Origin of the sequence: Gemmata palustris, from assembly GCF_017939745.1 — a bacterium.
GTDB classification, from domain to species: domain Bacteria; phylum Planctomycetota; class Planctomycetia; order Gemmatales; family Gemmataceae; genus Gemmata; species Gemmata palustris.
Genome location: NZ_JAGKQQ010000001.1, coordinates 1,381,763 through 1,439,433, shown reverse-complemented (window position 1 = coordinate 1,439,433; position 57,671 = coordinate 1,381,763). Strand labels below are relative to the sequence as shown.

Annotated in this window: 50 protein-coding genes and 3 pseudogenes (1 of these 53 cut by a window edge); 28 read left to right on the top strand and 25 right to left on the bottom strand. The window is 66.7% G+C overall.

What is annotated here, in order from left to right; translation table 11 throughout:
- Window positions 1-4,623, bottom strand: the 5' portion of a protein-coding gene (locus J8F10_RS40265; RefSeq protein WP_210652903.1) for an Ig-like domain-containing protein. Its footprint begins 2,799 nt before the window's first position; only the first 4,623 of its 7,422 coding nucleotides appear in the window; its start codon is at window positions 4,621-4,623; its stop codon lies off the left edge, out of view.
- A 399-nt stretch (window positions 4,624-5,022) separates the two neighbouring features.
- On the opposite strand from J8F10_RS40265, the gene J8F10_RS05775 reads away from it, so the two are divergent.
- Entirely contained in the window at window positions 5,023-5,607 is a 585-nt protein-coding gene (locus tag J8F10_RS05775; RefSeq protein ID WP_210652902.1) for an RNA polymerase sigma factor, read from the top strand.
- A 6-nt stretch (window positions 5,608-5,613) separates the two neighbouring features.
- The gene (locus J8F10_RS05770; protein WP_210652901.1) at window positions 5,614-8,298 is read left to right on the top strand and encodes a serine/threonine-protein kinase; all 2,685 of its coding nucleotides are present in this window, start codon (window positions 5,614-5,616) and stop codon (window positions 8,296-8,298) included.
- A gap of 1,086 nt (window positions 8,299-9,384) precedes the next feature.
- Here J8F10_RS05770 and J8F10_RS40260 read toward each other — a convergent pair.
- The 20 genes and pseudogenes from J8F10_RS40260 to J8F10_RS05680 all read right to left on the bottom strand — a co-directional run bounded on the left by J8F10_RS40260 (window position 9,385) and on the right by J8F10_RS05680 (window position 29,985).
- Window positions 9,385-9,510: an ATP-binding protein gene (locus J8F10_RS40260; protein ID WP_315854079.1), complete on the bottom strand. Its 126-nt coding sequence runs from the start codon at window positions 9,508-9,510 to the stop codon at window positions 9,385-9,387.
- 49 nt (window positions 9,511-9,559) lie between these two features.
- Window positions 9,560-10,009 (bottom strand): ATP-binding protein, encoded by a 450-nt coding sequence (locus tag J8F10_RS40255; RefSeq protein ID WP_315854078.1) that lies wholly within the window; start codon window positions 10,007-10,009, stop codon window positions 9,560-9,562.
- Between the two features lie 57 nt (window positions 10,010-10,066).
- Complete coding sequence (locus J8F10_RS05760) at window positions 10,067-10,822, bottom strand: Mu transposase domain-containing protein (protein ID WP_210652900.1); 756 nt, start codon at window positions 10,820-10,822, stop codon at window positions 10,067-10,069.
- A 64-nt stretch (window positions 10,823-10,886) separates the two neighbouring features.
- Window positions 10,887-11,546 carry a DDE-type integrase/transposase/recombinase gene (locus J8F10_RS05755; RefSeq protein ID WP_210652899.1) on the bottom strand — a complete coding sequence of 220 codons (660 nt, stop codon included), beginning with the start codon at window positions 11,544-11,546 and terminating at the stop codon, window positions 10,887-10,889.
- 236 nt (window positions 11,547-11,782) lie between these two features.
- The gene (locus J8F10_RS05750) at window positions 11,783-11,929 is read right to left on the bottom strand and encodes a hypothetical protein (RefSeq protein WP_210652898.1); all 147 of its coding nucleotides are present in this window, start codon (window positions 11,927-11,929) and stop codon (window positions 11,783-11,785) included.
- A 51-nt stretch (window positions 11,930-11,980) separates the two neighbouring features.
- The gene (locus J8F10_RS05745; protein WP_210652897.1) at window positions 11,981-12,598 is read right to left on the bottom strand and encodes an FG-GAP repeat domain-containing protein; all 618 of its coding nucleotides are present in this window, start codon (window positions 12,596-12,598) and stop codon (window positions 11,981-11,983) included.
- A gap of 265 nt (window positions 12,599-12,863) precedes the next feature.
- Complete coding sequence (locus tag J8F10_RS05740) at window positions 12,864-13,289, bottom strand: hypothetical protein (protein WP_210652896.1); 426 nt, start codon at window positions 13,287-13,289, stop codon at window positions 12,864-12,866.
- A complete protein-coding gene (locus tag J8F10_RS05735; protein ID WP_210652895.1) occupies window positions 13,265-13,762 on the bottom strand; it encodes a hypothetical protein in 498 nt (165 codons plus the stop codon). The genes J8F10_RS05740 and J8F10_RS05735 overlap by 25 nt, the downstream gene beginning before the upstream one ends.
- Window positions 13,763-13,922: 160 nt before the next feature.
- Window positions 13,923-14,228 carry a hypothetical protein gene (locus J8F10_RS05730; RefSeq protein WP_210652894.1) on the bottom strand — a complete coding sequence of 102 codons (306 nt, stop codon included), beginning with the start codon at window positions 14,226-14,228 and terminating at the stop codon, window positions 13,923-13,925.
- Between the two features lie 201 nt (window positions 14,229-14,429).
- A pseudogene (gene istB, locus J8F10_RS41090) lies at window positions 14,430-15,210 on the bottom strand (IS21-like element helper ATPase IstB).
- Window positions 15,211-15,305: 95 nt separating this feature from the next.
- A complete protein-coding gene (locus J8F10_RS05720) occupies window positions 15,306-15,557 on the bottom strand; it encodes a hypothetical protein (protein WP_210652893.1) in 252 nt (83 codons plus the stop codon).
- Window positions 15,558-15,691: 134 nt separating this feature from the next.
- Window positions 15,692-16,267, bottom strand: coding sequence for a hypothetical protein (locus tag J8F10_RS05715; RefSeq protein WP_210652892.1), 576 nt, complete (start codon window positions 16,265-16,267; stop codon window positions 15,692-15,694).
- A gap of 122 nt (window positions 16,268-16,389) precedes the next feature.
- Window positions 16,390-16,707 carry a helix-turn-helix domain-containing protein gene (locus tag J8F10_RS05710; RefSeq protein WP_210652891.1) on the bottom strand — a complete coding sequence of 106 codons (318 nt, stop codon included), beginning with the start codon at window positions 16,705-16,707 and terminating at the stop codon, window positions 16,390-16,392.
- A gap of 426 nt (window positions 16,708-17,133) precedes the next feature.
- Window positions 17,134-20,274 carry an efflux RND transporter permease subunit gene (locus J8F10_RS05705; protein WP_210652890.1) on the bottom strand — a complete coding sequence of 1,047 codons (3,141 nt, stop codon included), beginning with the start codon at window positions 20,272-20,274 and terminating at the stop codon, window positions 17,134-17,136.
- Complete coding sequence (locus J8F10_RS05700) at window positions 20,271-21,419, bottom strand: efflux RND transporter periplasmic adaptor subunit (RefSeq protein WP_210652889.1); 1,149 nt, start codon at window positions 21,417-21,419, stop codon at window positions 20,271-20,273. Before J8F10_RS05700 ends, J8F10_RS05705 begins: the two co-directional genes overlap by 4 nt.
- A 514-nt stretch (window positions 21,420-21,933) precedes the next feature.
- The gene (locus tag J8F10_RS05695) at window positions 21,934-22,071 is read right to left on the bottom strand and encodes a hypothetical protein (RefSeq protein ID WP_210652888.1); all 138 of its coding nucleotides are present in this window, start codon (window positions 22,069-22,071) and stop codon (window positions 21,934-21,936) included.
- Window positions 22,072-22,170: 99 nt separating this feature from the next.
- Window positions 22,171-22,296 carry a hypothetical protein gene (locus J8F10_RS39725; protein ID WP_261363046.1) on the bottom strand — a complete coding sequence of 42 codons (126 nt, stop codon included), beginning with the start codon at window positions 22,294-22,296 and terminating at the stop codon, window positions 22,171-22,173.
- A gap of 244 nt (window positions 22,297-22,540) precedes the next feature.
- Entirely contained in the window at window positions 22,541-24,172 is a 1,632-nt protein-coding gene (locus J8F10_RS05690; RefSeq protein WP_210652887.1) for a hypothetical protein, read from the bottom strand.
- Between the two features lie 57 nt (window positions 24,173-24,229).
- Window positions 24,230-28,144 carry a DUF2341 domain-containing protein gene (locus J8F10_RS05685; RefSeq protein WP_210652886.1) on the bottom strand — a complete coding sequence of 1,305 codons (3,915 nt, stop codon included), beginning with the start codon at window positions 28,142-28,144 and terminating at the stop codon, window positions 24,230-24,232.
- An 839-nt stretch (window positions 28,145-28,983) separates the two neighbouring features.
- The gene (locus J8F10_RS05680) at window positions 28,984-29,985 is read right to left on the bottom strand and encodes an IS701 family transposase (RefSeq protein WP_210652885.1); all 1,002 of its coding nucleotides are present in this window, start codon (window positions 29,983-29,985) and stop codon (window positions 28,984-28,986) included.
- A 403-nt stretch (window positions 29,986-30,388) separates the two neighbouring features.
- Between J8F10_RS05680 and J8F10_RS05675 the strand changes: the two genes are divergently transcribed.
- The 7 genes and pseudogenes from J8F10_RS05675 to J8F10_RS05655 all read left to right on the top strand — a co-directional run bounded on the left by J8F10_RS05675 (window position 30,389) and on the right by J8F10_RS05655 (window position 35,489).
- Window positions 30,389-30,880, top strand: coding sequence for a DUF2924 domain-containing protein (locus J8F10_RS05675; protein ID WP_210652884.1), 492 nt, complete (start codon window positions 30,389-30,391; stop codon window positions 30,878-30,880).
- Window positions 30,877-32,499 (top strand): recombinase family protein, encoded by a 1,623-nt coding sequence (locus J8F10_RS05670; RefSeq protein WP_210652883.1) that lies wholly within the window; start codon window positions 30,877-30,879, stop codon window positions 32,497-32,499. The genes J8F10_RS05675 and J8F10_RS05670 overlap by 4 nt, the downstream gene beginning before the upstream one ends.
- Entirely contained in the window at window positions 32,496-32,630 is a 135-nt protein-coding gene (locus J8F10_RS39720; protein ID WP_261363044.1) for a hypothetical protein, read from the top strand. Before J8F10_RS05670 ends, J8F10_RS39720 begins: the two co-directional genes overlap by 4 nt.
- A 95-nt stretch (window positions 32,631-32,725) precedes the next feature.
- Window positions 32,726-34,336 carry an IS21 family transposase gene (gene istA, locus J8F10_RS05665; RefSeq protein ID WP_210652882.1) on the top strand — a complete coding sequence of 537 codons (1,611 nt, stop codon included), beginning with the start codon at window positions 32,726-32,728 and terminating at the stop codon, window positions 34,334-34,336.
- Window positions 34,236-34,814, top strand: a pseudogene (locus tag J8F10_RS05660) (ATP-binding protein); the annotation flags it as partial. The gene istA and the pseudogene J8F10_RS05660, both read left to right, overlap by 101 nt.
- A gap of 82 nt (window positions 34,815-34,896) precedes the next feature.
- Window positions 34,897-35,025, top strand: coding sequence for a hypothetical protein (locus J8F10_RS40625; protein ID WP_390891096.1), 129 nt, complete (start codon window positions 34,897-34,899; stop codon window positions 35,023-35,025).
- 77 nt (window positions 35,026-35,102) lie between these two features.
- Complete coding sequence (locus tag J8F10_RS05655; RefSeq protein ID WP_210652881.1) at window positions 35,103-35,489, top strand: hypothetical protein; 387 nt, start codon at window positions 35,103-35,105, stop codon at window positions 35,487-35,489.
- 2 nt (window positions 35,490-35,491) lie between these two features.
- Here J8F10_RS05655 and J8F10_RS05650 read toward each other — a convergent pair whose 3' ends face one another.
- Window positions 35,492-35,908 carry a hypothetical protein gene (locus J8F10_RS05650; protein WP_210652880.1) on the bottom strand — a complete coding sequence of 139 codons (417 nt, stop codon included), beginning with the start codon at window positions 35,906-35,908 and terminating at the stop codon, window positions 35,492-35,494.
- A gap of 412 nt (window positions 35,909-36,320) precedes the next feature.
- Here J8F10_RS05650 and J8F10_RS05645 point away from each other — a divergent pair, with 412 nt between their 5' ends.
- From J8F10_RS05645 to J8F10_RS05605, 9 genes are all read left to right on the top strand, one after another.
- Window positions 36,321-36,569 (top strand): hypothetical protein, encoded by a 249-nt coding sequence (locus tag J8F10_RS05645; RefSeq protein ID WP_210652879.1) that lies wholly within the window; start codon window positions 36,321-36,323, stop codon window positions 36,567-36,569.
- A gap of 223 nt (window positions 36,570-36,792) precedes the next feature.
- Window positions 36,793-37,989 (top strand): hypothetical protein, encoded by a 1,197-nt coding sequence (locus J8F10_RS05640; RefSeq protein WP_210652878.1) that lies wholly within the window; start codon window positions 36,793-36,795, stop codon window positions 37,987-37,989.
- A gap of 105 nt (window positions 37,990-38,094) precedes the next feature.
- Window positions 38,095-38,436, top strand: a complete 342-nt coding sequence (locus J8F10_RS05635) for a hypothetical protein (RefSeq protein WP_315854074.1) — start codon at window positions 38,095-38,097, stop codon at window positions 38,434-38,436.
- Window positions 38,437-38,605: 169 nt separating this feature from the next.
- Complete coding sequence (locus J8F10_RS05630; RefSeq protein ID WP_210652877.1) at window positions 38,606-39,028, top strand: sigma-70 family RNA polymerase sigma factor; 423 nt, start codon at window positions 38,606-38,608, stop codon at window positions 39,026-39,028.
- 273 nt (window positions 39,029-39,301) lie between these two features.
- A complete protein-coding gene (locus tag J8F10_RS05625; RefSeq protein WP_210652876.1) occupies window positions 39,302-39,619 on the top strand; it encodes a hypothetical protein in 318 nt (105 codons plus the stop codon).
- Between the two features lie 85 nt (window positions 39,620-39,704).
- Window positions 39,705-42,623 (top strand): hypothetical protein, encoded by a 2,919-nt coding sequence (locus tag J8F10_RS05620; RefSeq protein ID WP_210652875.1) that lies wholly within the window; start codon window positions 39,705-39,707, stop codon window positions 42,621-42,623.
- 111 nt (window positions 42,624-42,734) lie between these two features.
- The gene (locus tag J8F10_RS05615; RefSeq protein WP_210652490.1) at window positions 42,735-43,004 is read left to right on the top strand and encodes an IS1 family transposase; all 270 of its coding nucleotides are present in this window, start codon (window positions 42,735-42,737) and stop codon (window positions 43,002-43,004) included.
- Window positions 43,001-43,408: an IS1 family transposase gene (locus J8F10_RS05610; RefSeq protein ID WP_210652489.1), complete on the top strand. Its 408-nt coding sequence runs from the start codon at window positions 43,001-43,003 to the stop codon at window positions 43,406-43,408. The genes J8F10_RS05615 and J8F10_RS05610 overlap by 4 nt, the downstream gene beginning before the upstream one ends.
- A 616-nt stretch (window positions 43,409-44,024) precedes the next feature.
- A complete protein-coding gene (locus J8F10_RS05605; protein WP_210652874.1) occupies window positions 44,025-44,762 on the top strand; it encodes a ParB N-terminal domain-containing protein in 738 nt (245 codons plus the stop codon).
- Here the strand turns inward: J8F10_RS05605 and J8F10_RS05600 are convergent.
- A complete protein-coding gene (locus J8F10_RS05600) occupies window positions 44,747-45,556 on the bottom strand; it encodes an IS5 family transposase (protein ID WP_210652873.1) in 810 nt (269 codons plus the stop codon). The genes J8F10_RS05605 and J8F10_RS05600 overlap by 16 nt on opposite strands.
- A gap of 334 nt (window positions 45,557-45,890) precedes the next feature.
- On the opposite strand from J8F10_RS05600, the gene J8F10_RS38465 reads away from it, so the two are divergent.
- The 9 genes and pseudogenes from J8F10_RS38465 (at window position 45,891) to J8F10_RS05560 (ending at window position 54,132) form a co-directional block, all read left to right on the top strand.
- Window positions 45,891-46,649 (top strand): transposase, encoded by a 759-nt coding sequence (locus J8F10_RS38465; protein WP_246522948.1) that lies wholly within the window; start codon window positions 45,891-45,893, stop codon window positions 46,647-46,649.
- Between the two features lie 220 nt (window positions 46,650-46,869).
- On the top strand, window positions 46,870-47,319 hold the full coding sequence (locus J8F10_RS38460; protein ID WP_246522947.1) for a hypothetical protein: 450 nt from the start codon (window positions 46,870-46,872) through the stop codon (window positions 47,317-47,319).
- 31 nt (window positions 47,320-47,350) lie between these two features.
- Window positions 47,351-48,541, top strand: a complete 1,191-nt coding sequence (locus J8F10_RS40245) for a calcium-binding protein (RefSeq protein ID WP_210652872.1) — start codon at window positions 47,351-47,353, stop codon at window positions 48,539-48,541.
- Between the two features lie 73 nt (window positions 48,542-48,614).
- Window positions 48,615-48,821 carry a hypothetical protein gene (locus tag J8F10_RS05585; RefSeq protein ID WP_210652871.1) on the top strand — a complete coding sequence of 69 codons (207 nt, stop codon included), beginning with the start codon at window positions 48,615-48,617 and terminating at the stop codon, window positions 48,819-48,821.
- A gap of 54 nt (window positions 48,822-48,875) precedes the next feature.
- Window positions 48,876-50,138 (top strand): annotated as a pseudogene (locus J8F10_RS05580) (IS701 family transposase); the annotation flags it as partial.
- A 142-nt stretch (window positions 50,139-50,280) separates the two neighbouring features.
- Entirely contained in the window at window positions 50,281-51,993 is a 1,713-nt protein-coding gene (locus J8F10_RS05575) for a hypothetical protein (protein ID WP_210652869.1), read from the top strand.
- Between the two features lie 76 nt (window positions 51,994-52,069).
- A complete protein-coding gene (locus J8F10_RS05570) occupies window positions 52,070-52,636 on the top strand; it encodes a hypothetical protein (RefSeq protein ID WP_210652868.1) in 567 nt (188 codons plus the stop codon).
- A gap of 617 nt (window positions 52,637-53,253) precedes the next feature.
- Window positions 53,254-53,670 carry a tautomerase family protein gene (locus tag J8F10_RS05565; RefSeq protein ID WP_210652867.1) on the top strand — a complete coding sequence of 139 codons (417 nt, stop codon included), beginning with the start codon at window positions 53,254-53,256 and terminating at the stop codon, window positions 53,668-53,670.
- A gap of 57 nt (window positions 53,671-53,727) precedes the next feature.
- Window positions 53,728-54,132: a hypothetical protein gene (locus J8F10_RS05560; protein ID WP_210652866.1), complete on the top strand. Its 405-nt coding sequence runs from the start codon at window positions 53,728-53,730 to the stop codon at window positions 54,130-54,132.
- A 313-nt stretch (window positions 54,133-54,445) separates the two neighbouring features.
- Here the strand turns inward: J8F10_RS05560 and J8F10_RS05555 are convergent, their stop codons facing one another.
- A complete protein-coding gene (locus tag J8F10_RS05555) occupies window positions 54,446-54,634 on the bottom strand; it encodes a hypothetical protein (protein WP_210652865.1) in 189 nt (62 codons plus the stop codon).
- Window positions 54,635-54,827: 193 nt separating this feature from the next.
- On the opposite strand from J8F10_RS05555, the gene J8F10_RS05550 reads away from it, so the two are divergent.
- Window positions 54,828-56,027 (top strand): hypothetical protein, encoded by a 1,200-nt coding sequence (locus J8F10_RS05550; RefSeq protein WP_210652864.1) that lies wholly within the window; start codon window positions 54,828-54,830, stop codon window positions 56,025-56,027.
- A 1,041-nt stretch (window positions 56,028-57,068) separates the two neighbouring features.
- Here the strand turns inward: J8F10_RS05550 and J8F10_RS05545 are convergent.
- A complete protein-coding gene (locus tag J8F10_RS05545) occupies window positions 57,069-57,446 on the bottom strand; it encodes a hypothetical protein (RefSeq protein ID WP_210652863.1) in 378 nt (125 codons plus the stop codon).
- Window positions 57,447-57,671 lie beyond the last annotated feature (225 nt).

Sequence of the window (57,671 nt, the reverse complement as noted above, 5' to 3'; positions counted from 1 at the left end):
AGTTCCAATGTAGTTCCCCTCGATCACGACTCCGGTCGAGTTGAAATACTCGAACCCGTCGCCGTTGTTTCCGGAGGCAAGGTTACGGGCCGCCGGGGAGGATCCGCCGATCGTAACACCCGCCGCCCCGTTCATGAACACGGCGTCGTCGTCGTTCGGCAGGGCCGCGGTGCCGGCGGCGTTCGTGCCCATGTAATTACCACGGATCGTGGTACCGCTGGCCCCGTTAGAAACCTGGACCCCGAGGGCGTTCCCGGAGATGACGTTCCGTTCCAAATCGTCACTCACGCCGTTAAGATCGGTGCCGATCAGGGTGCCAGCGGCTCGATCGCGAACCAGGACGCCGTTGCCGTTGTTACGGAGGATGGCGGTCCCGGCGGTGTTCACCCCGATGTAGTTTCCGGCGACCCGGGTCGAGTCGGTGCCCAAGTTGTCGATGAGGATACCGCCGGCACTGGTCGAGCCCGCGATCACGTTCCGCTCTGCCGCGTCACCGGACCCGTTCCCGTCCGTCCCGATTCGGGTCCGGTCCGGCCCGGCCGTCACCCGAATACCCTCGAACCGGTTCCCGAGAGCAGCCCCCCCGTCGAAAGTGGTTCCGATGAAGTTTCCGGCAATAACGGTATCAGCGGTTGCGGCCCCGGTGATCTCGACGCCTGCGAAATAGTTCCCGGAGATCAGGTTCCGCTCCGCCGCGTCACCGGACCCGTTCCCGTCCGTTCCGACCCGAGTGTTCGATGCCCCGTTCGTAATCAGGATGCCAGAGTACCCGAGCCCACTCGTCACTACACCGTTTGCAATAGCGCTGGTCCCAGTGGAACTGGTGCCGATGTAGTTCCCCGCGATCACCGTGCGAAGGGTACCGCTCCCCTGAACTTGAATACCTTCTTGAGTGTTCCCGGAGATCAGATTCCGCTCCGCCACGTCCCCGATCCCGTCCCCGTTCGTACCGATCCGCGTATCCACCGCTCCGTCCGTTACGAGCACGCCGGCGTTTCCGGTGTTGGACAGCGCGGCGGTGCCGGCCGCGTTGGTCCCGATGTAGTTCCCCGCGATCACGTTGTTACTCGATCCGGCCCCGCTCACCGCGACCCCGGCACCCGAGTTGCCCGAGATCAGGTTTCGGGCAGCGGCGGACGAGCCCCCGATCAGTTGCCCGGTCCCCGTCACGTTGATGCCGTTCCCGGTATTGGCAAGGGCACCGGAACCCGTAGCATTCGTTCCGACAAAATTGCCCTGAACCGAGTGGCCCGTACCGCTGAGATAAATCCCCCCCGAGCCGTTCCCGGAAATCAGGTTGCCGGCCCCGCTCCCCACTCCCCCCACGGTGTTCCCGGTGCCCCCGATCGAGACTCCGCCGAAGGTGTTGGCGACTGCGGTGTCCCCGGAGACGTTGGTTCCGATGTAATTCCCTGCGACGACGACCCCCGTCGTATTGGGGACGTAAATGCCATAAATAGAGTTCCCGGAGATGAGGTTGCGCTCCGCGCCGTCCCCGACCCCGTCCCCGTTCGTACCGATCCGCGTATTCGTCGCCCCGCTCAGAACGTATACGCCGTAAGTCGTGTTCGCGACGGCAGCAGTTCCGGAGGCATTGGTTCCGATGTAGTTCCCCGCGACCACAGTGTTGGTCGTTCCGGCGCTGTCGATCTGGATGCCCACAGAAATGTTCCCGGAGATGAGGTTGCGCTCCGCGCCGTCCCCGACCCCGTCCCCGTTCGTTCCGATCCGCGTGTTCTTGGCCCCACCCCGAATCCAAACCCCGCCGAGCCTGTTCGCGACGGCCGCAGTTCCGGCCGCGTTCGTTCCGATGTAGTTCCCGGCCACGATCGTGCGGTCCGTCCCAGCCGCTTCGATCTGGATACCCTCTTGCGAGTTCCCGGAGATGAGGTTGCGCTCCGCCGTATCCCCGACCCCGTCCCCGTTCGTTCCGATCCGCGTGTCGCTCGATGCCCCGTTAATTAGAACCCCGGCATCTCCGACGTTCGCGACAGCGGCATCTCCGGCGGCGTTGGTCCCGATGTAGTTCCCCGCGATCACGGTCCTACTCGTTCCGGTGACCTGTACCCCGGCCGCCCCGTTCCCGGAGATGACGTTGCGCTCCGCCGCGTCCCCGACCCCGTCCCCGTTCGTACCGATCCGCGCGTTGGTCGCCCCGTCACTAACAAGCACACCGGCGAGTCCGTTCCCGAGGGCCGCGGTGCCGGCAGCGTTGGTCCCGATGTAGTTCCCCGCCACCACGGCCCCGGCGGCGCTCGCTCCGACCACCCACACACCGTACTGCGCGTTCCCGGAAATGACGTTGCCCTCGGTCGCATCCCCGATCCCGTCCCCGTCCGCTCCAACGACGGTCTGCGGGGCTACGACGTCGATGCCCCGGTGCCCGTTCCCGAGGGCCGCGGTGCCGGTCGCGTTGGTCCCAATGTAGTTCCCCTGCACCTTGGTCCCGGTGACACCGGCACCGATAATCCATACGCCGTTGTCCGCGTTGCCGGACACCACGTTCCGGGCCGCTGCAGTCGCACCACCGATAAGGGTACCCGTGGACCCGTCGTAGACGAACACCCCTTGGAGCACGTTCCCCACGACCCCGGTGCCGCTCGCGTTCAACCCGATGAGATTCGCTTGAACCGAGGTGCCCGTCCCCGCGCCAATCGCCACCCCACCGCGATTCCCAGAGATGAGATTCCCGCCACTTATGCTTGGCAGCCCGATCCGTGTCCTTGAAGCACCCGCGACCCACACTCCCCAATCCTGGTTTCCGAGGGCCGCGGTGCCGGTGGCGTCGGTCCCGATGTAATTCCCCGCCACTACCGTGCCATCGGTGCCCACGTCACCAACATAGACCCCTTGACGCGCGTTCCCAGAGATGAGGTTGCGTTCCGCGGTATCCCCAACGCCGTCCCCGTTCGTACCGATCCGCGTGTTCTTGGCCCCGAGATACACTGCCACTCCGGCAAAGGTATTGGCAACGGCCGCGGTGCCGGCGGCATTGGTCCCGATGTAGTTTCCCGCCACTACCGTGCCGTCGGTGGCCGAATCAGTTACCGCCACGCCCTCCCACCCGTTCCCGGAGATGAGGTTGCGCTCGGCAGTGTCCCCGACCCCGTCCCCGTTCGTACCGATCCGCGTGCCCGCGGCACCGTAGGTGACCCGCACACCGGCGAGTCCGTTTCCGAGGGCTGCGGTGCCGGTCGCGTTGGTCCCGATGTAGTTCCCCGCCACTACCGTGCCGTCGGTGCCCACGTCACCAACGTAGACCCCCTCGCGCGCGTTTCCCGAGATGAGGTTACGTTCCGCGGCGTCCTCGACCCCGTCCCCGTTCGTACCGATCCGCGTGTTCTTGGCCCCGAGATACACTGCCACTCCGACCAATCCGTTCCCGATGGCGGCAGTTCCGGAGGCATTGGTCCCGACGTAGTTCCCGGCCACTATCGTGCCAGTTGTACCGGTTCCGTTGATCCAGACCCCGTGGCCCAGGTTCCCGGAGATGAGGTTGCGCTCCGCGGTGTCCCCGACCCCGTCCCCGTTCGTACCGATCCGCGTGCCGTCCGGCCCGGCATCCACCAGAATCCCAGCGACCCCACTGTTCCCCAGAGCTGCAGTTCCGGAGGCATTGGTCCCGATGTAGTTCCCGGCGATTACCGTCCCACTGGTCGACGAGAGGCCAACGAAATCCGGTAACCAAATACCTGTATGTGAGTTGCCAGAAATGACATTGCGCTCGTCCGTATCTCCAATCCCGTTACCATCGGTCCCGATTCGTGTCCCGACTGCACCGCCGAATAACCATACACCGTTTGCACCATTCGGAACGGCCGATTGGCCCAACGCGTTGGTGCCGATGTAGTTCCCGGCCACGACGGTTCGATCCGTTCCGACTCGCGCTATAGTAAGTCCCTGGATCGCGTTGCCACTAATGACATTACGCTCAGATTGATCCCCAACGCCGTCCCCATTGGTCCCGATCCGGGTATCGTCCGGCCCGAAGTGAATGACGACACCTTCAAGCGCGTTTGGAACGGCCGATTGGCCCAGCGCGTTGGTGCCGATGTAGTTCCCGGCCACGACGGTTCGGTCCGTCCCATCATCAACTACTTGTACCCCACGGCCGACGTTCCCGGAGATGACATTGCGCTCGGCCAAATCATTAGTACCGTCCCCGTTCGTGCCGATTCGAGTAGCGGTCGCTCCACCGCTGACTAGCACCCCATCGCCCCCATTGGAAGCAGCCGTCGTTCCGAGAGCATTGGTACCGATGTAGTTTCCGGAGAGCACGTTATTGGTCGCGCCGGCCCCACTAATGACGACCCCGGCCCCGGAGAACTGGTTGATGACAATCCCGCGGACCGTGCTATTGGCCCCCGTAATAGTCAACCCCGAGACATTGAGGCCCGCGTTGCCCCCACGTATTTCGATCAAAGGCGCGCTGGCGAAGCCGGGTTGTGACCACCCGTCCAGGAGAACGGCGTCCGAAATCGCCGGGAGCGCGCTCAGCGGGGCGATCACCTGCCCCCCCCCTCCCCCGACATCGAACGTGATAAGGTCCGCACCGGGTGTATTATTCGCATCCAAAATTGCCTGACGGAGGGAGCCGATTCCCGTATCGAGTGTTGTCGTCACCAGAAAAGTCGCCGGCACATCCCGTTGTTCGAGGGGCTCGACCCGGAGGAACTTGCGCGACCCCGCGCGCACGGAATTGGCGCGAGAAATTAACGACCGCAAGCGACTTCGTGAAATGTTAAACATAAAAATTCTACAGATAATTTGATTTTATAGTTACCTGATACTGAGGTGCTTCGCGAAACAAATCATCCTCTGGCAGAATGGACTGCCGAGGATCGCCACGAAGAGCCTCGTATTTTCAAGCTCAGCTTCGACAACAGGAATTACGCGGGCATCTAACCGAAAATAGCCCTCGAAGGAATTTTCTGGCGTCGGACATTTTTCAGTAGCTTTTTTTGAGACTCTTGGGATACTGACGTTTCGGTTAGATTTAGCCACCTACTCGCGTATTCGCCCATGAACATCTCAGACGCGTCCACCGACCCGGCGCTCATGCGATCCCTTGTCGGCCCTGCCTCAACAGCGGCCTGGCAAGTGTTTGTGGCGCAGTACACCCCCCTTATTAACGAGCGGTGCCGTAAAGCGGGCTTACAGCCATCGGACACGGACGATGTGCGGCAACAGGTATTCATGCAACTGTTGAAGGCTCTTGACGGTTTTCATTACGACCCGGCACGGCGGTTCCGGGGATACCTGAGCCAAGCGGTCGACAACGCCCTCCGCTCGCGCTGGCGCGTGCTCGGGCGTCGACCCGAGTGGGTCGGTTTCGGCGGCGATATACCCGAACCTCTGGCCAGCCTGCCCAGTGAGCTTGACGATCTAATCCGGGAGCGGCTCCAGAACGTGTGGAGGGTCGTTGAGCGGATACGCTACGAGGTGGGTACGGAGGCGTGGGCTGCGTTCTGGCTGACAACCGTTGAAGGATTGCCGGGAGAGGAAGCAGCTGAACGCTTGGGCAAGAAGGCATCGGCTATTTACATGAGTAAGAGCCGGGTGCTTACCCGGCTCCGAGATGCGGTCGGAGCTTCTACACCGGATTGATGCACGATGACGCACCCGACCGAGCTCGAACTCACAGCCCTTTTAAGGGGCGAACTTAGCGCCCCGCGCTGTGACGCCTTGGCAGCGCACCTGGATTTGTGTCCGCGGTGCCGTGCGGTTGCGGAGCGGTTAACCGCGGTCCCCACCGAGTTGACTTCCACATTACTGGTCGCGACCGGCTCGAAACACTCCGGCGAGAACGCCCCGTCGACGCCCCGGATCAGCGGGTACTCTGAGCTCCGGGAGATCGGGCGCGGTGGGGCCGGGGTCGTGTACCGCGCCTACGATCTGGCCGTGGACCGCCTGGTCGCTATTAAGGTGCTCCGGAGCGGCGCACTCGCGAGCCGGTCCGAGCGCGCGTGGTTCCTCGCCGAGATTGAGGCGGCCTCGAAGCTGCAGCACCCGAACATCGTGGAGATCCTGGGCGTCGGCGGATCTCACTCGGTGCCCTATTACATCATGGAGTACGCCCCGGAAGGGTCGCTCGCCGCCAAGCTGAGCGGCGCGCCCGTCGACCCGCGGGCCGCGGCCCAACTAGTCCAGTGCGTGGCCCGGGCGCTGCACACCGCGCACCTCGCCGGGATCGTTCACCGCGATCTCAAGCCGGGTAATATCTTGCTGGCCGACGGCGGGGCACCGAAGGTTGCGGACTTCGGCATGGCCAAGAGCGCCACCCCATCGGAGTTCCCCACCCCGACACAAGCGGTCCTCGGTACTCCGTCATACATGGCCCCGGAGCACGCTCTCGGAGCCTCGAAGCGGGCCGGACCGGCGACCGACGTGTACTCGCTCGGCGCGATCCTGTACGAGTTGCTCACCGGGCGCCCCCCGTTTCGGGGTGAGACCCCATACGAGACCCTGCTCCAGGTCCGGTCGTTCGATCTGGTGTGGCCCCGCCGGCTCCGCCCCGACGTGCCCCGGGCACTCGAGGCCGTGTGCCTGAAGTGCCTGGAGTGGAACCCGCACCACCGGTACCCGAGCGCGGCGGCCCTCGCGGACGATCTGGAGCGGTTCTTGAGCGGAGACCGGGTGCTCGCACGGGTACCGGGGGCCGCGCGCCGCGCCGCGCGCTGGGCGCGGATCAACCCGGCGGCGGCGAAAGCATCGGCCGCACTCGCCCTGGTTCTGGTGAGTAGCATCGCCGCCTTATCAGGGCTCTGGCTCCACGCCGAAGAGCAGAGCCGGACCGCTCGAGCGAGCGCCGAACATGCCGAGGAGCAGAGCCGGATCGCCCGGGCGAGTGCCGAATCGGCCCTCCGGTCCCGGGCCGAGGCGCGCAAGTCTCTGGTCCTGTATTCCGAAACGGCCAAGCGCCTGTTCCGCGGCCCCGAATCGGTCACGGCGGAAGAGCGGGCTGATTTTGTCGCGGCGGTAGCCCACGCCGAGGACGTGCTCGCGGATCGGACCGGGAACCCGGACGAAGAACACAAAGCCGGGTTCACCCTGCTGAAGCTGGCCGATAGTTTGTTCATGCTCGATGAGAGCAGCGCCGCGCTCCGGGCGTGCCGGAAAAGCTTGGACGCACTCGCGCGGCTCGCCGCCGAGCACCCGGACCGCCCCCGGTTCGCGTTCGATTACTCCCAAGGGTGTGCGCAATACTCTGGAACCCTCCAAAAAGCGGGTCGGGTCCAGGAAGCGGAGGCGTATATTCGGGAGGCGATCCGCGCCATTCAAGCGGTGGAAGGTGCAAGGCCGGGTAACGACGCGTGCGCCGAGGCCCTAGCGAACTACCGCGCGAAGCTCGCTCGGATTCTGATCGATCGCGGGGATTTCTCGGAAGCCAAGGGGCTACTCGCGAGCGCGGTCGCCGAGGGTCGGCGACTGTGCGATGTCGCTCCCGAGAACCCGTTCCGGTGGACCTACGCGTATCACATCCTGGGAGAACAAGCCGACCTACAATTCCTACAGAACCGCTCCGTGGACGGGTTCGTGACGCGCGCCCGGTTCGGGTTGGGCTGTGTGGAACAGGGTCGTAAAAGCGTTCGCAAGCCCGATTGGGTACAGATTTTTGTCACCATCACGAGTACGTTCCAAGCGACGGCGGCGCTCGACTATCAGGGGCGTACCCGCGAGGCCGATGAACTGGCCGCGTCGAGCCTCGCGGCGCTCGATGAACTCGCGCACGACGTCCCGGACAGTTTGTTCGTGAGGGTCCATTTGGGGTCGCGGTTGGAGCAATGCGGCCGGCGCCAGTGGGCGTCCCGTCCTGACGTGGCACACAAGTACTTCGTGCGCGCGATGAGGGCATATGAGGACGTTTCGCCCCAATTCGACTCGGGGGAGCGGTTGGGGCTCTTGCTGGCAACCTGCCCGGACCCGAAGGTCCGTGACTCCGACCGTGCGCTCCAAGTGCTGCCCGCGAACGCGCGCCCCGAAGTGCGCGGGATCGTGTTGTACGCGCACAACGACTTCGCAGGCGCGCGCGACGCGCTGAAGATCCCTCGGACGGTAACAAGTCCGGGTGCGCCGCTCGACGTCCGGCGCCGAGCGTACCTGGCACTAGTGCTCCAACAAGTAGGCGCGGGCGAGGCCGCTCGGGCCGAGCTGGATTCGCTCACACGTGAGATCAGTCGGAGCAACATGGCGGTGTGGGGCGAGTTGCCCGACTGGGCGCTCGCTTGGCGGTCCGTTCACAAGAACGAGCCACCGGCTCTCTGGCCGAAACTAGGCCCGGACGGAGCCGCGAAATGAGCGAAGGGGGGGTGGGGCCGAGATTTCGCGTTCAATGACATTTTTGCGGCCTTCGTGTGTAAAAGCCTCGTCCGCGGGCAAATGGTAGCTCCAGAAGGAGTTGATGGAGGTCTGCAAAGCGGGTCGAAGCCCAAAAACGGGTGCGGATCACCTCATCACGCGCTGGATGACACCGAATCCGTCCTGCGATACGCGCCGTCGCGGTTCACCATTCGCGGTGCGCGCGGTAGGTTCTTGAGTTGCGTTCGTCGAGACAGGCGTCAGGCGGCCGACGGTAGTGCTCGAGAAGTCCTCTAAGCTCCCGGCATGTCATCGATTGGGAATTTGCAGCTCGCCAACGGATATCGTTCGCCCGGTTGTGCCGCGCTCTCGAAGTCTCGCGCCTGTTAACCGGAACGAGTGTCAGTTTTTCTGGCACGTCAATCGGACCCGCCGGTTAACGCTGGTAAGAGCGCGAGAGGTTTGAGGATCGCCCAACTCGGACATCGAACGAGATCCGAACTCACGACAGCTTAGCAACGCAGGTCCGCGGCTACTTCCCACGAAACTCTACGATTTCCAGTGTTTCATCAATGTGCGGCGTCGAAAAGTCTCGCGCGTGGAGAGTGTTGGGAGTTCGAGGAGTGTTGTGCTCGGGGAGCTGAGTCCGCAGTTGCGGAATAAACGCACACAGGAGTTAATGCGCACAGCCGGGGGTGAGTCCTCCCGGCTACCGTTGTTTTCTGCACGTTTTCAGGCACTTTGGCCCACATTCCAATCGCGACCGAAGTCTCGGGTTCGAGGGAGACATCTCGGGGTCCGAGCCGAAACGCTAGGGTTCGTCTCGGACCCCGAATTTCTCTTCGGAAAAGTCTCGGAGTCTCGCCGAGAGACCAACACACGGGTTAACACCGGGTTCGTCTCGCACCCCGAACCGAATTCTGCAAACGCGCACGAAAAATCCCGGTGCTGGGCGCCAAGAAAAACCGCGCGAGGCCGGTGCTCGACGGGCTCGTCACCGCGGCCGCTCCGCTTGGTAATCGGCATTCAATCTAGGTCCACCATCGGCGCCGAATCCCGGTCCACCGGCCGAGGTGAGGGGTCAGGTCATTTCCCCTTCTTGGGGTCGTTCTGTTGCTTGGCGGTCATGGACTCGCGGAACCGGTAGCTCTCGCCGTTCATCTCGAAGATGTCGCACCGATGGGTGAGCCGGTCCAGCAGAGCCGCCGTCATCCGGTCCCCTGGAACACGGTGCCCCACTCGCTGAACGCCAAGTTGCTCGTCACCAGCACGCTGCGCGCTCGTACCGGTCCGCGAATACCTGGAACAGGAGCTCGGCACCACCCCGACTGAACGACAGGTACCCCAGCTCGTCGATGATCAGCAGATCGATGCGGTCCAATTGCGTCAGCACCCGGTCCAGCCGGTGGTTCTGTTGGGCCTCTTCCAACTGCGTCACGAGTGCCGCGGCCGTCACGAACTTCACGCGCCGGCCGAGCCGACACATCGCGAGCCCGAGTGCCGTCGCGAGGTGCGTCTTGCCCGTTCCCGCGTTGCCGATCAGGCAGCAGTTGGCGTGCTCCTCGACCCACGCCCCGCGCGCGAGTTCCAGCACCTTCTGCTTGGGCACCGACGGGAGCGTGCTGAAGTCGAACGTGTCCAGATCCTTGATCACCGGGAACCCGGCGGCGCGGATGCGTGAGGCCAGCGCGTTCGCGGATCGCGTGGTCACCTCGGCCTCGGTCAGCGCAACAGGTAGCCCTCGTAGGATTCGTTCTTCGCGTCGGCCTCACGGGCCAGCTTCTCCCACTCGCTGAGCATCGTCGGCAACTTCAGGTGCTTCAGGTTGGCCTTGAGCAACAGCGGGGTCGTCTCGGCGGGCATCGGCATCTCCTTGGGACGGGGAACGGGTCAGCAGGCGATCGAACTGGGCGAGGTCGGCGGGCTGCACGGTCACGGCCGCGAGGCCGAGCGACATCGCGTTGTCACTCGACGACGGTGCGATGTCGCAGCGGAACGGTCGGGCCGCCGCGGTGATGGTCGTGGCATCGAGTTCGCCCCGCGCCAAGCACCCCGTGACGACGGACGCGAGGCGCTCCACCGGGTGGCTCGCGAGCAACTGCAGCACGCGGATGTGGTGCCGCGTCCCGACGCACGATCCGAGCCGCGCGACGAGGGCCGCGCGCAGTTCGGTGAACACGGGCGGCAGTTGCCAGTCGCGATACACCGGCGCGTGATCGAGCGCCGCGGGCTTCTTCTCCAGGGTTCCGAGGAAGTGGAGCGGGTCGAGAACCTTCTGGCCGCTCCCGTAACTCCGGGCGTGAGTGGCGACCGTGGCCCCGTCACCGACGACCTCAACTCGGTCCACGTACCCCTTCGCGGTCACCACGCGGAACGCCCACCGGCGCGGCACGCTGTAACTGTTGCGGTCGAACCGGACCGTCTGGTACTTGTCCACCTGGCCCGGTTGGAGGATGCACGCATCGAACCGGTGCGTCGGAACGGGCAACGCGGCCGCACGGTCGCGCTCGAAACGCGCGGACACGGACAGCGCGTTGTCACCGCACGCATGGTCCCGCGCGCGAGGTACTGGCGCAGCAGATGTGCGTTCAACTCACCGAGGTCGGCGACGCTTGGCACGGGCGTCGCCCACTGCCGTTCGAGATCCTGCACCCGCTTCTCGACGCGCGGCTTCTCGGTCGGGGTCGCGGGCATGCAGAACCGGGGCGCGAACGTGTAGTGGCTCGCGAGCGCGCGTACCGCGGGTGCGGGGTGCGCTCCCGGCCCTTGTGGATGCGGACCGCGACGGTCCTGGGGTTGTCCCACCACAGCTCGCGGGGCACGCACCCGAAGAACGCGAACGCCTCGACGAGTCCGTGCAGAACGGCTTCGGTGCGCTCGGTCGGGAGCGCAATGGCGAACGGGCAGTTGGAGTAGCTCCAGGTGACGACCAGCACGGGCATCAGCCGGCGCCCGTCGGGGAAGTCCACGTGGATGTGCCCGAAGTCGGCCTCGGCGCGATGACCGGGCGGGTGCTCGAGCGGGATGAACGTCTCGCGACGATCGAGGCGGTGCTGCTTCAGGTAGCGCCGCACCTGGTCATAGCCGCCCGCGTAGTTGTTCTCGGCGACGAGTCGTCGGAAGATCTGACTGGCGGTGTGCCGCTGCTTGGGTGGCGCGGTCCGATCGGCGACCAAGATGTCATCAACGATGGCTCGGAACGCCCCGAAGGTCGGAGCCGGGCGCGGCTGGGCGAGCGTGTAGGGCACCGGCGGGGTTCGCCAGCCGCGTGGCGAACCGTGTCACGCCCGAGGCCCAGTTGACGGGCGATCTTCCGGGCGCTTGAGGCCGTTGCGGTGCAACCGCCGGATCTCTGCGAAGTCGTCCACCGCACGCATCCTTCCCCCTGCGGCCGGCCGAAATGCCGATCGCAGGGGCTGTGCTACGGTGGACCTGAATTCGATGCCGAAGTGGACCTGGATTACGCGCCGATTACCACCGCTCGTCATCCGAACGGCCGGGTGCTCCGAACGAGGGCCAAATCGGTGGCCCGGAACACCTCGACGTGGGCCGGCTCCGACACCGAAACGGCCACGATGTCGCTCTGCCCGTCCCCGTCGAGATCCACGCCCCCGACCTGGACACCACCCACAAACCCGCGGTCGAACGCGAAGAAGCTCCGGGCACCGACCCGCCGGCCCCATCAAACACCTTGACGTGCCCGCCCGCCGCGCCCGCACCTGCTCCTACAATCAGCTCCGCGCCCCGTCCCCGTCGAGATCCGCACCGCCCACGAACACGCCGCCCCGAACCCCTCGAACGTGAAGAAACTCTGGAGCACCGCCCCGTCGAGCCCGTCGAGCACCTTGACGTGGCTGCTCCCGGTCGCGGCCCCCACAATCAGGTCCGCGCGCCCGTCACCGTTCACGTCCCCGGTCCCCACGCGGACGCCGCCGCTGAATCCCTCGAATGCCAGTGCAGCCCGGAGCAGCGACCCGTCGGCCCCGCTGAACACCTTCACGTGCCCGCCCGATGCGCCCGCACCGGCCCCGACCACCAGGTCCGCGCGCCCGTCCCCGTCGAGGTCCGCGGCGGCCACACTCAGACCGCCGGAGAACCCCGCGAACGGCCGGAAGCTCATCAACTTGGCACCAGTCGCCCCGTCGAACACTTTCACGTGCCCGCCCGCCCCGGCGGTCGCCGCCACCGTGTCCGCGATCCCGTCCCCGGTGACGTCGGCCGTAACCAGGGCCACGCGCCCGAATAACCCGCGAACGGTGCGAACTCGCGGACCGACCGCGCCGGTCTCCGGATCGAACACACGGGCCGTACCCGAACCGCCCGGGAAGGCACCAGCACTCGGGAATTCGGCGCGGCGCCTGGGGTGCCGGGGCCGCGCCACCCGGAACCGTGAGCACCACGTCGCGGCCTGAACCACCCCGGTAGGTGATCTGGAGCGTGACCCCGTCGACCGTAAACACGGCCCCTCGGGCAATCCGGCGAACGCCCCAGAAACCGGAGCCCCGGAGCCGTTCTGCACGATGGTGAACCGGGCGCGGGCGCGGGCGCGAATCCGACCCGCAGGTTCAGCCGCACCCCGCGAGTGTCACCGCCCCGCGGGTCGCGACCTGATCGTACTCGGTGCCCGGGACCGTTCCCGAGAGCTCGATCGTCAGCGTGTCGGTCGGCCCCATGGTCAGTGTCCCGATGCTCAGCCGCCCGGGACTGTTGCCGGGACTGAGCTCACCGTCCCCGTTGGACCCGATGTTCCCTGCCGAGCCGCGCCCCTGGAAGATCGAGTTGTCGAGGACGATGTCGGTGAACGTGGTCCCGTTGACGTTCAGTACCGCCCCGTCCCGCACCACCGTCTCCCCGGTGTACGTGTTCGCACCGACCAGGCCCAGGCGCCCGGGGCCGGACAGCGTCAGCCCGCCGGTCCCGCTAATCACCCCGCTGATGGAGGCCTCGGGGAGGATCGAGTTAATGGTCAGCCGTGCCGCACCGAGGCGCACCTGCGCGGTGCTCGTGAGGGGCCCGGGGCGCGCTCGTCGGCCACGCCCCGCACGGTCTGGTCGAAGTCGTTCAGGTCCAGGGTCGTATCGAACAGGAACACTTGTGCGTTGGGCGATAAGGCCCCGGCGGCGCCGGCCCGGAGCGCGCCCGCGTTGACGTAAACGGACCCATCGAACGTGCTCACACCGGAGAGCGTCCAGGTGCCCAGGTTCGCGTAGAGCACCTGCCCGGTCCCGGTGAGCGACCCGGCGAACTCGGTGTCCGTTGCCGGATCATACGGGCCCCGACGTAGAAGTCGGACACGCCCCCAGCACCACGACGCTCCCCGCGTCCCCGGCCAGGGACTTGACGGCGACGAGCTGGGTACCCAGCTCGAGTGTGGCCCCGCACCCAGCGCCACGGTAGCGGTCCCCTGCCGCAGCGTGCGCCCGTTGTACGCGGGCACACCGGGGCCTTCTCCGAACTGGTTCATCCCCTGGACCACCACACGGGCGCCGGGCGCCGACGGTCAGGCTGTCGCGCACGGTGGTGCCGTACACGTACCCGCCGATCGAGTTCGAGTTCTGCGCCCCAGGTACGTGGTCCCGTCGAGGAGCTGGACCGGCCCGGAGAAGCTGTACGAGATGACCTTATTATGGAGGTCCAGGCCCGCCGCCGGTCTTCGTGAGCCCGACGGTGCCCGTGATGTACGCCCGGACCGTCAGCTCGGCGCGCCGCCGTCCACCCGGAGCACCGGGGCGCTTGCCCGTCAGGTCGAGCTGACTCGTGGAGTCGATCGACAGGTCCTGGTTGACCAGCATGTTCCCCGTGCCGCTACTGATCACGTTCTCGGTCAGCACCCCGCCGTTGAGCCGAAGCACGGTATTGGAGGCGATTTCCACTCGGTTATCGTTCCCGAGCAGTTCGAGCTGGTCGATGGCGAGCCCGGACACGTCCATCTGGGACTGAGTGACTGTCCCATATGTGCGAAAAAGCCTGAGAAATCGTGGGTGACAACTCGAAAATACGGCGATTTCGAGGCATATGGGACAGTCACTGAACCCCCGGTGAATTGGATCACGACCCCATGGTGATTAGCTTTGAAAGGGGAAACGTGTTGAGCTTTGAAAAGGGAAACACCAAGTCCGTGTTCGAGCGGGTCACTTACCCTTCTTGGGGTCGTTCGGCTTTTTGGCGGTCATGGACTCGCGGAACCGGTAGCTCTCGCCGTTCATCTCGAAGATGTCGCACCGATGGGTGAGCCGGTCCAGCAGAGCCGCCGTCATCCGATCGCCCTGGAACACGGTGCCCCACTCGCTGAACGCCAAGTTGCTCGTCACCAGCACGCTGCGCCGCTCGTACCGGTCCGCGAATACCTGGAACAGGAGCTCGGCACCACCGACTGAACGACAGGTACCCCAACTCGTCGATGATGAGCAGGTCCACGCGGTCCAGGTGGCCCAGCACCCGGTCCAGCCGGTGCTGCTGTTGGGCCGCCTCCAACTGGGTCACCAGGCCCGCAGCCGTTACGAACTTCACGCGCGGCCGAGCCGACACATCGCCAGCCCCAGCGCGGTCGCCAGGTGCGTTTTCCCCGTGCCCGCGTTCCCGATCAGGCAACAGTTGGCGTGCTCCTCGACCCACGCCCCGCGCGCCAGTTCCAGCACCTTGTGCTTGACAGCGACGGGACCGCGGTGAAGTCGAACGTGTCCAGGTCCTTGACCACCGGGAACCCGGCCGCGCGGATCCGCGACGCAAGCGCGTTCGCGGATCGCGTGGTCACCTCGGCCTCGGTCAGCGCAACAGGTAGCCCTCGTAGGATTCGTTCTGGGTGGCGGCCTCACGGGCCAGCTTCTCCCACTCGCCGAGCATCGTCGGCAGCTTCAGTTGCCTCAAGTTGGCCTTGAGCAACAGCGGGGTCGTCTCGACGGACATCGGCATCTCCTTCACACGAGGAACGGGACAACAGGCGATCAAACTGGGCGAGGTCGGTGGGGCGCACGGTCACAGTGGCGAGAGCCAGTGACGACGCGCGGTCACTGATGGACGGCGCGTCGAGCGTCCCCGCGCGCCGCGCCCGTGATGGTTGCGGCGTCGAGCTCGCCGCGCGACAGGCACCCGGCGAGGACGCCCTCCATGTGATCGACCGTGTGGTTGGCGAGCAGTTGGAGCACGCGGATGTAGTGCCGGTTACCGATGCACGACCCCAACCGAGCGACCAGCGCGCGCGCAACGCGGCGAACGCGGCGGGCAGTTGCCAGTCGCGGTACACCGGCGCGTGGGTCCAACGCGGCCGGCTTCTTCTCCAGGGTTCCGAGGAAGTGAAGCGGGTCGAGGACCTTCTGCCCGGTCCGGTAACAGCGCGCGCGCGGCGACCGTGGCCGTCACCGACGACCTCGACGCGGTCCACGTACCTTCACGCTCACCGTGCGGAACGCCCACCGCGCGGCACGCTGTAGCGGTTGCGGTCGAACGGCACCGTCTGGTACTTGTCCGCCTGACCGGGCTGGATCACGCACGGATCGAACGCCCGGGCCGGAGCCGCGAGCGCGGCCGCGCGATCGTGCTCGAACCGTGTGGCCACGGACGACGTGTTGTCACCGCACGTGCGCTCCCGCGCCGCGAGGCATTGCCGCAGCAGGTGCGCGTTCAGCTCACCGAGGGCACCGACGCGCGGCACCGGTGTGGCCCACTGGCGCTCGAGGTCTTGCACCCCGCTTCTCGACGCGCGGCTTCTCGGTCGGGGTCGCGGGCATGCAGAACCGGGGCGCGAACGTGTAGTGGCTCGCGAGCGCCGCGTACTGCGGGTGCGGGGTGCGCTCCCGGCCCTTGTGGATGCGGGCGCGACCGTTCTGGGGTTGTCCCACCACAGCTCGCGGGGCACGCACCCGAAGAACGCGAATGCCTCGACCAGCCCCTGAAGTACGGCCTCGGTGCGCTCGGTCGGCAGCGCCAGCGCGAACGGGCAGTTCGAGTAGCTCCAGGTGACCACCAGCACGGGTACCAGCCGGCGCCCGTCGGGGAAGTCCGCGTGGATGTGCCCGAAGTCGGCCTCGGCGCGACGGCCCGGCGGGTGCGCGAGCGGGATGAACGTCTCCCGGCGGTCGAGGCGGTGCTGCTTCAGGTGGCGCTGGATCGGGTGGTAGCTGCCCGTGTACCCGTGCTCGGCGACGAGCGCCGGAAGATCTGGGTGGCCGTGTGGCGCTGCTTGGGCGGCGCGGTCCGGTCGGCTACGAGGATGTCATCGACGATCGCGCGGAACGGGTCGAACACCGGCGCGGACCGCACCGCGGTCCGGGTGTACGGTCGGGGTTGAGGGTCGGCCAGCGCCTTGAGGACGGTCTTGGGCGAGCGGCCGAACCGCACGGCGAGTTCGCGGATGGTGAGTCCGTCGCGCCGGGCTTCTCGGATTTGTGCGTAGTCGTCCACCGTGAGCATCCTCCACCCCCGCCGACCAACGGGTCGCTCGCGGGGCTGTGCTACGGTGTTTCCCTTTTCGACGCTAATCGCGCTTTCCCTTCTCAGTGACTGTCCCATATGCCTCGAAATCGCCGTATTTTCGAGTTGTCACCCACGATTTCTCAGGCTTTTTCGCACATATGGGACAGTCACTAAGCCCTTGTCGCGCGCAGATTACGGTTGATTTCGTCTGCTGTTGACCGAGCCGGTGCTATGCGGAACACCCCCGCGGATGACCTGGGGGCGTCCTTCCACTCGCCCGCGCCCCGATTTTCTCGCCCCAAAAGTCTCGGAGTCTCGCCGAGAGAGCAACACGCGAGTTAACACCGGGTTCGTCTCGCACCCCGAACCGCTTCTACAAATTGGCGTGCCGCTCCTTCCGGAGCAGTGAATTTAAAGTGCAAGTCACGGAGCGGAATCCGCGGAGGCGTCACCCGCCGACCACTGGCGACCGAACCGCAGTTTGTCGAGATAGATGTAGTAGACCGGGGTAAAGTACAGCGTCAGCGCTTGGGACACCAGCAAGCCGCCGACGATCGCGAGACCGAGGGGCTTACGGGACTCCGCACCCGCGCCCAACCCCAGCGCGATCGGCAGCGCCCCCAGAAGGGCGCACATGGTCGTCATCATGATCGGACGGAACCGTACCAGCGACGCCTCGTAGATCGCCTCCTCGGCCGACTTGCTCTGCGCCCGTTCCGCGTCGAGCGCGAAATCGATCATCATGATCGCGTTCTTCTTCACGATCCCGATGAGCATAATCAACCCGACCATCGAGTACAGGTTCAGTTCGCTCTTGAAGACGGCCAGCGTCAGCAGCGCCCCGACCCCGGCCGACGGTAGCCCGGACAGGATCGTGACTGGGTGAACGAAGCTCTCGTACAGCATCCCCATCACCAGGTAGATGACGACCACGGCCGCTACGAGGAGCAGCCCGAGCCCGCGCGCGGACTTCTGGAACTCCTGGGCCGCCCCTTGGAAGCCGGTGGTGAGCGTCGGCGGGAGCTCCTCGCGCGCCGCTTGCTCGACCTTCGCCAGCCCGTCCCCGAGCGACACACCGGGAGCGAGGTCGAACGAGATCGTCACCGCCGGCAGTTGACCGGCGTGAGTGACCGTGAGCGGGCCGACCCCACGGCCCATCGTGACGACCGAGTCGATCGGGACCAGGCTCCCGCCGGCGGACCGGACGTACAGCCGCGACAGCAGCGCCGGGTCGCGCTGGAACTCCGGGCTCGCTTCCAGGACCACCCGGTACTCGTTGGTCGGCGCGAAGATGGTCGACACCTGGCGCGACCCGTAGGCGTTGGCCAGTGCGTCCTCGATCTGTCGGGCACTCACGCCCAGGCTCGTCGCCTTATCGCGGTCGATCCGCACGTTGACCTGGGGGCTTCGGATGAGGAGGTCACTGGACACCTCCGCCAGCTCCGGCATCGCCTTCAGCCGCTCTTCCAATCGGGGCACCGCAGCGAACAGTTCCGCCGTGTCCGGTCCCTGGACCGTGAGCTGGTACGCGCTCTTGGCCACCCGGCCGCCGATCCGGATCGGCGGCGGGTTCTGGAAGTAGACCTTAATGCCCGGCACGGACGCGGTCTTCTTCCGGAGCCGCGCGATCACCTGATCGGCCGACAGGTCGCGCGTCGCGCGCGGCGTGAGCCGAACGAACATGCGCCCGGCGTTACCCGCCCCGCTCCCGCCGCTCGCGCCCACCGTGCTGCTGAGGGCCTCTACGTTCTCGTCCTGCCGCAGCACTTCGGCCACCCGCTGCTGGGCGTCGACCATCCCCTCGAACGACACGTCCTCCGGTCCCTCGGTCGTCACGGAGATGTCGACGGTGTCCTCGCTGGGGAGGAACCCTTTCGGCAGCACGACGAGGTAGTACGCGGTGCCCGCGACGAACGCGAACGAGAACACCAGCATCCCGAGCCGGAACCGCAGGGCCAGTTTCAGGGTCCGAGCGTACCCCGCGAGCGCCGCGTCGAACACCCGTTCCGTGGCCCGGTACACGAGCCCCGGCCGCGCGCGCCCCGGTGCCCCGTGGCCGCCGCGGAGGAACAGCGCACACAGCATCGGGGTGAGGGTGACCGACACCAGCCCCGAGATGACGATCGCCACCGAAATGGTGACCGCGAACTCCCGCAGCAACCGGCCCACCACCCCCTGAAGGAACAGTGCCGGGATGAACACCGCGACCAGCGAAACGGTCATCGAAACGATCGTGAACCCGACCTCGCGCGCCCCGTCCAGCGACGCCCGGAGCGGCGACTTGCCCGTGTCCAGGTGGCGGACGATGTTCTCCAGCATCACGATCGCGTCGTCCACGACGAACCCGACCGCGAGCGTCAGGGCCAGGAGCGACAGGTTGTTGAGCGTGTACCCGAACAGGTACATCACAGCGAACGTGGCGACGACGGACACCGGCAGCGCCAGACTCGGGATCACGGTCGCGCGCACGCTCCGCAGGAACAGGAAAATCACCAGCACGACCAGCACGAACGCCACGATCAGGGTGATCTGAACGTCCTCGATCGACTCCTTGATCGGGGTCGCACGGTCGGACTGGACCGCGAGCCGGACCGACGGCGGGAGCTGGGCCTGAAGGGTCGGGAGCAGCGCCTTGACGGCGTCGGCCACCTCGACCGTGTTGGCGCCCGGTTGGCGCTGGACCCCGAGCACGACCGCACGGGGCATCTCGCCCGGGGCGCCGTCCGCGGCGCGCTCGGTGAACCACGCGGCCAACTTGTCGTTCTCGATCCCGTCGGCCACCGCGCCGAGTTCGCCCAGCCGGACCGGCTTGCCGCCCCGGTAGGCGACGATCACCGGGCGGTACTCGCGGGCGCTCATCAGCTGCCCGCTCGACTGGATGTTGAACGCGCGCCGGTCCCCCTGGAACGTCCCGGTCGGCAGGCTCACGTTCGCGTCCTTGATCGCCAGCGACACCTCGTCGATGCCGATCCGCCGGGCGGCCAGCACGTCCGGGTCGACCTGCACCCGCACCGCGCGCTTCTGCTCGCCGAACACGACCACCTGGGCCACCCCCTGCACCATCGAGAGTCGCTGGGCCAGGACCGTGTCGGCGTACTCGTTCAGCTCGTACAGCGGGAGCGCGTCCGACCGCAGTGCGAGCACCAGGATCGACGAGTCGGCCGGGTTCACTTTCCGGAACGACGGCGGGGACGGCATGTCGGTCGGGAGCGACCGGGACGCCTTGGAGATCGCCGACTGGACGTCCAGCGCCGCGTCGTCGATGTCACGGTTCAGCGAGAACTCGAGGGTAATCGAGGTGGTGCCCAGGGCGCTGGTGGAACTGACCTTCTCCAGCCCCGGGATCGCGGTGAACTGCTTCTCCAGGGGCGTGGCGACCGACGACGCCATCGTCTCGGGACTGGCCCCGGGCAGCCCGGCGGTCACCTGGATGGTGGGGAAATCGACGCGCGGGAGGGCGTCGACCGCGAGCGAGGAGTACCCGAGTACCCCGGCCAGGACGATCCCGATCGTGAGTAGGGTCGTCATCACCGGGCGGAGAATGAACGGGGCCGAGATGTTCACTTGGCCCCCTCAATAACCAGAGCGGGAACCGCGGGAGCCGCGCCCGCGAGCCCCGGGGCGGGTTTCGGATCCACTCGCGCGCCGGGGGCCAGTCGCAACTGGCCCTCCACGACGACCGCCTCCCCGCCGCTCAAGCCCGAGGCGATCACCGCCTCGCCGCCGACCTCGAACGCCACGACGACGGGCTTCATCTCGGCCTTGTTGTCCGGGGTCACGACGTAAACGTACAATCCCTTCTGCCCGGACTGGAGTGCCGCGCTCGGGACGACGACGCTGTCGGCCCGGTCCCCAAGGGTCAGCACCACGTCCACGAACAGCCCCGGCCAGAGCTTCTGGTCCGCGTTCTCGAACGCGGCCTTGAACTGGATCGTTCCGGTCAGGGGGTCCGTGGTGTTGTCGATGAACGCCAACTCCCCGACCGCAAGGGCGCCGCCGCTCCGCAGGTCCGCCTCGACCCGTAGCGGCCCCTTCTTACGGGCCTCCGTCACGACCGGCAGTTGCTGTTCGGGGAGCGTGAACGCGACGTAGATCGGGCTGATCTGGTTAATGACCACCAGCGGGCTCACCCCGTTCGCGTCCACTAAGTTGCCGCGGTTGACGAGGAGTTCGCCGACCCGACCGTCGAGCGGCGAGGTGATGGTGGTGAAGGACGCTTGCAGTTTGGCCGTATTGATCGCGGCCCGGTCCGCTTCAACGGCGGCCCGCGCACTCGAGGCGGCCGTGAGGGCCGAGTCGTAATCGACGTCCGACCCCACCCCGCTCTTCCTGCTCTTCTCCGCACGTGCGAGGTCCAGTTCCGCGCCATTGAGGAGTGCCGTACTCTTCGCCATGTTCGTTTCCGCCTGGCGCACCGCGGCCTCATACGGCGCCGGGTCGATCGTGAAGAGCTTCTGGTTCTCCTTCACGGAATCGCCCTCCTTGAAGAACACGCCCGTCAGCGGCCCGCCGACGCGTGCCCGAATGGCGACGGTAGAAACCACTTTGACCGTTCCGATGGTGCGGACCCGGATCGGAACCGTTTTCTTTCCGGCGGTGGCTACAGTCACCGGTGCAGGTGGCTGTTCCCCCTTCCCGTGTGGCAGCTTCGCGCAGCCGGACAGGGCCGCGAAGCCAAGGAGGATCGCGGAACGGAACGCGTCTCGCATAGGTACGATGCCCCTCGATGTCTGACGGCAGCGAAGCGGCGCCTCCGCTGGCACAGCTTACCGGTTCACCGAGCCGTTCTGAAATAGCAACTACAGCAAAACTTGCGCCACATTCCGGCGCTCACTCGCGCGTTCGGCCCCCAGCCCCGAACTGAGCACTTCGGTCGCGTTCGGTGTAATTGACAGGTAGAGACTTTTTCGGTTCTCCCGCCAGCCCGCCGGTCGCGACGCGAAGGGCGCTGGGGCCAACCACCCGGTGCCCCGATGCCGTCCACACGCGATCCGTCCACACTTACACCCGCCGAGCCGTGTACTCGGCGCGACAATCGTTTCGTATTCTCGCGCGGAAACATCGCTGTTGCATTCCGCCACGGACGGATTCGGGCAAGTTTCCACGCTGACCTGTTTTGCCCGCGGTGAGCGAACTGGCTTGGCTGGGTTCCGTTCGCTGTTTTGAAACTTGAGGTCGAGGCGACCGACGCCAACTCGGTCGCGCATCAATTGGCCAGGAAGATCAGAGCCGGCGCGGTGAGACTGGCAGCCGGGTGGGGCTGGTCGCCATGTACCCGACCGGCGCCCCGGCAGTCTGTTCCCGCAGCTTCTCCGCCAGCCGGGGGTTCCCGCCGGCGGTGTCCTCGGTCCGGTCCTTCATCAGGCCGAGGACGATCCAGGGGCGCGCCGCCCTTGACCGTGGTCCCGTTCGACCTGGTCGTGGACTACGTCCCGCGGGTCTTACGCGAGGTGGACACCGTTACCCGAACCCGACTTCCGGACCGATGGCCTTGCCGTTATTCGCCACCGGGCTGAGTGCGGCGCCCTTCTTCACGCGGGCGTCGTAGTACACGTCCTTCCGCTCGGCCCACTTGTCGCCGTCCACCAGCCACGGGTACTTCTTGTCCGTCTTCGTCAGGTACGTCAGAGACCCCTTTGGCCGACTCCGGGCCGATGTCGCCCGTGACGACCACGTGCGACTGGCCCATCAGGATGAACACCTTGACGGGCTTGCCGGCGCCTCCGGGCGGGTCGTCCGGCTTCAGGTTCACGTCGGGCACCTTCTGGCCGGGCGCGGTGCCGGCCAACGCGATCAGGGTGACGACGGCGAACAGGCGGAGGCGCGTAACTCACTTCTCCTCGGCTTTGGCCTGGCGGGTGACGATCGGCACGTACCCGATTTCCAGGCCTTTTGGTGGGGTGACGAGAACGGCCGGGTCGAGGTCGGCCAGCTTGCCGACGGTCGGCGGCGGGAGGTACTCACGGTCCTTCGTCCAGCTCTTGTGCAGCAACTCGACGCGTTTCTGAAGCGCCTCCCGCTCGGCTTGGGTCAGGTCGGCGTTCAACAGCGCGGGCTGGTCGGCGAAGCGGTACCAGTAGTACGTGACCACGCTGCCGTCGCCGAGTTTCGCCTCGAACGGTCCGGCCGCCGGCCCCGGCTTCTTCCAGCTGCTCCCGGCCTCGTCGGGCGTGACGTAGGGTTGCGGCTTGGCGGTGCGACGACGGGGGAACTCGGCCCTCGCCAGTCCGGTTTCGACCGGCACGTCCTTCGCGCTCACGACCACCCACCGCTCCTTGTCGTTCTTGTCCTTCTCAAGGCGGTAGTATTCGGGCAGGGTGACGAGCACATCGCTCTTCATCACGGCGTCCGACCACTTGTACCCGTAGGTGGTTTCGTCGAGTGCGGTGGGCGTGGCGAACGAACCCCAGGCCACCTGCGCGCGGCGGTCTCGCTCCTTGTTCGGCGGGTAAATCCGCCAGGTCGCCCCGCCCTTGCTTTCGAAGGGTTGAACGACTGCGGCCTTCGGGTCGATGGTGCCCGACACCTCCTTGCCGCCGGCGAACCACGCTTGCACGCCGTCCCACAGCGCCGACTTGTTATAGGCCGTGATGCGGTGAATCAGAGGCGCGTCCTTATCGGCGCTGGCCGGGAACTGGGTGGGTGCGACGCGGGCGTAACTGGTGCCCTTCGCGTCCACGGCGATGTACGCCGGGACGTGTTGCGTCTCCATCTGTACGGCCTTATTCGGATCGGACGGGCGCGTGTCGAGGAACAGCCCGCCCAGTTCGGGCTTCTCGACGGTCGGCCGCGACCAGAAGTGCGGCGTAAAGAACGCCACCGGCCCCTTGAAGGTGCCCGTGTTCAGGAACAGCGTCCAGCATTGACCGCCGGTCGGCACGCCCTTTCCGGCGGTGGTCTTCTTGGCCGGCGTCAGCGGCAGCGGCAGGTAGCCGTACCCGAACAGTTCGCCGTTCGTGCCCGGCTTCAGGTTCAACCCGTCCGGCGGCCAGAGCACCCACGGGCTGAGTTGGGCGACGGCGTACTTGCCGGCGGGCTTCTTCCAGTCGCGGCCCTTGCCCGCGCCGGGGCCGTTCGCCCACTCGCTGAACTCGAGCGCCACCCCGCCCATGATGAACTTCGGCGTCTCGGTGGCGAAGCGGGTGTCGCGCCACCAGCCGAGCCCGCCTTCGATGTCCGAGTACGCCTTCTCCGGCTTCGGCCCGTCGTACTGGGAGAACATCCAGGTGCCGAACAGCCCGCTCTGAAAGTCCTGCCCCGGGTAGTTCTTCAGCAGCGGCCACGCCGCCACGTACATCGAGAAGCCGGCGTTGTACTTCGCGTCCACCCTGCCGTGCGGCACGAGCAAGTAGCCGGCCATCTCCGCATTCTGCGGTGACGGGTCGGCCGCTGTCACGTCTCTGGTGGAGAACAACAGTATCAGGCCGGCCGCCACAAGCGGGCGGAACATCAAACGATTCATTTTGGCGTCCTCTTCGGGTCAATCGGGGGTGCGTGTGCGGCGGTGCGGTTTCCTCCGCTAGCGGCGCCAGGGCAAGACGGGCACCTCGCAGAAGGTCAGGGCGGCGATGCCGTTTTTCCCAACGAGCAAGGCGTCCGGGCTCCACGCACTTTCCTTCAGGTAGGTGATACTTTTTGCGGCGGATGGGGCCTTCAATTTCACCGTGAGGGTCGAGCCCTCAACACTGCCGGTGGCGATCTGGTCCTTCGCCCCGTCGAGGTAAAACTGGCCGGCGAGCTTTTCCTTCCACACGATGGGTTGGTCGAATTCGAGCGTCAGCGCGTCCCGCTCGGCGTTGGCAAAGGCGACCCGCTTCAAGTTCGGCGGCGTGATGGACTTGGTCGGTTTCTTCCCGTACACGTCGCGCTCGATGAGCGGTTGCAGCAACCGGGCGAACTCGTCGTACCCCTCCCTTGGGAAGTGGCAGCCGCCCCCCGGACGGATGCCGAGCGTGGACAGGACGCTCAGGTTTGAGAACCGGTCCGGGAGGGTGCGCTGTTGCTCGCGCAAGCGGTCGCCCGCGCCGTCCCGCCCGCCCATCGCGCACGAGTCCGGCCAGATTTGGAAGGCGTAGTAGTGCCGGACGTTCGGGAGGTCCCGCTTCCACCCGGCGGCCATTTCGACGAAATAGCGGTGATAGTTCTTCCACCCGTACTCCCCCGACGGGCCGTCGGCCGGTTGGTCGTTCTCGCCCTGGTGCCAGATGACCGCGCGGACCCCGTGGGTGAGTTTCGCCCGTTGCACCCGCCAGAACCAGCGGCCGTAAATCGTCGAGAGGTCGGCTGGGTCGGCCGGGTTGCGCTGGTGCTCGTCGATGCGCGTGCCGCCGAGTGCGCCGTTGATGATGCACACGGGCACCTGTTGGCTCTCGACCAGCCGCTTGGCCAGTTGCATCCCCCACCAGCCGACGAACGCCTCGTGCTCGGGCGGCTTGGACTTCCAGACGGCCAGCCCCCACAGATTCGGTGCCTTGCCGCCCGCCTTTTTCGTGCGCTCGCGCACCCAGCCCGCGCCGTCCGTGTCGCGCCCCAGGGGGCCGCCATACGTGCGAACCCACTGGCTCGTCTCCCGTGGCGTCTCCCCGGGCAGGTCGAGCGCCTCCGCGTTCGACTGGCCCTCGATCAGGTAGACATCGCCGCACACGAGGTCCCCGACCTTGTGCAGCACGGTGTCCGTGCCGCGGCTCCGCGTGCCGAATTCGACACGGTACTTCACCAGGCCCGGTTTCAGTTTCGCCGCGAGCGCGTAGCTCAGGTCCCGGCCCGGCTTGCCGGTCTCGGTCGCGAACGGTTTGTCGTCGCAGTACACCTTCAGGAACACTTCGTCCGCAGGCTTGTCCAGCGTGCCGCGGTAGTGGAGCGTGCCCTCGTTGCGGTCGTCCCGGGCGTAGAACTGGCCCTCCTCGGGCTTCTCGTCGCGCTCCGGGACGCGCTGAACCCACGCATCGGTCGCCGGTTCTTTGACGGTGATCGTAGCGGACCGGGTGACGGCCCGCCCGCCGTTGCTGAGCGTGGCCGTGACCGTGAGGGGGCCGCTGTTCTGTGCCCGGAGCAGGCGCAGCTTTCCGGCCACGATTTCCTTGATCACGGCCAGCGGCCCCGCGGACCATTCCACCCGCACGTCCGTCGCCCCGCCGCCGGCCGCCTTCAGGGCGGCGAGGTTCGTGATTTGGGGTTCAAGGACGAGTTCCTTGCGCCCGTCCCACTCGGTCGGGATGTGCAGGGTGAACTCCGGGTCGGGGATCGCTTCCTGGACGGTCAGGCCGATGTCGCGAATCTTGACCTCGCTCGGGAACACGGCCCTGAGCCGCAGCTTTACCGCCGTGTCCCCGGTCACGCGGCCGGGCGCGAACTCGACGGCGGAGCGATCGACCGCGAGAACCTCCTCCCGGTCACCCCTCACCACCGACCAGGACAGCTTCTGCGCCCCGCCCGCCCGGGCGGTCACGCGGACGCTCCCGCCCTCCCGGACCGTTGCGCTCTGTGCTTCGACCGAGAAGTCCGTTCCCGCACTCACGAGCGGCCCCACGAGGGTCTGCAGCGGTTTCTGGTTCTCGTACTGCAGCCGCAACCAGTCGGCCGAGCGCGCCACCTGCGAGACCCGCACCTCGTCCAGATCTCCCTTGAACCGGGACTGGTCGTGCCAGTTACCGATCCACAGCCCGACGGGACCGGCGATCTTCAGCGGCGAGTCCTTTCGGGCGGACGCCCCCGCCAGCACGCCGTTCACGTACAGGCGAGAATCCCCGCGCTGGCAGACGTGCGCGACGTGGACCCACTCGTTCAGATTCATCGGCCCGGCGGATTCGACGTTGGCCCCGGAGAACCAGCAGTCCATGCGGACGTGGGGCGGGCCGCGGAACTGCATCACCACTTTGCCCTGCGGCTTCTCGTTGCCCCAGCCGATGAGCGTCGTGTTACACGTCTCGGGTCGGAACCAGACCTCGGTGGTGTGCGGGTCGTCCCCGGTCGGATAGTTCGTGATCTTGTCACCGCAAGTGACGCGGGCGTTCCCGTCGAAATGCCGGGCGCCCCCGATGACCCCCTTTGCCGGGGTCGTGCCGAGGTCTTTCGTGGTCAGCGTCCCCGCGTCGTCGCCGACCGCCTCGCCCATGTGCCACACGCTCAGGTAGCCGTTCGACGGGGCGAACACTGCCGTGCCGTCCGACTCGTTCACGGCGTCGCCCTTGCCCCAGTACATCCGGAGCGGCTGCCGCGAGTTGCCCTTGATGCTGGGCACCCGCACCCACACGCTCGCGGTGCCGGCTTTCACGTCCCATTCCTCGACCTGGTGGGCCAACCGCGCGCCCTCGGCGGTGGTGAACCGCACGTCGGCACCATCGGGGCGCGCCTGGGTGAAGTCGAACCAGTCGCGGTGCAGCCGGACGAGCACGGGGAAATCCGTCACGGCGGCCGTCGGGGGCAGGTTCGCCCCGTCCGGTGTGGTCAACAGCGTGAGCGTTCCCGAGTGCTTCCAATCGCTGAGGGGGTTCTTGGCGGCGGGCGGCGGCGCGCACAGTTTCTTCATGGCGTGACCCATTGCCTCGCCGATCAGGTAGTACGTCTCGGCGTTGGTGTTCCAGTGGTAGCCCTGGTTGCTGGGGGAGACGTCATCGGCCCGCCAGAACGCCTTGGTGCCGACGAACGCGACGTTCCCTTTGAACTCCGGGTACTCGGCCACCGCCGCCTGCGCCTTCATCAGGGAGAGCGGCCGCGGGTGCTTCTCTTCCGGGCCGCTCATGCCGGTCTCGGCGATTACGAACGGCAGGTTCTTCGCCCCGAGGTCCTTGCGGATGTCGCGGATGAAGTGCGCCAGGTTCTTCTCGTACTCGTCGTTGAAGGCCCGGTTCACGCGGTCGTTCCACCCCTGGTGCCAGCCGAACCCGGTCAGTTCGTACCCGCGGTCGCCCAACTCCGGGAACTCCTTATTCAGGTCCTTCAGCACGGCTTTTGTGCGGGCCACGATCTCCTTGTAGTACGGCCCGACCTCCCCGCCCGAACTCGGCGGGCGGAAGTCCACGGCCAGGCTCTTCCCGCCCCACGCCAGCTTGATGAGCAGGACGGGCTCCTCGTAGGCCTCGCCGACCACACACCCGAACCCGAGTTCCGGGCCGATGCGGTCCTCTTTCACTCCGAACCCGGCGGTGAGTTTCCCCTTGCGGTCGAGGTAGTGGATCCACACGTCGTCCCGGACGGCCCACTTGCCGTCCTCGCCGAGTAGGTGCCTGAACTTGGCGGCGGTGTCGGGCCGCTTGGCCACGTACTCCAGGCTGCCCTTGCCCTCGTTCCGCTTCGGGTCGGCTGCGATGAACCCGTGCCCTTCCATGTTCGACTGCCCGGCGAGGACGAACACCTTCACGGGCTTGTCCGCCGCTCCCGCGGGAACCGACAGAGCGGCGAGGGCCGCGACGACGAAAATTTGACGGCGAATCATGCGGGCACCTCGGGCGACGTAACCGGGATAGTACTCGTCATCCTCGCACTCCGGAGTATCGTTCCGGGGAAAAATGGTAACGAATCTGGGAATCCACCTTATGGCCCGAATCGACAACATCCAGCGACTGTACGAGGTCTTGCGCCGCGAACTCGGTGTGAGCCCCGGCGAGTACCGCAAGCAGCGGCAGCTGCGGGGCGATTGAGCGAGCTCAATCTCGACGCCCGCATCCTCCCGTGTGCCGCGTCGCGCAAGTCGGACCGCAACTTTTGCCCGGGCGGCGACTTTCGCATCGAGTCCGCCTGCACGTTCCTGCCGCCGTCCGAGACGAGACGGAAGACCGGTCGGATCGGGCACGCGTTCACGAATCAGCGGCGAACGGTGCCGGGAGCGCGGCTCGAAGACCAGTTTGAGCCAGAAGGGAAAGAGAAGGGAATTGCCTGCGCTGCGGGCCGAAACGGGCACTGCGGTTGCGGCCCGTTTCGGCCCGCAGCCTCAATTACCGCTTGATTTCGTGTATCCTACGCACCCCATGCTCCGGCGACGCCGCTTCTGCACCGGAAAGTAGTGCCGAGGTAATCCGGAAGTGCTCCCCTGGATCTAATCGACAGCTGTGCCCAAACGCATGTCCGTTGCGCGCTCCGGTCCGACACACCGGATGGAGCATCTCATCCGACGAGCGTTACCCCCGACACGGCTGCGTCCGGCAATTTTTCCTCTGCGCCACTCAGGTTCAGCTGACGCTGAGAGCGTGAGCCACGGTCGTCGGGCGATCAACACCTCGATCGCACTTCTCTGAACACTTTGGTCACGTTCGGTGTAATTAACAGGTATAGGTGTTACGCAGTGCGGTGGTTTGGGAAGCCAATGTGGGGTCGTGTCAGGTAGTCTCGCACGGCCTCACGAATGATCGCGGTTTTGGCTTCGACCCAACTGATGCCCGTCGCAAAACAATGCGCCTCGAACCGTAGGAACGCGCGCAGGGCCAACCCGATGTGGTTGCGCTGGGCGCGGGCCGTTCGGCACTGACACCGCTCGATCCCGGTGCATTGCTTGATCCCCCGGTGGTAGTGCTCGATGGCCCAACTGAACTCGGCGAGTTGCACCCGGGTCAGGTCCGTCATCCCCAGATCGTTGGTGGCCCAATACGCGGTGCCCCCGTCTGGGGTGGCAATCCCGAATACCTTGACCAACCCGAATCCGGTGAGCCACACGTCCGTGCCGGTCGCCGCGATGGTCGTGTGCTCCAGCGCCCGTGTGCCCTCTCGATCCTTGTTCACGAGCCGGTTCGACTTGAGCCGGGTGAGCCACACCCACCCGCAGTTGCGGATCAGTTTCAGATTATCCAGGCTGCTGTACCACCCGTCGAACACGACGCCCCGGGGCTTGAAGCCCCGGGCATAGGCGCCCCGGATCATGTCCCCGAAGTGGTCGTTCTTGGTGCGCGCGTCGGCGTCCTTGTTGTAGATCCGGTAGTCGCACGGGATGTGTCGGTCCCCGTCGGTCCACAGCAGGGACACTAGGTTGATCCCCCGAACGACCGCGTGGTGCTTGCCGGACCAGTGCCGGGTGACCAGTTCGATGGCTCGGGCGTAGGGCTTGTCCAGGGTCGAATCGTCCACGACCAGCACCCCGTCGTCGCGCCGGACCTGGGTTCGTGCTTCGGCCCAAAGGGTGTCGGGATCGGGTTCCACGCGCGCGAGCAGACGGGTAAACGCATCGTGGGCCGGCGGGTCGGGTTGGCTCGGTTGTACCCGAGCTGCCTCCGTACCCGAGTACCCCTTCGGGGTCGCGATCAAGAAGTCGATGTAGTCCTGCGGGAACACCTTGGGCACGCTCATGACACGATCGTAGACCCACACCCACACCCGCGCAAGGCCCAAAAATGCCGCACTGCGTAACATCTAAGGTAGAGACTTTTCTCCCATTCATCCGCCAGCCCGCCGGTCGCGACGCGAAGGGCGCTGGGGCTTACCCCGAGGTGCCCCGATGCCGTCCACACGCGATCCGTCCACCCTCACGCCCGACGAACGCACTCGCGAGCTCGCGCGCCTCCTCGCGACCGGGCTCGTGCGCCTCGGCTCGGACCTCCTCGCGTCACCTATCGATCCACCTCTGACGTCAGAAAAACCTTCAGAATCTGCCGCGAATGGACTTGCTGCGGGCCCTCGGAAGAGCGTCACTGGGACCGGCGGTTAACACCGCCGGAACCAGAGATTCCCAGGATTTTCGAGGAGATTGCGGGTGGAGATCAATGTCGCCAAGGAACTCGCCGCGCTCCAGCGGCTCACGCCCACGGACCTGCGCGCGCGGTACGCGGAGGTGTTCGGGGAGCCGACCACGACCGGGAACCGCACGTGGCTCGTGCGCCGCATCGCGTGGCGCCTGCAAGTGCTCGCCGAGGGCGACCTCTCGGCCCGGGCCCGGACCCGAGCAGTGCAACTGGCCCGGGACGCGGACATCCGCCTGATCCCGCCCAAGGGGAGCACCGCTTCCGCCGGACCCGTGCATACCGGCACCGTGCCCAGGGACACGAGCGACGCGCGCCTGCCCCCGCCCGGGAGCGTGATTACCCGCGCGTACAAGGGCGCCACGGTCCACGTGAAGGTGCTCCCCACCGGGTTCGAGTACGACGGGCGCGTGTTCCCCTCGCTCAGCGCCGTGGCCAAGGCCGTCACCGGCACCCACTGCAACGGGTTCCACTTCTTCAAACTCAACAAACCGGAGCGCGCATGACCTCGCACACGACCCGACTCAACCGACCGCAACCCCAACCGAAGCCCGCGGACCGAGAACCGGTGAAACGGGTGCGGTGCGCGATCTACACGCGCAAGTCCACCGAGGAGGGGCTCGAGCAGGAGTTCAACTCGCTCGACGCACAGCGCGAGGCCGGGGAAGCGTTCGTCCGCTCGCAGGCCGGCGAGGGGTGGGCCCTGTCGCCCGAGAAGTACGACGACGGGGGGTACACGGGCGGGAACACCGATCGCCCCGGGTTGCACAAGCTCCTCGAACATGTCTCCGACGGGAAGGTGGACTGCATCATCGTTTATAAGGTCGATCGCCTGTCCCGGTCGTTGCTCGACTTCGCCCAGCTGATGCGCACGTTCGAGGACAAAAAGGTCGCGTTCGTCTCGGTGACCCAGCAGTTCAACACCGCGACCAGCATGGGCCGGCTCGTGCTCAACGTCTTGTTGTCGTTCGCGCAGTTCGAGCGCGAGATCATCTCGGAGCGGACCCGGGACAAGATCGCGGCCACGCGGCGCAAGGGCAAGTGGGCCGGGGGCCACCCGGTCCTCGGGTACGACATCGACCCGGGCGGGTACAAGCTCGCACTCAACACCGCCGAGGCCGAGCGCGTGCGCCAGATCTTCGCACTGTATTTGGAGCACGGGGCGCTCGTGCCGGTGGTCACGGAACTCGAGCGGCGCCAGTGGACGACCAAGCGCTGGGCCACGCGCAAGGGTCCGGAGCAGGGCGGCAAGCCGTTCGACCGCACGAACCTGTACAACCTGCTCACAAACCCGCTGTACGTGGGGCACGTGCGGTACAAGGACGAGGTCCACGCGGGCGAGCACCCGGCCATCGTGGACCCGGGCGTGTTCGCCGCGGTGCAGCACGCCCTGACGCGCAACGGGCGCACGGGCGGGGCCCTGGTGCGGAACCCATTCGGGGCGCTGCTGAAGGGCCTGTTGCGGTGCGGGCCGTGCGGGTGCGCGATGACCCCGAGCCACAGCACCAAGGGGAACAAGCGGTACCGGTACTACGTGTGCGGCACGGCCCAGAAGCGCGGGTACCGGGCGTGCCCGTCCAAATCGATCCCGGCCGAACCGATCGAGGGGTTCGTGGTCGAGCGCGTCCGGGGCGTCGGGCGCGACCCCGAGTTGCTCCGTCAGGTGCTCGAGCAAGCGCGGGAGAAGGGCGCGGCCCGGACCGCGGAACTCGAGGCCGAGCACCGGGGATTGGAGAAGGACCTGCGCGCGTGGCACGGGGAGGTGCGCCGGCTCTCGGTCCAGCTGAAACCCGGGGAGGACAACTGGCCGCTCGTGGCGCGCCTCGCGGACCTGCACGCGCGCATCGAGGCGGCCGAGCACCGCGCCGCCAAGGTGCGCGAGCACATCCGGACCGTGACGAGCCAACTGATCCCCGAGGACGACGCGGCCCGCGCGCTCGCGGCGTTCGATCCGGTCTGGGGCACGCTCACCCCGCTCGAACGGGCCCGGGTCATCGCACTCCTGGTGGAGAAGGTCGAGTACGACGGGCGCGACGGGCAGGTCACCGTGTCGTTCCACCCGACCGGGATCAAGGCCCTCGCCGACGAGTGGGCCGCGCGCCCGGATCAACGGGAGATCGCATGAGCACCACAAGCGCACTGACCGTGGCGGGCACGATCCACTTCGCCCGGCGCGGGCGCGCCAAGGAGTTGCGGCCCGGTCCGGCGCCCGTGCCACCCGAGCCCGGGCGCGTCCCGCGGGTCGCCCGGTGGTAATCGGCGCGTAATCCAGGTCCACTTCGGCATCGAATTCAGGTCCACCGTAGCACAGCCCCTGCGATCGGCATTTCGGCCGGCCGCAGGGGGGAAGGATGCGTACGGTGGACGACTTCGCAGAGATCCGGCGGTTGCACCGCAACGGCCTCAGCGCCCGGAAGATCGCCCGTCAACTGGGCCTCGGGCGTGACACGGTTCGCCACGCGCTGGCGAACCCCGCGCCGGTGCCCTACACGCTCGCCCAGCCGCGCCCGGCTCCGACCTTCGGGGCGTTCCGAGCCATCGTTGATGACATCTTGGTCGCCGATCGGACCGCGCCACCCAAGCAGCGGCACACCGCCAGTCAGATCTTCCGACGACTCGTCGCCGAGAACAACTACGCGGGCGGCTATGACCAGGTGCGGCGCTACCTGAAGCAGCACCGCCTCGATCGTCGCGAGACGTTCATCCCGCTCGAGCACCCGCCCGGTCATCGCGCCGAGGCCGACTTCGGGCACATCCACGTGGACTTCCCCGACGGGCGCCGGCTGATGCCCGTGCTGGTCGTCACCTGGAGCTACTCCAACTGCCCGTTCGCCATTGCGCTCCCGACCGAGCGCACCGAAGCCGTTCTGCACGGACTCGTCGAGGCGTTCGCGTTCTTCGGGTGCGTGCCCCGCGAGCTGTGGTGGGACAACCCCAGGACCGTCGCGGTCCGCATCCACAAGGGCCGGGAGCGCACCCCGCACCCGCGGTACGCGGCGCTCGCGAGCCACTACACGTTCGCGCCCCGGTTCTGCATGCCCGCGACCCCGACCGAGAAGCCGCGCGTCGAGAAGCGGGTGCAGGATCTCGAACGGCAGTGGGCGACGCCCGTGCCAAGCGTCGCCGACCTCGGTGAGTTGAACGCACATCTGCTGCGCCAGTACCTCGCGGCGCGGGACCGTACGTGCGGTGACAACGCGCTGTCCGTGTCCGCGCGTTTCGAGCGCGACCGTGCGGCCGCGTTGCCCGTTCCGACGCACCGGTTCGATGCGTGCATCCTCCAACCGGGCCAGGTGGACAAGTACCAGACGGTCCGGTTCGACCGCAACAGTTACAGCGTGCCGCGCCGGTGGGCGTTCCGCGTGGTGACCGCGAAGGGGTACGTGGACCGAGTTGAGGTCGTCGGTGACGGGGCCACGGTCGCCACTCACGCCCGGAGTTACGGGAGCGGCCAGAAGGTTCTCGACCCGCTCCACTTCCTCGGAACCCTGGAGAAGAAGCCCGCGGCGCTCGATCACGCGCCGGTGTATCGCGACTGGCAACTGCCGCCCGTGTTCACCGAACTGCGCGCGGCCCTCGTCGCGCGGCTCGGATCGTGCGTCGGGACGCGGCACCACATCCGCGTGCTGCAGTTGCTCGCGAGCCACCCGGTGGAGCGCCTCGCGTCCGTCGTCACGGGGTGCTTGGCGCGGGGCGAACTCGATGCCACGACCATCACCGCGGCGGCCCGACCGTTCCGCTGCGACATCGCACCGTCGTCGAGTGACAACGCGATGTCGCTCGGCCTCGCGGCCGTGACCGTGCAGCCCGCCGACCTCGCCCAGTTCGATCGCCTGCTGACCCGTTCCCCGTCCCAAGGAGATGCCGATGCCCGCCGAGACGACCCCGCTGTTGCTCAAGGCCAACCTGAAGCACCTGAAGTTGCCGACGATGCTCAGCGAGTGGGAGAAGCTGGCCCGTGAGGCCGACGCGAAGAACGAATCCTACGAGGGCTACCTGTTGCGCCTGACCGAGGCCGAGGTGACCACGCGATCCGCGAACGCGCTGGCCTCACGCATCCGCGCCGCCGGGTTCCCGGTGATCAAGGATCTGGACACGTTCGACTTCAGCACGCTCCCGTCGGTGCCCAAGCAGAAGGTGCTGGAACTCGCGCGCGGGGCGTGGGTCGAGGAGCACGCCAACTGCTGCCTGATCGGCAACGCGGGAACGGGCAAGACGCACCTCGCGACGGCACTCGGGCTCGCGATGTGTCGGCTCGGCCGGCGCGTGAAGTTCGTGACGGCCGCGGCACTCGTGACGCAGTTGGAAGAGGCCCAACAGAACCACCGGCTGGACCGGGTGCTGACGCAATTGGACCGCATCGATCTGCTGATCATCGACGAGCTGGGGTACCTGTCGTTCAGTCGGGGTGGTGCCGAGCTCCTGTTCCAGGTATTCGCGGACCGGTACGAGCGGCGCAGCGTGCTGGTGACGAGCAACTTGGCGTTCAGCGAGGTGGGGCACCGTGTTCCAGGGGGACCGGATGACGGCGGCTCTGCTGGACCGGCTCACCCATCGGTGCGACATCTTCGAGATGAACGGCGAGCTACCGGTTCCGCGAGTCCATGACCGCCAAGCAACAGAACGACCCCAAGAAGGGGAAATGACCTGACCCCTCACCTCGGCCGGTGGACCGGGATTCGGCGCCGATGGTGGACCTAGATTGAATGCCGATTACCAGCCCGGCTCATGGCGCTGGCCCTGCGGTTCGAGGACCTGATCCGGGCCGGTGAGGTGACCGACCACGCGGAGCTTGCGCCTCGGGCACGTGACCCGGGCCGGGTGAGCCAGATCATGGCCCTGCTCCACCTCGCGCCCGACATCCAGAAGGCGCTCCTGTTCCTCACCAAGGTGACGCGCGGGCGCGACCCGTTGGTACTCCGGGACTTGCGCCCGATCGCCGTCACGCCCGACTGGCGCCGCCAGCCAGCCGCAAGATGTGGGCCGCACTCGGAACCAATCGCACGGGCGCCTGAACCCGGGAACCATTTTACCTTTTTCGGGCAACTCAGATTGTGCGGATGGTGCGGGTGCAGTCTGCTGTTCGATGTGTACGTCCGTAACCTGGATCAGTAGTTTCAAGGCGTTGCGTTGGTTGTAAGTGTATTGTGTGGCAGGGTAATACATCGTGTGCGTGGGTATCGTGAGCGGATCCGTTGCGTGAGCCAGTCGAGCATCTCGGCCAACGGGAACTGGGCGACCCAGGCGGTCGGCGCGAGCCCGCGTGCCCGAGCGATCCGGGCGTCAGGTACACCCACACCTGGCGCAACAGCAGGGCCACGCCCTCGAGCAGCAACCGGTACTCGGGGTTGGTGCTGGTGGTACCCGCGGGCCTGGTTCTTCTGCCGATAGCTGGTCTCGATCCCGAACCGCTCTCGGTACCGCCGGCGCCCCAACCGAGCCCGGTTCGCCTCCGACACGGCGGTCGCATCGCCCCACCCGCGGAACGCGTACACCCGGGCGTGCGATTCGCCCTTCCGTTGCCACACGAGCACCCGAGTCGATACCGCCTTGCGGCTCTTCTCGGTGACCCACCCATGGTGGTGATGGTGCCGTGGGGTTGGGTGTAGCTGGCGTTGCGGCGGTTGGTACCGGTGCCCTTCTTGCGCATCGGGACCGTGTAGCTCAGGTTCCGTTCCTGCAACAGCAACAGGGTCTCCCCGCTGTCGAACCCGGCGTCCAGAACCACCCCGCGGACCGTGAGCCCGCGGGCCGCCACCTGGTCCAGAAGGGTCTGCACCTGCTGGTGCGGCTTGGTTCCTTTCGTCACGCTCATCAGCCCCACGGTGTACCGCCGGTGCTTGTGAATCAGGACCCCGGTGGCGTGCGCGTGAAAGAACGAGGTCCCGGCCTTCTTGGGTCCGCCGATGATCCCCGGGGTGCTGCGATCCCCATAAAGGGGACGTAATGCACATCGATGGCACACGTCCACCGGCGCCTCCGGTCCCGGCGCGTGAACCCCGCCACCTGGTGAAGGGCATCCACCAACCGGGCCGTGAGTTGGTCCTGGAACCCCGGTTGGCGTGCATCGCCTGTCGCGCGGTCTCGTGGGAGAACCCGAAGTACCGGGTCACTACCGCGAACAACGTGCGGGTGGTGCCCGCGATCAACAGCACCAGGTCGAGCAACTGGGTGCGCGTGACCGACCGCTTGTAGTCGGTCCAACCCAGGGCCCGTTCAACGTTCGGCGCGTCAGTGCGTGGACCACCGCCGGGGTGATCGTAGAGTAACCACGTCGCATGGGAGGCTCCGTTCAAGTGCCTGAGAACCTTGAACTTAGGAACTCCCATGCGGCACTGCCAAATCACTTGAAACTACTGTGGATGCTTACGGACATTATCTCGTGCATCATGCCCAACACCATGACCAATCACCACAAATGGTTACTCGGAATCCGACGACCGCCCCGGACGAACCGATTCCCCCGTGTGCCGTAACTGCGGACGCGTCTGCCGGACCGGCCCCTCCCGACCCGGGAACTACGCCCGCAACCCGGTGCCACCTCCCAGAAGGCCCCGACACGCGCCCGGAGCTCCCGCTCGTGTCCGGGCTCGACCTGCGCCCGTTCCTGCAGCTCCACCCGTTTGCGCCGAATCGGGATTCGCGCCCGCACCAACTCGGCACACCAAACGATCACCAGGCGCTGACGAGCGCGGTCGCGGACGCGCTCGGGTTCCGCCCCGAACCGGTAAGCGAGCCGGATGAGCGCGGGGCCACTCACCTCGGGTCGTTTAGCGCCGCCGACGGCACCCGGTACACGTGCTTCCTGACCTTTACCGCAAGCGCGGACGAGCTCCAAACCCTGGTCCAGTGCCTTCGGATCCGGTGCCACGGACCGTTGCTCCTGCTCTGTACGAGCCGGCGCGCGGTCGCTGCGGTCGGTTCGGATGCCCGGCGCAGTGGAGTCACACTCGTTCCCCTGGCAACGGTCGTTACGGCCGATGGCCCGGGGCGCTTGTACCCGCTCTCGCCGCTCGAGGCGTCCCTCGCCTGGACCGCGCAGCCGTTGATGCCGGGGCCGTCACCCGACCGTGCCCCGAACGCGCTCTGGCGCGCGGGCGAGGCATGGCTGGTGACGTTCGCCGGGAAAACGGTGCCCTTCAAGGACCTGATCGGGCTCTGGTACCTGTCGCACCTGATCCAGGCCAAAGGGAAGGAGCTCCGCGCCTCGGAACTCCGGGACCGGGTCCACGGGCGCACGGGTCCCGAGCCCTTCCCGGGCGTCGAGGCCGTGGACCGGAGTGCGGCCGCGGCCGAGGAGCGCGTGTGCCAGGAGTTGCTTGAAGAAATCGACCGGGCCCGGAGGGACCACGATCCGGTCCGGGTGGAGCGCCTACAGGAACAACTCCACGTCGTCACCGTGCGCGTCCAAGCGGCGCGCGGGTTGGGCGGGCGGGTGCGGCGCGTCGGGGACGAATCGACGAGCGTCCGCACGTCCATCAAGAACGCGATCGACGCGGTCATCGAGAAACTCCAGACGCTGCTCCCCGAGCTCGCGCGTCACTTCGAGCTGTTCGTCCGGACCGGCGCGAACGTGTGCTACGCCCCGGACCCGGACGTGGACTGGGTCGCGTGACCGATTTGTTATCCCGCGCGTAACACTGTTACGGGCGCTGTAACGCCTCATTATTGGCAGCCCCGCGCGGGCCGCTGCGCCGCCACGAGGGCGGCGCCTCATCCCGTGCCACACGGCACCGTCGAGGACATGATGTCCACACACAAATCGGCCCTCAGCACCCCGCGCCAGCGCCTCATCGAGCTCCTCCAGCGCCTCAACTTCGGGCGCGTCGAGAATTTGCACGTCCGCGCCGGTGAACCCGTGTTCGACCCGCCCCCTGCTACTGTGCGCGAACACAAGTTCGCCGGCGAGAACGGGCCGCGCCCCGAGGCCGGGCGCCCCGACGTCGTCCTCAAGGCCCAGCACCTGGACCTGATGGCCCTGCTCGACGCAATCGGAAACGGCACGGTCACCGTGCTGGCCGTCAAGCACGGGCTCCCGTTCTCGGCCGAGGTTCCCGGCTGACCCGCGGTCCCGTTCACCCGTTCCAACCCCACCGACCCGACGTTCAGCCGGCCGCACCGCGGAGGCGCTTGTGGGCACCGTCCCGGTGCTTGCCTCGTGCCCGCGTGCGTTGCGGGCGCGCGCGTCCGGGTCCGTGCCCACCGCCCCTCCCGGCCGGGAGGAGCTCAGTTTGTCCGACGATCACACCCGCCCGGGTTCCGACGACCCGATCGACCCGATCATCGCGCGCATCATCCGGCACAAGGCTAACCGCATGATCGGGCGCGCCGGGTTACAACCCCAGGACCGTGAGGACCTGGAGCACGACCTCGTGGTTCGGGTCCTCGAGCAACGGGAGCGGTTCGCCCCGGCGCGCGGCACGTGGGCCGCGTTCGTGTGGCGCGTCGTCGAGCGCGCCGGGGACAACGTGCTCCGGGCCCGGGGCCGTACCAAGCGCGCGCCCCGACCGGCGAAACCGGAGCCCGAGAGCGCGTCCGCGCCCGACCGGGCCGAACAGGCCGCCCGCACCGCGGACCTGGCGCGGGCGCTGGGGACGCTGCCCGACGATCTCCGCGCAACGGTCGAACACGTTCTGGTGCACGGTGTCGCCTGAGCGGCGCGCGTGCTGGGGATCTCGCGCCCGGCCGTGTACGCGCGGCTCCGGAAGGTCCGCGCGCGCCCCGAATGGGCCGGGCTCGACATTTATTGTGACCCGCGCTGAACACTTCGCGCGCGTTCGGTGTAGTTATTTGGGTAGAGGGATCTCGTATGCGCGCACGGTCCGCCCGGTACGGGAGACGGCCGGCAACGATCCACCCGAACCGGCCGAACACATCGTGTTCGGACCGGGCGTTCCGGAGCGTTAAACGTCACACGAGGACCCGTGATGGTGACTGATCTGTACCGGTACCGGTTCGACAAAGGGCTCCCGGCCGACGAGATCGGGGCCACACTGATCCTCTCGCTCCTCGGGGCCGAGGCGCTCCACGGCGCGGCCCAAACCCGGCTCGACGCGGCCCACACGTTCGACCCGAAGGCGCGCACCGTGACCATCGACGCGGGCACCCCCGTGGGCCGGGACCTGAACCGCCTGTTCATCGGGTTCGTCACCCGTGAGTTCGGACCCGACGCGGTCCGCGTCACGCGCCGCCCGAAATCGGCCCCGCGCGCCCGGGCGCGACGAGCCGAACCCGTGACCGCCTGACCGACCAATCGACCGCCCACGTCCGTGCGCCGAACCGGCCCGCCTCGCGCGGGTCGTCGATCGCGCGTGCCGCGAGGGGAGCCCCGTGTCCGCACCCCCAAATCCGGGCGAACCGCCGCCCCGCGCGTTCACACGCGACGAGGCCGTCGCGCTCCTGGCCGAACGGTACCGGGTTCTCGTCGCGCCCGGACAGGTGGTCGAGCTGCGTGCCCTCCGGGTCCGACGCGGGACCGGGCGACCGCACACCGAGGCCGGGTTCTTCGACGCCGACCACCTGCCCGACATGGCCCGGGCCGCGCTCGACCTCACGGACCACGCGCGGGGCGTGTACTTCACCCTCAACCCGCTCGCGCCCGACCTCCTGGCCCGGCGCGCGAACCGCACCGACTGGGCCGGCGAGGGTGAGCTCGCCAGGGACAGGGACGTCACCGCCCGGCGCTGGCTCCTGGTCGACGCGGATCCCGTGCGCGATCCCCACATCAGCGCTACCGGCGATGAGAAGGCCCGGGCCCGAGAAACCGCTCAGTCGGTGCGCACGTTCCTGCGTGAAAGCGGGTGGCCCGACCCGGTCCTGGCCGACAGCGGCAACGGGTTTCACCTGCTGTACCGGGTCGACCTGCCGGCCGACGACGGGGGACTGGTCAAGCGGGCCCTCGGGGCCCTGGCCGCACAGTTCGATACCCCGGCCGTGACGATCGACCGCGCGGTCCACAACCCGGGGCGCATCTGCAAGCTCCCGGGCACGTTCGCGCGCAAGGGCGACAGCACCCCCACGCGCCCGCACCGCCGGGCCAAACTGCTCGAGATCCCCGACACCCTCGAACCGGTCCCACTCGCGCTCCTCCAACACCTCGCCACCGACGGACCGGCACCGGAACCTCCTCCGGCGGGAGCCGCGGCACCATCCGGTGGGCGCTTCACATCACGCCTGATGGTGGACCGATGGCTCGCGGACCGCGGGCTCGCGTTCCGCACCAAGCCCGAGCCCGACGCGCGCGGGCGCACCGTGTACGTGCTCGCGGCCTGCCCGTTCGATCCGGCCCACGCGGCCCCCGACGCGTGCGTCATGCAAGCCCCGAACGGCCAGCTCTCCGCCCACTGCTTCCACAACGGGTGCATCGGGCACGGGTGGCACGCGTTCAAACAGGTGATCGGCGCGCCCGAGCCGCACCACTACGACCCGCCCCTGACGCGCACGACCCGGGGGCGCGAGAAACGCGCGGAACGCCCGACCCCTCCGCGCCACGAAGGACCACCGGGCGCCCCGCCCGACGCGAACCAGCCCGGGCACGAAGGAACCCGTGCCGGGGCGCGTCCGGAGATCGTGATCGAACCCGCGACCACCCCGGTGGCCCGCACCATGTGCGCGCTCACCGACGTTCTGATCGGCACGCGCGAGTGCTACCACCGGGCCGGGCAACTGGTCCGCGTCACCGGAACCGCCATCAAACCGGTCCTGTCCGCGCCCGAACTGGCCGGGCTCCTGAACCACCACGCCGAGGTCCTCGTCGTCGGCACGCAGGGGAGCGAGTACAAGCCGCTCCCGGTCAACTATGCCAACACCTGGCTCAACCACCCCGGCGAGGCCGCGCGCCTGCCCGCCATCGCCCTGTTCACCCAGAACCCCGTGTTCGCCACCGACTGGCGCCTCGCGCCGCCCGGGTTCGATCCCGCCTCGGGGATCTACTACGCCGGGCCGGCGGTCGAACCGCGCGCCGGCACCGAACACCTGGACGCGCTCCTCACGGACTTCTGCTTCCGCACCCCGGGGGACCGCACCAACTACCTCGGGGTGCTCCTGACCACGATCCTCATGCCCCACTTCGTCGGGTCCAAGCCCGCGGTCCTGTTCGCCGGGAACCAGCCCGGACTGGGCAAGACCGTCCTCGCCCAAGTCATCGCCACCCTGCGCGACGGCCGGCCCGCCGAAACCGCCACGTACAACCCCAACGACGAGGAGTTCGAGAAGCGCCTCGGGGCCGTCGTGCACCGCGGGGCCACCACCATCATCGTCGACAACGCCAAGGGTAAGGGGCGCGCCGCCCGGATCGACTCCGCGTGCCTCGAGCGCTCGATCACCGACGCCACCCTCTCGTTCCGGCTCCTCGGGCACTCGCGCGAGATCCGGGCCGAGAACTCGCACATCTTCTGCCTCACCGCCAACACCCCCGAGGTGAGCCGGGACCTGGTCACCCGGTGCGCCCTCGTGGACCTGTTCCACGAGGGCGATCCGGCCCGGCGCGCGTTCACGTACCCGGACCCCGAAGGGTACGCCCGGGACTACCGGGCCGAACTGCTCGGGGAGCTGGTCGGCATGGTCGCGCGCTGGCGCGCGGCCGGGGCCCCGGAGGCGGACGTGGCGTCCCGGTTCAACAAGAAGGGGTGGGGCCGGATCGTGGGCGGGGATCCTGGCCCACGCCGGGCTCCCCGGGTTCCTGGCCAACGCCGAGACCGCGGCCGCCGAGCTGGACGACACGCGGCGCGAGTTCGCGTACCTCGTGGGTGTCCTCGCGGACCACCCCCAGGGCACCTGGACCGCCGCGGAACTGGTCGCACTGGCCGCGGACCACGGGCTGTTCCCCACCGAGCTCAAGGGCCTGTCCGCGCGCGCCGCCGCGACCAAGTTGGGGATGCTCGCGGGCCGGTTCGTGGGCGTCCGGTTCCCGCTCGCGCGCACGCGCGGGGCCGTGTTCCAGCGGACCGAGGAGCGCAAGGGGAGCGCGTACCGGGTGGCCGTGATCGACGACGCGGATCCGTGCCATCGGGCCGCCTGAGCCCCCGCCCGACCCATCTCGTACAACGGCTCCGACCGGCAAACGCCTCTCAACCCGGGGCCGCGATCGATTCCACGCGGTGTCGACCCCGGATATTGCGTTTCAACCAATTTTGCCGAGTACACCGATCCTGTACCCCACTGATCCCGGTCCGGTGCCGAACCTCCAGCCCCTTGCCGGACCTTGCCGAACCTCAGTTTCACCAGAGGTTTGGCACCGTTAACGCCTGATCCCAGGTAGTGGCCCACCGGTTGGGATTGCTCTAAAGTGTTGGGATGCTGGACGCAACACCCCCTCGTCCCCCGATTCCGCCGTGCCCCCGGTGCGGTGCGACCCATGTGGTGCGCAACGGTCTCACCCACTCGGGCACTCCGGGGTTCCGGTGCCGGGGGTGCGACCGGCGGTTCGTTGCGGACCCGAAGACCGGACCGGTCCCGGAGGCCACGAAGGATCTGGTGCGGCGCCTGTTGGCCGAGCGCATGGGAATCCGGGCCATCGCGCGGGCCGTCGGGGTGTCCCGGTCGTGGCTCCAAGGGTTCGTCAACGAGCTGTATCGACAGGAGACCCCACACGAGCCGGGACCGCCCCCAAAAAGTGCGGCCCGGTCGTGATCGAGGCCGACGAATTGTGGAGCTTCGTGGGTTCCAAGGGTGATGTCCATTGGGTCTGGGTAGCCCTGGACTTGGGCACCCGGCGGGTGCTCGCAATGGTTCTCGGGGACCGGTCCGCAGCCACGGCCCAACGGCTCTGGGACGCGCTCCCGCGCGGGTACCGGACCGGGGTCACCGTGTACACCGACTTCCTCGCCTCGTACCGTGGCGTGATCCCACGCGCCCGGCATCGACCCGTGGGCAAGGACACGGGCCTCACCGCCCACATCGAACGGTTCTGGCTTACCCTGAGACAACGATGCGCCCGACTCGTGCGCAAGACTCTCACGTTCTCCAAGTGCCCCAGGAACCACCTCGGCGCCTTGTGGTATTTCATACGCCTGTACAACGAATCCCGACATTAGGGCCACTACCTGATCCCACAGTCACTTGTGACGAGTCTGCCGAACCTTGACGAACCTTTTTGGTAAGCGGCTCCGTACACCTGCGCCCGTGCGTGCGTGCGCCCGCGCACACGTAGGGGTCAGGAAAAGGTTCGGCAAGGCTCGGCACGCGCGCCGTAACAACATGAGGCTGCAATAGTTAACGGTGCCGAACCTCTGGTGAAACTGAGGTTCGGCAAGGTCCGGCAGGTTCGGCACGGCCCCAACCGGGTGCGAAACGGGAACGCGAGCGGGCACCGGAACCACCTTGGTGGTTCCGGCCCGGCTCCAAAGCCGCGCGGAGTTCTTTGGACCAGGTGCCCCGTCCGAGCTCACGGCGGCCACTGCGCGTCCGGCCGACACCTCCGGTGCCCGGTCACCGCTCGTGGCGTCCCGGGCGGTGACCGGGCGTCAACACCGCACGGCGCCTCTCGCTCCCACAGGCAACCGGGGCGTCCACCGTTTTCACGGGGGCACGTGCGCGCACACGTTCCGCGGAAAAGTGACCCGAAATTTTATCCCCCACCCCCGACAGTTCGTGCGCGTTCGGTGTAGTTCTCTGGTAGGCACACATCGCACGAGCACGCGGAGGTACGGAATGGACGTGGAGATGCGCCCGGTCGGGTCGATCCGGCCCTACGAGAACAACCCGCGCACCAACGACGGCGCGGTCGGGGCTGTCGTTGCGTCGATCCGCGCGTTCGGGTGGCGTGTGCCCATCGTAGTCGACGAATCCGACGTGATCATCGCGGGCCACACCCGGTATAAGGCCGCGCGTCAGCTCGGGCTCACCGAGGTGCCCGTGCACGTGGCCCGGGGGCTCACGCCCGAGCAGGCCCGCGCGTACCGCATCGCCGACAACCAGACCGCCACCCTCGCGACCTGGGACGACGACCGGCTCACCCAAGAGCTCGTCGCGTTACAGAACGCCGATTGCGACCTGTCGCTCACCGGGTTCCCCGAGGACGAGCTGCTCCGGCTCCTGACCACACCGCCCGCCGAACTCACCGGCGATCCCGACGACGTGCCCGAACCGCCCGCCGAGCCCGTCACCCGGCCCGGGGACCTGTGGCTCCTCGGGCGCCACCGCCTCCTCTGCGGCGACGCCACCAAGCCCGAGGACATGGCCCGGCTCCTGCCCGACGGACCAGCCGACACGCTGCTCACGGACCCGCCGTACAACGTCGCGTACTCGGGCAAGACCGCCGACGCGCTGACGATCGCCAACGACGACATGACCGCCGAGCAGTACCGCACGTTCCTGGCGTCCGCGCTGGGCAACGCGCTGGGACACCTGAGTGACTGTCCCATAAGGGGTTGTCACGCGGCTTTGTGATATTGGAATTCGGGGTCGGCATATTTGGGTTCGAGTCGGTTGAGCATGAGGTGGATCATGGCCAGTTTGATGAACGCCTCCGCTGACATCACGCTTTCCTCCCGGTCCTTGGTGAGCCGCCGGCACGTGCCCAGCCACGCGAACGTGCGCTCCACGGTCCACCGGATCGGCAGCTTCACCCACCCCTTCGACCCCTCCGGGCGGCGCACGATGACCAGATCCCACCGGGCGTTGTCCTCGACCCACGCGTAGAGGGCGAAGTTGTGGTACTTGCTGTCCGCGTACATCCGCACCACCTTGCCGACCGGCTGTCCCTCCAAGCGGGGGAACAGTTCCTGCGCGGCTTGGGCATCGTCCACGCTCGCGGCGGTCACCAGCACGGCCAGCAGCAACCCCAAGGAATCCACGACGATGTGGCGCTTCCGCCCGTCGACGTTCTTGGCGTTGTCCCGGCCCCGCTGCTCGCCGCCGGAGGTCGTGTCCACCGACTGGCTATCGACGCTCGCCGTGGTGCGCGGCGCGTACGGCTTCTCCTGGGTGCGGACCTTCTTGCGGAGCAGGTCGTGTATGGTGTCGAGGGTACCGTTGTGACGCCACTCGTCGAAGTACCGCCAGACCGTGGACTTGGGCGGGAAGTCCTTGGGCAAGTAGCGCCACTGGCACCCGGTGCGCAAGATGTAGAACACGGCATCGACGACATCCCGCAGGTCGGTCGTGCGGGGCCGACCGCCCGGATAGACCGGGATGTGAGGCTCGATTAACCTCCACTGCTCGTCGCTTAGTGACTGTCCCATATGTGCGAAAAAGCCTGAGAAATCGTGGGTGACAACTCGAAAATACGGCGATTTCGAGGCATATGGGACAGTCACTTACATCGCTCGGGTAGGATTGGGTTCTCATGAACCATTTTACCCACCCCAACTGCCCCTTATGGGACAGTCACTAAGTGACTGTCCCATATGCCTCGAAATCGCCGTATTTTCGAGTTGTCACCCACGATTTCTCAGGCTTTTTCGCACATATGGGACAGTCACTAAACTCGACTGGTGCCGATTCTCAGTGGCCGTCCGTGGTGAAGTATCATGGAGTTGCTGACGCTCCCGTGGTCCTCGCCCACGGACGGCCGCCATGATTCTACCACCTGAGGCACACGACCTGGTGCAGGTTCTCGGGTTGCACTTCACCAGCCCCACGTACCAACGGTTCTCCACACTCCTGGTCGGGGCACTTGTGACGACCGGGCGGCGGACGGTGGCGAACCTGTTGCGCGCGCTTCGGCACCTGGCTCCGGGGCATCCCACCGACTACCGGCGGGTGCTCTCCCGGGCCCCGTGGTCCGGGCTCGAACTCGGGTGCGCCCTGATGCGGTTGGTGCTCGACCACCTCGTTCCCGACGGGCCGGTGTGCCTGGTTGGCGACGACACCGTCGATGGGCACAAGGGGCCGAACGTGTACGGCAAGGCCCGGCACCGAGACGCCGTGCGCTCGACCCACAGCTACACCGCATTTCGGTACGGGCACAAGTGGGTCGTGCTCGCCATCCTCGTCAAGTTCCCGTTCGCGACGCGCCCGTGGGCTCTGCCGATACTCATCGACCTGTATCGCTCGGCCCAAGACGACCGCGCCCGTAACAGGCGGCACCGGACCCCGGCGCGGATCATGTGCGGGCTGTTGCGCGTGCTCCTCATCCGGTTCCCGGATCGGGCCTTCGTATTCACTGGGGATTCGGGGTACGGCACCCATGAAGTGGCGCGATTCTGTTACCGCCACCGTGCCCGGCTGACGCTGGTCAGCAAACTGCACCCGGACGCCAACCTGTTCGACCCGCCCCCGCCGTACACGGGCAAGGGGCGGCCACGGGTTAAGGGCAAGCGTCGCCCTAAGTGACTGTCCCATATGCCTCGAAATCGCCGTATTTTCGAGTTGTCACCCACGATTTCTCAGGCTTTTTCGCACATATGGGACAGTCACTCAGCCCCGAGAGGCCGTTGTCGCGGCCACGGCCTTCGCCCGATCAGAGGTCGGGTGGTACGGGGGCGGGAAGCGGCGCGTCGAGACCCTCGACGGCACCGGGCATTGGTACAAGGCCGGTGAGGGGCTGGTCCCATTGCGCTGGGTGTTCGTCCGGGACGTGAGCGGCACGCACCGCGACGAGTACTTCTTCACCACCGCTCCGGAGCTGACCCCTTCGGCCGTCATCGGCCATTACTGCGGTCGGTGGAATATTGAAACTACGTTTCAGGAAGCCCGGTCCGCTCTCGGGCTGGAGACCACGCGCGGGTGGTGCAAGAACACCGTCCTGCGTGCCGGCCCGTGCCTGTTCGGGCTGTACACCGTGGTTGCGCTCCTGTTCCACGCGCTGCCGGCGGCGAAGCGAACGGGAGCGGGCGCGTGGCCGGGCAAGGCGACGGTCACGTTCTCCGACGCCCTGTGCGCCGTCCGCCGGTGGCTGTGGGCCGAAGCCGTTTTGCCACAGGCCGGGGACGGCACGGCCCTTCAGAAACTACCTGACCCCATCCGCGAACTGCTACTGACTACGCTCGCGCCGGCGGCATGAGCACCGAGAATCGGCACCAGTCGAGCTAAACGTGACCTCGGGCACCGTCTTCCTCAGCGACGTGACCCTGACCAACGCTACCGATGCCCCGACCGTCGAGGTGTCCAACGGCACACTGATCCTCCGCAACGTGGTCATCGAGAAGAGCAGCGCCTTCGACCAGTCGGCCGTGCTGGTCACCGGCGGCACCGTGGACCTGGGAACGGCGGCCAGCCCCGGCGGCAACCGCATCAACACCAACGGCCGCGGCAAGCTGATCCACAACGCCGGCGGCAACGGCGTCGCCGCCGTGGGCAACACCTTCCAGGTGGACGGGGGCACGCTGACCTCGCCGTACCGCATCAAGGACCAGATCTTCGACGCGCTCAACGCCGGTGGCGGCGGGCTGGTCACCTACGTCCCGGGTAGCGCCTTCGTCACCGTCGGCAGTGGCGGCAGCATCCAGCGCGGCATCGACGCCGTTGCCGCCGGGGGCACCGTCAACGTGGAGGCCGGCTCGTACCAGAAGTACGACGCGGGGAGCAAACTGGTCACCGTCGACTTCGAGAACGGCCCCGTGCTGACACAGCGGGCCGACGCGCTGGACCCCCGCGTGCGGACCCTGGTCGTCACGGGCACCCCGGGCAACGACCGGGTCCTCTTCACCCCGGGCGGGGGCGCGGGCGGCACCGTGAATGTTCTGGTCAACGACGTAGCGGAGGGCACGTTCCGCCCCACCGGCCGGCTGATCGCCGCGGGCGAAGCGGGCGCCGACGACATCCAGGTCGCCGGCGCCATCACGTTACCCGCCTGGCTGTACGGCGGCGACGGCAACGATCGGCTCAAGGGCGGCGGCGGAGCCAATGTGGTGTTGGGCGGCGCGGGCAAGGACCAGCTGCACGGCGGTCAAGGGCGCGACCTGCTGATCGGCGGCCCCGGGGCCGACCAACTGCAGGGCAACAGTGGCGACGACCTGCTGATCGGCGGGGCGACGGCCTTCGACAACAACCAGTCGGCGCTCGGCGCGATCATGGCCGAGTGGGCCTCGGAGCGGAGTATCGAGGAACGCGTGACCGCCCTGAGCGGGACCGGCATCGGCCCGCGGGCCAACGGCAACGTGTTCCTCACGGTCGCTGGTCCGGCCGCGACGGTGTTCGATGATGACGCCGTCGATGTGCTGAGCGGTGGCTCGGGGAAGCACTGGTACTTTGACGATCTGTTCAGTGGCCCGTTCGTGGACTGAACCAACGGGCCGAACGACAGCGAGTTCACGGAGGAGTTGGACGTCCCGCAGCCGTAATTGGGAGGGCCATAGCGTGTCCGAGTTGCATCTCTCACGGGTGAGAAGCGGCTCGGGCTCGGCATGGGCGGCGCGTCCGCGGGTTTCTGCGATTGTCCGGCGCGGTTCGATCGCCGTTTTCGCGCCGCTGTCCACCGCCCGGGGCGGCGGCATCTACGCGCTCGACAGCGTCGTGGGCGTGCGGGACAGCAAAGTCAACCACGACAAGGCGAACGGCGGTTAGCACTACTCCGTTAGAGGTGTGCATCGCCCTTTGGTTTCAGCCCTCTAACGGGTTATGAAGACGTTCACTCCCGATCTCGATCCGGCGGTTCTCGAGCGCCTGCGTGAGTACGCCTCCCGTTTCGTGCCCGATTTCCCTCAGTCGAAACCCGCGCGTTGGGCCGGTGTCTACCTTCAAGGGTTGCTCCTTGACGGCGAGCGCAAGAGCATCGAGCCTCTTTCTCACCGCGTCGTACTGCCGCCCGAGTTGACCACCAACGATCCCGAACAGGCGCTCCAACAGTTCGTCAACCAGAGTCCCTGGGATGACCGGAAGGTTCTGACCCGGTACCGCGCCCTCATGGCCGAACCGTTCGGTTCACCCGAGGGCGTGTTCGTTGTCGATGACACCAGTTTTCCCAAGCGGGGCCGCCATTCCGTTGGGGTCCAGCACCAGTACTGCGGGGCGCTGGGCAAGCAAGCCAACTGCCAGGTCGCCGTCACGCTTCACTACTCCGGCCCGCGCGGGCACTTCCCGTTGACCGTGCGCCTGCACCTGCCCGAGAGTTGGACCACCGACACCACCCGGATGGACGCGGCGGGTGTGCCCGAGGAGTTCCGGTCACCGAAGACCAAGGGGCAACTCGCGTTGGAGTTGCTCGATCAAGCACGGGCCGAGGGGATTGCGGGCAACGCCGTTGTGGCCGACGCAGGGTATGGGAATTCCGGAGCGTTCCGTGAGGGGCTGGCGGTACGGGGGCTGAGATATGTGATCGGCGTGGTGCCCAGTACGGTCGTCTTCGCGCAACAACCGCATTGGGTCCGCCCACCGCGGGCGCGACGAGGGCGCGTATCGGATCGGTGGGCGCTGGCCGCGGGCTCACCTCGCCCGGTGGCGGTTGGTGAGTTGGCGAAGGGGCTGCCGTTGCGGCGCGTGTCGTGGCGCCAGGGCACCAAGGGTCGACTGTCGGCGCGGTTCGCCTGGGTGCGGGTGTGGCCGGGTGCCGACTGGCACCGCGGGGTGAGCGCCCAACCGGCACCCGCGTGGCTGCTGGTCGAAAGCCGGGACGACGGCGAGATCCAGTACGCGCTGTCGAACCTGGCGCCGAACACATCGCGGCTGAAGGCGGTGCGCCTGTGGAAGCAGCGCTGGCGCGTGGAACAGGGGCATCAGCAGATGAAGGAAGAGCTGGGCCTGGATCACTTCGAGGGTCGGAGCTGGCGCGGGTTCCACCACCACGCGGCTATGGTTCTGCTGGCCTACGGGTTCCTGCTGCTCGAACACAAGCGCCCCTTTTTACCCGAGCCAACTGGCTCGGGTAAAAAGGGGCGACCGAACGCCCCCTCACGGTACCGGGCATCCGTCGCGCCCTCCAGCGGTTGCTCAGACCGTTCGCCAAACCCGACTGCCCACACTGCCGCGGCCAGCACGCACGACTACTAACGGAGTAGTGTTAAAAGGGGAGAAGATCGGCTCGTTCGTGACCCTGGTCATCGGGGCCCGGGGCCAGGCCGTTCAAGGCGAGGGACTCCCCCTCATCCGCGACGCCGGCGCCACGCTCCAGGCCGATCTCACGATCCAACCGCTCTCGCGCGACGTGTCTCCCACGTCGCGCGCGTGGGACGCGGTGAAGGGGGGCGTGAATCTGAGCTACACCAATAGCGAGGCCCTCCCCGCTCCGCCCGCGGGTCAGCGTTGGACGTACAACCTTTTCTGGGCCGACCGGACCGGGAAGAAGATTAGCGAGGGGCTTCTGGGGGCCGGGCTGGCGATGGATCGGGGGAAAGGGCCGCACTCCGAGTACGTCATCTCGATCGGTGCGCCCCCACCGGACGCGACACAGTTGCTTTACGAGGTCAACTCCGGTGGCCTCGCGGGCGAAAACCGGTCCAACAACACCCGGCTGATCGCTTACGCCCCGGCGGTCAACTCGTTCACGGCAAAATACGATGGGACCGGTACTGCCGACACGGTCATCGGCCGGTTCTTCTCCGGCTCCGACCCCAAACTCCGGTTCAATCCGATCGATCAGACCTACTCCGCCGTTCTCTCCGACTCCCTCGCCGCGTTCAAACCCCAGGTCACGGTGAGCATCGGCGGCCAGCCGTTCGTCGCCACCCGCCAAGCCGACGGCGTCACGTACCGGACCGAACCCATCGACCCCGGACAATTCGTCGGCGACAAGATCATTGAGGTCAAGGCGACCATCGGGGGCGCGTCGCAGGGCGAGACGTGGAAGGGGACGCTCGACACGGAACCCCTGCCGGAGTGGGTTTCCAAACTGGGCAAGGGCAAGACCCTCGCCTGGGCGCGCTCCGCGAGCGGCGGGTTGGAGTACCAGATCGAGGGCCGACTTCTGGACGTGAACACCCCGGCTCTGCTTGACATCCCCGACGGCGTGTGGCTGGGAGGGGCCGAAGACCTCAAGAGTAAAGTCGTCGCCAAATTGGGTGTGAAGGTTGTCGCCGACCTCGACCCCAAGAAGTCGCCGGACGTTTCCGGGACTTTAGACGTAGCGGCCGAACTACTTGGGAAGACGATCACCAAACTCAAGCAGTACCACTCGCCGAGTAACGACCCGTTCGCGCTCACTTTTAAACTCGACGGGCAAACGCTCGAACTGACGGACGCCACTGCGACCTACACGCTGCCGGGACCGGTCGTGCTGGAACCCGTGAATTTCGACTTCGGGAACAAATTCTTGACCACCACGTGGTACCAGGCCCAGTCGAAAATTGTGTTCACACCTTCGCTCCAGAGGCTCGTTCTCAGTGCCACCTTTGGTACCGACGGCAAGATGACCGCGGGTAGTATTGACGTCGGGATGAAGGGCGTTCTGGCCGGAGATCTGCTCAACGCAGGCATCAATAACAAGTACCTCCTTCGGACCCTCCAAGCCGCTGCCAGGCTCTTCGGCACCGCGCCGTTGCCCAGCGCGCTGGGGAGCTACTTGGTCGAGTTCTTGCAGTACGTCGGTGTCGTCCCCACATTCAAAATGAGCCTTAGGGCCAATGGCGAACTCGCGTTCGGGGCGAAGATCGATTTGATGAACCCGCAGAAGAGCACAGTGGAAAAGGCGACGATGAGTCTGGCGGTGAGCGGGCGCGTGCTCATGACGTGGCTCGGCAAGACGGACGAGATCGCCCGGATCGACGAGATCCTCAACCAACAGTTCGGCATCGAGATTAAGTAGCCCGAGTTGAAATCACCCCCCTTGCCGGGGCGAACCCCGCCCCGGTCCCCCTCGTTTCGATCCCCGAGATGTTGTCATGAGATCGCTCGTTTTTGGCCTCGCTGCGCTCGCTACCGTTTGCGCCTCCAACGCGCCGGCCCGGGCCGGCTTTATCGTGACCGTCTCCGACCAGGTCACCGCGAACCCCGGCGGCTACATCTACGAGTACACCCTCACGGTCGATGCGTTAAGTGACCTCTCCGCCACCGATTTCGCACTCGACATCGCTCCCGGCGCCGATCTCACAAACATTTCCATCCCGACGGGGTGGTCGGTCGCCTATACCTCGGGCGATTCCCTCATCTACTGGTTCGCGCCATTAGACGGAAGCTTCGATGTCTCGCCCGGTTCTAGCGCGACCTTTTCGTTCACCAGTGCCTTTGGCCCCGAGTCGAAGGCGTACTCCTCGTTCGGCTACAACTCGGGCACCGGCGATTTCGCCTTCGCCGATGGCGTGGTCGCCTCCCCCGGATCAGTGCCAGGCGTCCAGCCGACCCCCGGGCCCACGGCTCTAGTGATGCTCGCAAGTGGACTTCCGGTCTTTTTGGGCTGGGGCTGGGCCCGTCGCCGCGCGGTCCAGTTGGATCAATCCCACTCGAGATAAAGGTCGGATCAAGCGATGGGGACATGACGGTACCCGAGTTCGTTCCCGGACAGGTGTCACGATCCGGGCGGTCGCGGACAGATTTTAGAACTCGATAAACCCGTCTTGGTCCCCGTTCCCGAGCCGGTCGAGCTCGCGAGTACGCGCGTTGCCATTGGCGTGCCCGTTCTTGAGTGCCCGGGCCACCGCGTGCCGGGGCTTGGTCACGGGGGCTGTGGCACGCGCATTTCTGGGCACCGGGGTTCCGGATTCACCGAACTTGAGTCGCACAACCAAGGTCGCGCAATTGGACGACCTGGCCGGTCCGCGTTTGCGCGGTCGCTGACATCTCTTCGGTCTTCGAGGCGTTCTTCTGGTCACGGCGTCCATTTGCGTGACGGCCTTGTTGACCAGTTAGATGCCCGTGAACTGCTCCTTACCCGCAGAACGCCTTGCGCTTCGGTTGCCCCTTCTCCGATTCGACCTCGAACGCCTCTTCGTTCTCGACGCCCTCGACGAAGCCGCGACCTCGGCCGGCCCGCGAACGCGACCCTGACCAGCACCATCGTCAGTCGAACAATCACGAGCTGATGGCGCGGCGTAGAATACCCGTCGCCCTCAACTCGACGGACGCTGCAATGCCGTACCTTCAACTGGACGTGCCAAATCGCTATCCGACCGAGGTGAAGCGCGCGGCGGCGGTCTGCATCGCGGCACTGTACGCGCGAACTATGGGCACGACCCCGGCGAGGGTGACCGTCGGGTTCCGGGAACTCGGCGAGGGGAATTTGTGGACCGCTCTGGATGGGACCGGGGAGCCGGGAGCGATCGTGATGTGTGACGTCCGAGCCGGTCGCGCTCCGAACCAACGAGCCGAACTCGCGCAAGGCCTGGTCGCCGTTTGCGTCGAACTCCTCGGGCTGCGAGACGACCGACTGGTGATTGAGTTCACCCAGCACACCGGGGACGAGATGTACCGGGCCGCTGGCGGGTGGTCGTTTGACTGGATGGCGGCCGAAGGTGAGCCCTCAACCGATGAGAATGCGGGGCCGTGAGAGGCCCGGCACTGATCGCGGTAGAATTCACCGGATCGGCCGCAGTTCCCCGACTGGATGGGCGACAATCGAGGAACCCGCGACCGGCTCTTCCCGTTCCGGACCGTGCCCAAGTTCCCAGAGGGTTGGCAGTTGGGTAAGCCGGACCTCATCGTGAAGATGGACCGGCCGTTGGTGGTCCCCGCCGAAGGCGAGGACATTTATCAGAACTTCGTCATTCCACTGCACCTGCTCGAAGACAAGTGGGTCACCCGCATACGGGAAGCGGCAGTTGTGCTCCCCGATGGGACGGCCGCATATTGCGGGCGGGTCAACGATTTGTACGCGGGCCTGGGCAAGAAGCGTCCAGCGCCGCAGACCCAGGACCTCCGCGATGCACTGACCGCGATCCTAGACGGCAAACCGGTCGCTACCCCGCGAACCGATGCCGTCGGGTGCGTGATCCCGGATCTGCCGAAGTGACCGCCGGAGCGCGAACGGCGAACGACATTCTGTCGTTCGCCGTTCGCGATTCGTGTGAGCTTGAAGCCGGCGGATGGCGAGGTGCCAGCACTGGGCTTCGGCCTTCCTGTGCAAAAACTATGTCCGCGGCCAACTGGCTGTCACGGAAGGAGGACGTGGTCGGGGCTCGGAACCCGCGGGGGGCGAAATCGGGTGGTACGAGTCCAGAACTGTGGTCCGACGCACAGAAGCGGCCCGCGGCGCGTGCGGGCACAGTTCACCGAAGGCAGTGATCGTGCGGAATCGCGGTTTTTTGTAGTGGCGGGAACTTGCGTCAGGCCGCGGCGCGGTGGTAGTGTTTGAGGAGCCCGCCGAGGCGCTCTTTACACTTCACCGTACCGGTCGGGAACGTGAGGATCCGCGGCTCGTCGGCGGCGGCTTCGGGGAGCAGCACGTTGCCTTTCGCTTGATGCGGGCGCTCCTCGTTGAAATGCGTCACGAACTCGCGCAACCGGTGCCCCAAGTGGCCCTCGCCGAAGATCGGGGAGTGATCGAAACGTCTCCACCTCAGCGCCTCCGCTTTGCTTGGGAGTCACAAATGCTCTGTTGTACGCGCGTATCCATTTGAGGATCATGAACCGATCTGGCCGTAACCGCGAGCATGCCATCCTCTATTGTTGAGGCATGCCCGAGAACCCCACACCCAGGAGCCGCCCGTGGTCCGACTCTTACCCCTGGTCATCGCGTGGGCGGTGGCCACCCCCGCCCCGGGCGCCGAAGCACCCCCGCCGGCCGAGAAGTACCTGCACGAAGGCCGGCTCGCTGACGGCGAATCCGCGTCTCTGCGTGCCTTGGACGCTGCACCGGCCGACGACTCGGCCCGGTTCGGGCTCGGGGTCATCCAGTTCGCCCGAGCGGTCGAGAACTTGGGCCGGGCCCTATACGAGTACGGGGCCGAGGCGAAGAACACGAACGTGCCCTTCCTGCGCCTCCCGGTGCCCAAGAACGACAAGCCGTCGGCAATCAGTTACCGGTCTCTCGGGCGCGTGCTGGACACGTTCGCCACGGACCTCGGGCGCGCCGAGGCCACACTCGCGGCGATCCGGGATGACAAGGTGGGGCTGCGGTTGCGATTGGCCAAAGTGTCGTTCGACTTCACCGGAACCGGGGCCGACCGAACCACACTGGTGCAGGTTTTGGAGCGGCTCAACGGCGGCCGGTTCGAATTCTTGAAAAAGAACCCGGAGTTCGAGGTGCGGTTCGATCGCGGGGACGTGGCCTGGCTGCGCGGGTACTGCCACCTCCTGTCGGCAATGGTGAATGGGTACCGGGCGGTGGACGAGGAGATCGGGTTCGAGGACCGGGTCCGGGGCATCTTCCCGAAGGTGGAACCGGGAGCGAAGAAGTTCGACGAGCAGGACCCGGTGGGCGGGCTCAAGGTGGTGGACGCTCCGCGCCTGCGCCGGGCCCGGTTGCACCTGGTGGCGGTGTGCGAACTGAACCGGGAGACGTGGAAACACGTCCTGGCCGAAACGGACGACGACCACGAGTGGCTGCCCAACCCGAAACAGACGGATCAGCTGGGACTGCCGATCACCAAGGCGCAGATCGACGGCTGGCTCGCGATGATGGAGCAGTTGGAGGGCCTGCTCAAGGGAGAACGTCTGGTACCCAGTTTCTTGCTCGCGTTCGTCTCCAACAACCACGGCGCGGGGATGGGACTGAACCTGAAGACACTACTGGACGATCCGCCGCCCGATCTCCTGAACGAAAAACGGATCCGAGAAAAGGGGCTTGAAGCCAAGTACCTGGAACCGGAGAAGGACAAGAAGGCACTCGACCTCAACGCGATTCTGAACGCGGCCCGGCTGTTCGACGGGCCGTTCGGGTTCGCCTACGCCGCCCGGTTCAACTGACCCCGGTCGCGGGCCAGACGCTCTCACGCGGTTAACCGATCCAGTGACAGTTTTTCTGACATTACAACCGAACCTGCCGGTTAACCGCGGTGAGAGTGAGAGAGGTTCGAGGAGTGTCCATCTTGGTCATTGAACGAGATCCGGATTCGCGATCACACAATAGCACACGTCCGTACCCGCTTCGCACGAAACACTACGATTTCTAGTGCTTCGACGAGGTGTGTCACCGAAAATTCTCTCGCGTGCAGAGGTGTGCGAGTTCGAGGAGTGTTGTGCTCGGGGAGCTGAGTCCGCAGGTGCGGAATAAGCGCACACAGAGGTTAACTCACGCGGCAGGAAGTGAGTGATCCCGGCTGCCGTCGTTTTCTCCACGTTTTCAAGCACTTTGGTCTACATTCCAATCACGGCAAAAGTCTCGGGTTCGAGCGAGACATCTCGGGGTGCGAGCCGAACCCAGGGGGTTAAGCTCGGACCCCGAATTTCTCTTCGGAAAAGTCTCGGAGTCTCGCCGAGAGAGCAACACACGGGTTAACACTGGGTTCGTCTCGCACCCCGAACCACATACTCCAAATTCGCCGGCTTTCGTGCCTGTAACACGGCGCACAACCGAAAAGATCCACGTCAAAGACCGGCCCCACATGCTCCCACGAAACGTGCGGACCCGGCGATGGATGCCGAAGGTTGGGCGGCTGGTGAGCGTGACCAGACGCGACCTTGTCCTCGCGCCAATGCGGGGCTCGTGCCCCACAACCTTGCCCCTCGGCGCGGCGCTGGTAACAACCGCCATCGACCTCGACGGCCACCACACCCGGTACGTTCGGAACCTGGGGCTCGAGTTTACGGAGCCGATGAGCTTCGGTACGTGCGTCGCGTGCGGCAACCAATTCGGCACCGATGGCCTCCGTCAGTCGCCCGACGTGGCGCCCGCTGATCGAGATGTCGGCCAGAAGTCCGAGCGTCTTGGAAGCCAGCTCGAACGATGGGAGCACGGCCCCGGCGTGGACGATCTTGGCGAGCACCGAGGGGCTGTACCCGTGGGCCTCAAGTTTGAGGTTGGTCCGTTGGGGGGAAAAAGTCCCGGCGACACACGGGGCAGTGGGCCACTGGTTCTTGGAGCGTGACCGTGGCTCCGCGTGCGACGACTTGGCGTGACCGGATTTGGGCCGGACAGAGGTTCTGACAGGTGGGACGAGGTAACTCGGCGGGGAGTTGTTGGGCTTGTTGCCGCGCGAGGTGTTCGAGGGTTCCTCGTGTCAGCCCCCGTGTGGCGGCGGCCGCGATCTGCTCCATCTCGTCGAAGTCCACGTCGAGCCCCGGGCCGCCCGGTCCGTAGGCGTTCTTGGCGACGATTTTGCCCCACTGCTGGGCGAACTCTTCCACCGCTGCCAGTTGCTCGGGTGTCAGTTTGCGTTTCACCATCGGCCGTCCCGCCTTGCACCTGGGGCGAACATCCGGAGTGATTTGCTATCCGGCAAGATGTTCCAACACCGACCAGACGCAAACCCAGTCCTACACCCCCCGAAATCTGCAATCGGCCGGTCCGATTGGAGTCGGGGGCCGTCGGCGGTATCATGAAACTCGATACAGCAACAACCACCGCGTCGAGGGGCCGATGGAGAAGGTCAGCGCCGGACGTCGGGCCAA

Bases quoted from the DNA above. Each gene is read 5' to 3' on its own strand.
- J8F10_RS05570 (WP_210652868.1), top strand. From the start codon at position 52,070: ATGAGATCGCTCGTTTTTGGCCTCGCTGCGCTCGCTACCGTTTGCGCC.
- J8F10_RS05600 (WP_210652873.1), bottom strand. From the start codon at position 45,556: ATGGGACAGTCACTAAGCGACGAGCAGTGGAGGTTAATCGAGCCTCAC.
- J8F10_RS05655 (WP_210652881.1), top strand. From the start codon at position 35,103: ATGGCGCTGGCCCTGCGGTTCGAGGACCTGATCCGGGCCGGTGAGGTG.
- J8F10_RS05710 (WP_210652891.1), bottom strand. From the start codon at position 16,707: ATGCTCACGGTGGACGACTACGCACAAATCCGAGAAGCCCGGCGCGAC.
- J8F10_RS05640 (WP_210652878.1), top strand. From the start codon at position 36,793: ATGGTTACTCGGAATCCGACGACCGCCCCGGACGAACCGATTCCCCCG.
- J8F10_RS05605 (WP_210652874.1), top strand. From the start codon at position 44,025: ATGGACGTGGAGATGCGCCCGGTCGGGTCGATCCGGCCCTACGAGAAC.
- J8F10_RS05560 (WP_210652866.1), top strand. From the start codon at position 53,728: ATGGGCGACAATCGAGGAACCCGCGACCGGCTCTTCCCGTTCCGGACC.
- J8F10_RS05735 (WP_210652895.1), bottom strand. From the start codon at position 13,762: ATGAACCAGTTCGGAGAAGGCCCCGGTGTGCCCGCGTACAACGGGCGC.
- J8F10_RS05690 (WP_210652887.1), bottom strand. From the start codon at position 24,172: ATGAATCGTTTGATGTTCCGCCCGCTTGTGGCGGCCGGCCTGATACTG.
- J8F10_RS05645 (WP_210652879.1), top strand. From the start codon at position 36,321: ATGCACATCGATGGCACACGTCCACCGGCGCCTCCGGTCCCGGCGCGT.
- J8F10_RS40625 (WP_390891096.1), top strand. From the start codon at position 34,897: ATGACGGCGGCTCTGCTGGACCGGCTCACCCATCGGTGCGACATCTTC.
- J8F10_RS05625 (WP_210652876.1), top strand. From the start codon at position 39,302: ATGGTGACTGATCTGTACCGGTACCGGTTCGACAAAGGGCTCCCGGCC.
- J8F10_RS40260 (WP_315854079.1), bottom strand. From the start codon at position 9,510: ATGACGGCGGCTCTGCTGGACCGGCTCACCCATCGGTGCGACATCTTC.
- J8F10_RS05700 (WP_210652889.1), bottom strand. From the start codon at position 21,419: ATGCGAGACGCGTTCCGTTCCGCGATCCTCCTTGGCTTCGCGGCCCTG.
- J8F10_RS05685 (WP_210652886.1), bottom strand. From the start codon at position 28,144: ATGATTCGCCGTCAAATTTTCGTCGTCGCGGCCCTCGCCGCTCTGTCG.
- J8F10_RS05775 (WP_210652902.1), top strand. From the start codon at position 5,023: ATGAACATCTCAGACGCGTCCACCGACCCGGCGCTCATGCGATCCCTT.
- J8F10_RS05695 (WP_210652888.1), bottom strand. From the start codon at position 22,071: ATGAAGGACCGGACCGAGGACACCGCCGGCGGGAACCCCCGGCTGGCG.
- J8F10_RS05770 (WP_210652901.1), top strand. From the start codon at position 5,614: ATGACGCACCCGACCGAGCTCGAACTCACAGCCCTTTTAAGGGGCGAA.
- istA (WP_210652882.1), top strand. From the start codon at position 32,726: ATGCGTACGGTGGACGACTTCGCAGAGATCCGGCGGTTGCACCGCAAC.
- J8F10_RS05680 (WP_210652885.1), bottom strand. From the start codon at position 29,985: ATGAGCGTGCCCAAGGTGTTCCCGCAGGACTACATCGACTTCTTGATC.
- J8F10_RS05730 (WP_210652894.1), bottom strand. From the start codon at position 14,228: ATGGACGTGTCCGGGCTCGCCATCGACCAGCTCGAACTGCTCGGGAAC.
- J8F10_RS38465 (WP_246522948.1), top strand. From the start codon at position 45,891: ATGATTCTACCACCTGAGGCACACGACCTGGTGCAGGTTCTCGGGTTG.
- J8F10_RS05670 (WP_210652883.1), top strand. From the start codon at position 30,877: ATGACCTCGCACACGACCCGACTCAACCGACCGCAACCCCAACCGAAG.
- J8F10_RS05565 (WP_210652867.1), top strand. From the start codon at position 53,254: ATGCCGTACCTTCAACTGGACGTGCCAAATCGCTATCCGACCGAGGTG.
- J8F10_RS05545 (WP_210652863.1), bottom strand. From the start codon at position 57,446: ATGGTGAAACGCAAACTGACACCCGAGCAACTGGCAGCGGTGGAAGAG.
- J8F10_RS39720 (WP_261363044.1), top strand. From the start codon at position 32,496: ATGAGCACCACAAGCGCACTGACCGTGGCGGGCACGATCCACTTCGCC.